The organism is Nonomuraea sp. NEAU-A123 (assembly GCF_018603905.1).
Classification (GTDB): Bacteria; Actinomycetota; Actinomycetes; order Streptosporangiales; family Streptosporangiaceae; genus Nonomuraea.
Genome location: NZ_JAHFZZ010000028.1, coordinates 1 through 55,543, shown reverse-complemented (window position 1 = coordinate 55,543; position 55,543 = coordinate 1). Strand labels below are relative to the sequence as shown.

Here is a 55,543-nt window from a genome sequence, read left to right as displayed (position 1 = left end):
CCGCCAGTGGCGCACCCTCGTCGACCGCGACTGACCCCAGCACAACTGCCCTCAGTCTGGGAGCGTGAGCGCTGCGTCGGCGCGGCGGAGCGCGGCGGCGAGCGTCTTGATCGTGGCGGGCTCGTCCATGACGCCGCCCCCGGCCGCGCGCCGCTCCTCCCAGGCCCGCACCCGGTCCCGGTAGGAGTCGTAGCGCGCCAGATAGAAGGCGTAAACCGTGGCGAACCGGCTCACCAGGTGTGAGGGATGCATGTCCCAGCCCTGGTAGAACCCATGCCCCAGCGAGTGCCTGACGAGCTCGGCATGCCGCCGCCACAGCGCGTGCACGTCCTCGGCCGACCCGGAGGCGGGGGCGGCGGCCAGCGACCCGTCGGAGAGCTCGACCCCGGTGCCCGCGAACGCCGTCTGCATCACGTGCCGCGCGTGGTCGCAGGCCGGATGGTCGAGCCGCTGCTCGTGCGGCGGCAGCCCGAGCGCCGCCGTGTAGTCGAACACCCCGAAGTGCGCGCCCGCCAGCCGCCCCCCGAACGACTCGGCCAGCTCTCCGCGCAGGAACAGCACGGTCTGCGGCGCCTCGACCTGGATCTCGAACCGCAGCTCGACGTCCAGCTCCCTCTCGAGCCGCTCCAGGAAGCCGCAGAACTGCCCCAGGTACGCCTCCATGAGGACCTTCGGGAAGGTGACCACGAACCCGGTGGGCAACTCGCCCACCCGTTCGACGACCCCGGTGACGAACCCGTCGAGCGTCCGCACCGACCGCCCGGGATCCCCGTCGGCGAACGACTTGACCCGCAGCCCCCACCGCCGCGGCAGCCCTCCGGCGGCCCGCATCACGGCCACGGCCTCGACGGCCTGATCGACGTGGCCGTCCTCATCGCCGGGCCGCCCGCCGTACCCGTCCTCGAAGTCGATCCGCAGGTCCTCGACCGGCTCGTGGGCGAGCTTTCGCAGCACTCTTTCGTGTACGTCCCGCGCGAGCGCGTCGGGCAGCCCGAACACGGCGGCCAGCTCATCGGGGCCGCTCAGGTGCTCCTTGACCAGGTCCAGCGCCTGCGCGCGCCATCCCACGACCGTGCTCGGCGACAGCCGGTCGGCGGGGACGTAGACGGTGTGCACCGGCTGCCAGCCCGGCTCGGCGGCCGGATAGCGGGCCCGCTGGACCCGGTGGGCTTCCTCGAATCCGGGAAGGGAGTGGTCTCTCACTGTGACGCGTCCGCTCTCAGGGCCGGCAGGCCCGCAGCATGGCCTCCAGGCCGGCGAGCTTGACGCGTTCGCCCCGGCCCAGCGACTTGGCCAGCGCGCCCTCCGCCGCCTCGATGGCCAGCCATTCGTCGTATGTCACCGGCCGTACACCCCGTTCGGTCAGCAGCGCGTCGATGGGCGCCGACTGTATCCGATCCTGGCCCGTCAGGTCGGACAGCAGCGTGCGGACCGTCTCCGCCGCGTCCGACTTGTTGGTGCCGATCACGCCGGTGGGGCCGCGCTTGAGCCAGCCCGCCACGTACTCGCGGTCGTGGACCCGTCCGGCCTCGTTGGGCACGGTCATCGACCGTTCGTCGAACGGCACCCCCGGCAGCGGGACGCTCTGGTAGCCGACCGAGCGCAGCACCATGCCCACCGGAAGCGTCTCGAACTCGCCCGTGCCCACCACCCGGCCCTCCTCGGACAGCCGGGTGCGTTCGAGCCGCAGCCCCTCCACCCGGTCCGTGCCGAGGATCTCCACCGGGCGCAGCCAGAAGCGCACGTCGAGGCGGCGCGGGCGGCCGACGGGGGCGCGGGTCGCCCAGGACTGCAGAACGTCGATGTTGCCGCGGATCTGCCGAGGGAAGTCGCCGCCCAGGACGACGGCCTCGTCGTCGCGGACGCAGACGTCGGCGTTCGCCAGCTCGCCGAGCTCCCGCAGCTCCTTCAGCGTGAACTTGGCGTGCTCCGGGCCACGGCGGCCGATCATGTGGATCGCCTTGACCTGGCTGGCGCCCAGACGTTCGAGCACGTCGTGCGGCACGTCCGTGGAGCTGAGCTCGTCGGCGGTCTTGGCCAGCACGCGTACGACGTCGACGGCCACGTTCCCGACGCCGATGACCGCGACCTCGGGGCTGTCGAGGGTGAACATGGAGGCGGAGACGTCGGGATGGCCGCAGTACCAGTTGACGAAGTCGGTGGCGGCCACGCTGCCCGGCAGGTCCTCGCCCGGGATGCCGAGCTTCCTGTCGACCATCGCGCCCGTGGCGTAGACGACCGCGTCGTAGCAGCTCAGCAGGTCCTCGACCGACAGGTGCGCGCCGAGCGTGACGCCGCCGAGGAAGCGGACCTCGGGGAGCTCGAGCACCCGGCGGAGGTAGTTGGCGATCGACTTGATCGACGTGTGATCGGGCGCGACGCCGTATCTGACGAGCCCGTACGGCGTGGGCAGCCGCTCGATGACGTCGACCCGCACGTCCTCCTGCGCCTGTTTGACCAGGGCCTCGGCCGTGTAGATACCGGCAGGGCCCGACCCGATGACCGCCACGCGCAACGTCACGCTGCCTCCTCTATGTGGGCGATTCTGTTACACGGGCTTGCGTCCCACCAGATTCAACCAGGCACTGTGATCGATGTATCCCCGATCGCCGGTACGAATGAACCCATCTTTCGCGAATGGGGTGGCCCTCGGCGTTTCACGACCCGGACGCGCGGGCGCGGAGGACCATCTTGTCGATCTTGCCGTTGGCGTTGGCGGGCAGCGCCTCGACCACGATGATCCGCTTCGGCACCTTGTAGTTGGACATGTTGTCCTTCGCCCAGCCGAGCAGCGTGCCCGGATCGACCGTCATACCCGCTCTGGGCACCACGTACGCCCAGCCCGCCTCGCCCGTGGTCGGGTCGGGCACGCCGATCACGGCCGCCTGCGCCAGCGAGCCCTCACGCAGCAGCAGCGACTCCACCTCGGCGGGCGAGACGTTGAAGCCGTTGACGATGTAGAGCTCCTTCTTGCGGTCCACGATGGCGAGATTGCCCGCCGGATCGAGCACGCCGATGTCGCCCGTGTGCAGCCAGCCGTCCGGATCGACGACCTCGGCGGTCTTGCCGGGCTCCTCCCAATAGCCGCGCATGACCCCGTACCCGCGCTGCAGGATCTCGCCCCGCTCCCCGGCGGCGACCTCCTTGCCCTCGTCGTCGACGATCCGCACCTCGATCCCCGGCACCGCCCGGCCGGTGGTCGCGGCGATCACCTCGATCGGGTCGCCGGCCCTGGTCATGGAGACGACGGTGCCCTCCATCAGGCCGTACGCGTTGATCATCCGTTCCAGCCCGACCCGTTCGACCAGCCGGGTGATCAGCGCGGCGGGCACGGCGGCGGCGCCGCAGATGGCCACGCGCAGCGACGAGACGTCCCAGTCGGCGCGGTCCAGCTCGTCGAGCAGCCGGTGGAACAGCGTCGGCGGGCCCGCCAGGATGCTCACCCGGCCATCCGAGATCAGCGACATCAGGGCGTCGGGGGTGAAGATCCTGATCGGCATCATGGTCGCCCGCCGGAGCACGCAGGCGATCAGCCCGGCGTTGAGCCCGAAACCGTGGCTGAACGGGGCGATCACCGGATAGCGGTCGTTCTCGTCCAGGGTGACGATCTCGGACCAGTCCCAGTAGCCGCGCAGGACCTGGGCGTGGTCCAGCATCACGCCCTTGGGGGTGCCGGTGGTGCCGGAGGTGGACATGATCTCGCACAGATCGTCTGGACGTACGGCCAGCGCCCGCTCCTCGACGGCCTGATCGATGCCCGCGGGCTCCGTGAGGAGGCGCGCGCCCAGCACGTGACGCGGGCCGGTGCCCGGCGGCAGGAGGTCGGCGAGTACGACGCCGGGTGGGCCCTCGCCCGTGACCAGGACCTCGGCGCCGGTCTTCGCGATCATCGCCGCCGCCTCCAGGCCCTTGGCGCGCGAGGAGAGCGGCACGATCACCGCACCGGCGTCCCAGATGCCGAAGGCGTGCGTCACCCAGTACGGGTCGTTGACGCCCCACATGGCCACCCGGTCACCCGGCCGGACACCGAGCTCGATGAGCCCGTGTGCCACGCGGGCGGCTCCGGCGCGGAGCTCCGCCATGGTCACGCGCGTGCCGCCGTCGACGATCACGACCGCGTCCGGGTGGCGGTCCGCCTGGTCGCGAAGCATGCGGGGGAGCGTCCCCCAGTCCGGCATCGGTCCCATCGGTGCGCCCCCGGCTACACGATCAGCGCCCGGTCGCGGCCCAGGTGGTGGCCGCGCAGGTCGGTCAGCACGCCGGGGCCCGGCGCCTCGGCGATGTCCGGTGCGATCTCCACGCCGATCGAGATCGGGGTCAGCCCCTGGATCGCCTGCTGGATCCGCCCCCGCCACATCGGGTTGCGTACCAGGCTCTCCCTGCTGAACGTGACCGTGAGCACCGCGGCGTCGAGCGTGCCCGGCCGGCTGATCGACAGCTCCCATCGGGACACGCCGTCGATCTTGGCCAGGGCCTTGTCGATCCGCGGCAGCGACAGCCACACGCCCCGGACCAGCACGTACTCGCCGACCGTGTGCGCGGGAGCGGGCAATCCGGGCTCACCGGCTCGCGCGTCGCCGGACGCGGGCGAGTCGGCGCGCACCACCTGGCCGGTACGCAGGACGGCGTCGCCGAGCGCCGAGTGACCGTGAGGGGTGATCACCAACTCGGCCACCCCGGACGGCTCCGAGTGCCGCAGCACGTCCTTGGTCAGCGAGGCCAGGTGCAGCACGCCGTCCGCCAGCGGAGTGAGCGGGTCGTTCTCCGCAGCCCGCCAGGCCAGGGCGCCGCCGCTGAAGGGGTTGGCGTACACCTCGGTCACGTGGGCGTCGAACTCGCCCGCCAGGTGGCGGAGCGTCCGCTTGGAGGCGATCTCCCCGGTCAGGACGATGTGCCGCAGCCCCAGCTCAAGCGGGTCGAGGAGGAACTCCAGGTGCAGCCTGGCCAGCAGGTCCATCGCGCCCGTCGGGGTGGCGACCAGCGTGGTGGCTCCCAGGGCGGACAGCGCGTGGATCAGCCGCATGCGGCCGCGCGGCCCCACGGAGGCCGCCGCCGACGCCACGTCCGCCGCCGCGGCGGCCCAGAGGGCGCCCATCGGTTCGGCCAGCGCCACCACGACCCGGTCGCGCCCGTCCACGCCCACCGCCCGCAGCGCGGCCCCGGTCAGCCCCTCCGCCTCCGCACGGTCGCCGGACCCCAGCGGGAAGGCGCTGGAGGCGTCGGGAGCGACCAGCAGCAGCCCCGTCGCGGACCGCGCGCCCGCCCGGAGATCGTCCCGCGTCAGCCACCGCGCGGCGGTCACTTGGCCACCTCGGTCATGAACAGCGTCATCGCCTCGCACACCCGGTCGTGCGCCAGCCCGCCCACCTGCGCCTGGATGATCAGGTCCGTCGCCCCGGCCTCCGCGATCCTGGCCAGGGCCTTGCGCGAGCCCGCCACGTCGTCCACCACGACCATCAGGTGCTCCCGCAGCGTCGCCATCGCCTCCTCGGGCGGCATCCCGGCCGCGAGCTGGCCGAGAACCCGATGGGTGGCGTGCCGCGCGTCGTAGTAGTCCGGTGGGGTGACGAGGTTGACCTGGCGGCGGATGTACCACAGGACGGCGTCGGCGGCCGTCTCGTTGGCCTCGTCGCGGGTGGGCGCGACGAACCAGGGGATCATCAGCGCGACCCGGCGCGAGGCGGGGTCGAACCCGGCCGCGGCCAGGCGTTCGCGGTACTGGGCGATGTCGGCGGCCACGTCGTCGATGCCCTTGACCATCGTCATGCCGAGCAGGTTGTAGCCGTGGTCGGCCGCCGCCAGGTAGCCCTCCAGCGATGTCGAGGCCACCCAGACCGGCGGGTGCGGCTGCTGCACCGGGCGCGGGTAGACCGCCACGTCCGGGATCTCGAAGAACTCGTTCGACCGGCTGACCGGCTCCCCGTCGGCCCGCCAGATGGCCAGTGTCGCCTCCAGCGAGTCCTCCCAGATCTGCCGCGACTTCTCGAACGGCCGCTGGAACGCCTGGTACTCCAGGGGCGAGGCCCCTCGCCCGGTGCCGAACTCCACCCGCCCGCCGCTCAGCACGTCAAGGGTGGCGACCCGCTCCGCCGTACGGATAGGCGACTGGAACGGCAGCAGCACCACGCCCAGCCCGAGATGGATCCGCTCGGTCCGCTGGGAGATCGCGGCCAGCACCAGATCGGGTGCGGAGGAGTGGGAGAACCCTCGGGTGAAGTGGTGTTCGACGAACCAGGCGGTGTCGAAGCCGAGCCGGTCGCCGAGCACGACCTGGTCGATCACGTTCTGGAACGCCTGTTGTTCGACCTCGCGGGAGCGCCCGCGGACCTCCAGCTCGTACCCCAGGCTGATCCGTAGGGACGTCATCGCGCCTCCGGCGAAAGTAGTAAACCAAGCGCTCGCTTGGTAGAGACTACCAGCACCAAAGACTTGCGGGAAGGGCGCGTTCGCGATCAGAGTGATGCACGTGAGGCGAAAGCACGCGCTAAGGCGGCCGAAAGATGGCACGCTCCCCGATATGCGGGCCGATGACTTCTCGCTCACGAGCGGGCGCGGTTTCGAGGCGTTCGGCCGGGTGATGGCCGCCCTCGCGACCGAGGCCGAGTTCATCGAGTCGTGCCGGGACCTGACCTGGTGGCGCGGCTCCGACCACAGCTGGCACATCGAATGGCGCGACGGCCCGTACGCCTCCGAGGTGGCGGCGCTGCTGGCCGAGCAGGTGCGCAATCCCGCCTACGAGGACGAGCTCGGCAGGCCCGCCGGGCCGGGCGACAGCCGGTCGGCGGTGCTCGACGTGATGGGCGTCCGCTTCGAGCTGCGGGCCATCGATCCGCTGGGCCGCGAGCGCGTACGCGACAAGCCGGGCTTCTGGCGGCTGGCCGAGGCGCTCGACACCACCCGCAGCACGAACGCCCCGCGCCCCTGGGAAACGCTACTGGGCGGTTGACCCGCCGGCGGGGCCCTGGAAGACGTAGGCGGCCAGCCGTTCGCGGTGCGCCTGTGGCGGGCAGAAGAGCTGCGCGTCGGAGGTGGCCCGCTTGAGGTAGCGGTGCGCCGGATGTTCCCAGGTCACGCCGATCCCGCCGTGGACCTGGATGTTCTCGCCCGCCGCCGTGAGATACGCCTCGGTGCAGTACGACCCGGCGATCGCCGCGAAGGACTCGGACTCGGCCGCCGCCCACGCCGCCGACCTGGCCGACTCGACGAGCAGCAGCAGGTCGGCCAGCTTGTGCTTGATGGCCTGGAAAGAGCCGATCGGCCGGCCGAACTGGTGGCGCAGCTTCGCGTGCTCGACGGCCATCTCCAGGCAGCGTTCGGCCCCGCCCACCTGCTCGGCCGCCAGCGCCGCGATGCCGAGGTCGCGCACCCGGCTCCACGCCGCGCCGTCGCCCGCCGGCCGTACCTGGACGTGGTCGAAGGACAGCTCGGCCAGCGGCCGGCTCTCGTCCATGGTCGGGTGCGCCACACGCCGCGTGGGCACGGCCTCGACCAGGAGGCCGTCCGCGTAGGCGAGCACCACGTCGCCCTCCAGCGCGTACGGGACGACGCCCGTGAGCAGGCCGTCCCGGAGGGTCAGGTCGCCGTCGCCCGGCAGGACGACGGTCGCCGTCGCCGAGCCGTCGGCCAGCGCGGGCAGCAGCCGGGCCATCGCCGCCTCGTCGCCGCCCGCCTTGAGGGCCTCGACGGCCAGGACGGCGCTCTGCAGGAAGGGATAGGGGGACAGGGTCCTGCCCAGCTCTCCGGCCACGACCGCGGTTTCGGCCGGGCCGCAGCCCGCTCCGCCGTACTCCTCGGGAATGGCGAGCCCGGCGGTGCCGAGGTCGCGCGCGAACGCCGGCCAGGGCGCGGCGGGGCGGTCGGCGAGATAGGCGCGGACGACGGCGCGCAGCTCGTCTGTGACGGTCACCCGGCAAGTGTAACCAAGCGATTGCTTGATTGTATAAGGTTGTCCGAAATTTGCCTTTTCTAGCTGTCCACATAATGTGGAGGTAAGTCATTCCTAAAGGTTTCCGGGGAAGGAGTGACCGGGGAATGGGGATGAAAGAGACAGCACTCGACTATGCCGAGTTCGCCGCATACGACCGGCGGCAACGCGGCATCGAGCGACACGTAGTGGCGGCCTTCGTGGGTGGGGTGGCCGTCGGCCTCATCGGCATACTCGCCGCCGGCCGGGTGCCCCAGTGGCTCGGCCAGCTCTACGACCCCTACATGTACTTGGCCCTCGCGCTGGTCGTCGGGGCGAGCGCGGCGGGCTTCGGGTGGGCGCTGCTCGCCACGTTCCTGGCCGCTCTGTCCATGATCGTCGCGGCGACGGGCGGCAGCCTGTTGCGCGGCCAGACCGACCTGGGCGCCGTCGCCGATGGGCCGGCGGCCGGGTTGAACTGGGCGCTCGTCCTGCTGGTCGGGGTGGGCCTGCTCGCCTACGTGACGAGCAGGACGGACATCTGGGGCGATGTCGCCGCCGGTGTCGTCGGCGCCCTGCTGCTCGCCGACACGGTCGACCGCGCGACGCCCGGCTTCATCAACAGCGAGCCCGCGTTCTGGCCAGGCCCCGCGATCGCGATCGGCGTCCTGTCCGTCGTGCTGGTGCTGGCGCTGCGCAGGAGCATGGCGGGCCGGGTGCGCGCGCTGGCGCTGGCGGCGGTCCTGACCGCCCTGTTCGCGGTCGGGGTGACCGGCGCGCTGGCCGGCTGGATCTCCATCGCCGGATAAGGCCGCGCGGTAGGTTGCTCCGAGTCGATAGCCTGTAGTCCTCCATATCCGGGCCCCACCAAGGAGTAGCCGTGTTGCTGCGCATGTCGTCGTTGTTTCTTCGCACCCTGCGGGACGACCCGGCAGACGCGGAAGTGCCGAGCCACAAGCTCCTGGTCCGCGCCGGTTACGTCCGGCGGGTGGCGCCCGGCATCTACTCATGGCTGCCCCTCGGCAAGATGGTGATGGAGAACGTCGCCAGGGTCGTCCGCGAGGAGATGAACCGGATGGGCGGCCAGGAGGTGCTGTTCCCCGCCCTGCTGCCGCGCGAATACTACGAGTCCACCGGCCGCTGGACCGAATACGGTGACACGCTCTTCCGGCTCAAGGACCGCAAGGGCGCCGACTACCTGCTCGGCCCCACGCACGAGGAGCTCTTCGCCGACATGGTCAAGGGCGAATACTCCTCGTACAAGGACTATCCGGTCACGCTCTACCAGATCCAGACGAAGTACCGCGACGAGGCCAGGCCCCGCGCGGGCATCCTGCGCGGCCGCGAGTTCCTGATGAAGGACTCCTACTCCTTCGACCTCGACGACGACGGGCTCAAGCACTCCTACGAGCAGCACCGCGAGACCTACATCCGGACCTTCGACCGGCTCGGCATCAGCTACAAGATCGTGTTCGCCACGTCGGGCGCGATGGGCGGCTCGGCCTCCGAGGAGTTCCTGGCGCCCACGCCCACCGGCGAGGACACCTTCGTCGCCTGCCACTCCTGCGGCTACGCGGCCAACGCCGAGGCCGTCACCACGACCGCGCCCCCGGTCCGTGCCCTCGACGGGCTGGAGCCGCAGCGCGTCCTCGACACCCCCGACACCCCGACCATCGAGTCACTGGTGTCGTTCGTCAACGAGCACCACGGCCTGTCGATCACCGCCGCCGAAACGCTGAAGAACGTCGTCGTCAAGGTCACCACGCCCGGCTCCGACAAGGTCGAGACGCTGATCGTGGGCGTGCCCGGCGACCGCGAGGTCGACTTCAAGCGCCTGGAGGCCGCGCTGGCCCCCGGCGAGCCCGCCATCTTCGAGGCCGAGGACTTCGCCAAGCACCCCGGCCTGGTGCGTGGTTACATCGGGTCGCAGGTCCTGCGCGAGCTCGGCATCCGCTATCTCGTCGACCCCCGCGTGGTCACCGGCAGCTCCTGGGTGACCGGCGCCAACGAGCGCGGCAAGCACGCCGCCGGGGTGGTCGCGGGCCGTGACTTCATCCCCGACGGCACGATCGAGGCCGCCGAGGTGCGCGCCGGAGATCCCTGCCCCCGCTGCGGCTCGCCGCTGTCCATCGACCGCGGCATCGAGATCGGGCACATCTTCCAGCTCGGCCGTAAATACGCCGACGCGGCCGGGCTCGACGCCCTGGGCCCGGACGGCAAGCCGATCCGCATCACGATGGGCTCCTACGGCATCGGCGTCTCACGGGCCGTGGCGGTCATCGCCGAGCAGGCCCACGACGAGCTCGGGCTGGTCTGGCCGCGCGAGGTCGCGCCCGCCGACGTGCACATCGTGGGCACGGGCAAGGACAACCAGATCGAGGCGGCCCTCGAGCTGGCCGCCGACCTGGAGGCACGCGGGCTCCGCGTCCTCGTCGACGACCGGACCGGGGTCTCGCCGGGGGTCAAGTTCAAGGACGCCGAGCTGCTCGGGCTGCCCACGATCGTGGTCGTCGGCCGCGGGCTGGCCCAGGGTGTGGTCGAGCTCCGTGACCGCGTCACGGGCACCAAGGAGGAGATCCCCCTCGACACGGCCGCCGACCGCGTGCTGGCCGCCTGCTCATAGCGCGAAAGACGGCTCCCTCCGCCACTGGCGGGGGGAGCCGTCCTTTTCGCGTCAGTCCATCGCCGCGGGCATCCTGATCTTGCCGCGGTGGCGGAGCACCACGGGCCCGATCAGGCAGGCGGCGGCGATCACCAGGATGGCCAGCGACACGGGCCGGGTGAAGAACACCGCCGGATCCCCTTCACTGAAGGCCAGCGCCCGCCGGAACTGCACCTCCATCAGCGGCCCGAGCACCGCCCCGAGGATCAGCGGCGCCACCGGATAGCCGGTCCGCCGCAGCACGAACCCCACCAGCCCGAACCCGTACGCCACCAGGATCTCGAACACGCTCTGCGAGGTGGCGTAGACGCCCAGCGTCGCGAACGTCAGGATCGCCGCCGTCAGCAGCGCGGCGGGCACGCTCAGCAGCTTCACCCACAGCCGGATCAGCGGCAGGTTCAGCACCAGCAGCATCACGTTGCCGATGTAGAGGCTGGCGATCAGCGTCCACACGAGCACCGGCTGCTGGTCGAAGAGCTGCGGTCCGGGCTGCACGTTGTAGATCTGGAAGGCGATCAGCAGCATGCTGGCCGTGGCCGACGTCGGGATGCCGAGCGTGAGCAGCGGCACCAGCACGCCGGAGAACGCCGCGTTGTTGGCCGCCTCGGGCCCCGCCACACCCTCGATGGCGCCGTGGCCGAACTCCTCCGGGTTCTTCGCCAGCCGCTTCTCGACGTTGTAGCTGAGGAACGTCGGCAGCTCGGCGCCGCCCGCGGGCAGCGAGCCGATCGGCAGGCCGAACGCGGTGCCGCGCAGCCATGGCCGCCAGGAGCGGCGCCAGTCGTCGCGGGTCATGCCGATGCGCCCGGTCACCTTCACCGGCGCCTGCTCCTGCCGGTTCCGCCGGGCCGCGGTGGCGACCGCCTCGGCCACGGCGAACAGGCCCACGGCCAGCGCCACGACCGGCAGCCCCTCGTACAGCTCGGGGACGCCGAAGGCCAGGCGCGGCTGGCCGGTCATCTGGTCGATGCCCACCATGCCGATCGCCAGCCCGAGGAAGAGGCTGGACATGCCGCGCACGATCGAGTCGCCCATGAGCGAGGTGACGGTGACGAACGCGAGCACCATGATCGAGAAGTACTCGGCGGGCTGGATGGACTTGGCGATGGCCGACATACCGGGCGCCAGGAACGTGATCACCACGGTGGAGATCGTGCCCGCGACGAACGAGCCGATGGCCGCCGTGGCCAGCGCGGCCCCGGCCCGGCCCTTCCGCGCCATCGGGTAGCCCTCGATCGTGGTGGGGATCGACGCCGTCTCGCCGGGGATGTTGAGCAGGATCGCGGTGGTGCTGCCGCCGTACATGCCGCCGTAGTAGATGCCGGCGAACATCACGAACGCGCCCACCGGGTCGAACACCATGGTCAGCGGCAGCAGCAGCGCGATCGTCGTGGCCGGGCCGAGGCCCGGCAGCACGCCGACGAGCGTGCCGACGGTGACGCCCAGCAGGCCGAGCAGCAGGTTCTGCAGGGTGAGCGCGTGCGCGAAGCCGTCGAGCAGGTGGCCCAGTACGCTCATCTCAGATCGCCAATCTGATCAGGCCGGGCGGCAGCGTGATGCCCAGCACCCGGTCGAACAGCAGGTACGTGGCCAGCGCCAGCAGCAGGCCCACGACCAGGTCGCGGACCAGCTTGCGACTGCCGAGCACCCGGGCGACCGCGACGAAGAACAGCGTGGTGGCCTGCCAGTAGCCCACGGGCACGAGCAGGACCGCGTACAGAGCGAGCGTGCCGATGAGGAGCAGCACGGGACGCCAGTGCACGCCCTCGTCCTCGCCCTCGCTGGTCACCGGATCGCGGAACGCCTGCACCACCCCGATCACGGCCACCACCGCCATGCCGATGCCGACCAGGAGCGGAAAGGCCCGGGGCCCGACGGCCTGGTAACCGCCGCCGTCGGGGATCATGAACGCCTGCGCCACAACGACCAGCGCGACCGCCAGGAACCCGGCCGACACGAGCCGGGTGCTCACTTGCCCAGTCCCAGTTCGCCGAGGATGGTGGTGATCTGACCGCGCTGCTCGGTGAGCACCTGCTTGAACGAGTCGCCCGGGGTCCAGGCGTCGACCCAGTTGTTCTGCTTGAGCACCTGCTGCCAGCACGACGTCTGCCGCATCTTGTCGACCATCTTGACGATGTCCTGCTGCTGCTCGGCCGACAGCCCCGCCGGGGCGAGCACGCCGGCCATCGTGGAGATGGCCTGGTCCGACAGCCCGAGCTCCTTCAGCGTCGGCGCGTCGATGCCCTCGATCCGCTTGTCGCCGTCCACCGCGAGCGCCCTGAGCTCTCCGGCCTGGAGCTGCGCGCGGAGCTCGGCGACGGTGTCGATGCCCGCCGTGGCGGCACCGCTGAGCAGCAGGTTCATCGACTCGCCGCCGCCCGCCGTGGGCACGTAGTTGACCTGCTTGGCGTCGATGCCCTGGCCCTTGGCCAGTCCCGCCACCGTCATCTGCCCGGGGCCGCCGAGCGAGCCGCCGGTCCACTTGACGCCGTGCGGGTCCTTCTTCATCGCGGCGAGCAGGGACTTCAGGTCTTCGTACGGCGCCGACTTCGGCACCACGATCGCGCTCGGCCCCCTGCTCAGCCCCGCGATCGGGGTGAGCGTGGTCAGGTCGACGGGCGAGTGGTTGTTGACGATGCCGCCGAGCATGGTCGCGCTGTCCATGACCATGAGCTGGTAGGGGTCGCCCTTGCTCTTGGCGAACTGGGCCAGCCCGATCGTGCCGCCCGCGCCGGGGACGTTGACGACCGTGGCCTTCGCCGTGGTGATCTTGCACTGGCTGAGCGCGCCGGCGATGCCGCGGGCACGGGTGTCCCAGCCGCCGCCGGGGCTGCCCGGCGCCATGATCGTCAGTGGCTTGCTCGGGTATTCGGCGCCCGCCTCGGCGCTCTCGCCGACCGCGCAACCGGTGGCCAGGACCGTCAGGGCGGCGGCGGCGACAATGATCTTCATGAGTTCTCCCGGGGGGTGAGGATCGAGGTGAAGAAGTCCTTGACCGGCTCCAGCACGCTCATCGGCTGGTGCGCGACGCCTGGCACGACGTCGAACCTGACGCTGATGCCGTGCGCGGCGAAGTTGTCACGCAGCGCCGCCAGCCGTTCGACACGGGTGGTCCCGTAGGCGTCGGCGCCGTCCATCCAGTTGGCGTCGCCCTGGTTGTTGATCTCCCAGGTCTCGACGTCCTCGGCACCCACGACCATCTGCACCGGCACCGCCCCGAGCTCTTCGATCCTGGGCGGCTGGCCGAACTCCTCCTCGAACCCCTTGAGCCCGATCCACCACGGGCTGTCCCAATCGATGTACGATATCCGCCCTGGTGCACCAATTGACACTCCAGACAACCGGTCCGGATGCAGGTAGGCGAACCGATGGGCGAACTGACCGCCGCCGGAGAAGCCGTGCAGGAGGAACCGCTCGGTGTCGACGTTGAAGCGCTCGCCGACCTCCTCGACCATCGCCAGCAGCACATGGTCGAAGCGGATCCCGCGGTAGTGGATGAACTTGAAGCCGTGCAGGTCCTCCGCGTCCTCGATGCCCGCAGGGAAGAGCGGCGCCAGGACCAGGCAGCCCTGCCGCTCACCCCACTCGGCGAGGTTGTCGCGGTACTGCGGCCCGCGCCGTCCCGTCCCGTGCTGCAGCACGGCGAGCGGCACCGGCGGGCCGTCGGGCGAATGGGCCGTCGGCACGTAGAGGCAGTAGGAGAAGCGCTGGTCATATCGGGAGGCGAAGATCGTGGTGGAGCCGCTGAAGTAGAACTCCGTGGGGTGCTTTACTCCGCCGTCTTCGTGTAGTGCCTTGGCCATGGCGCCACAGCCTGGACATATATCCAGTTTCGGACAAGGAGATTGTCGCCAACGCGGTAATGTACAGGGTGCCCGTCACGCTCCTCCTGTCCTCCGCTGACTCGGCCCCGATCACCGTCCGCGTCTCCCCGCTGGCCGAGCTCTGCGCCTGTCTGCACGTGCTCGACGAGCCGGGGCACCACCCCGCGGCGGCCCGCTGGGTGGCCAGGGTCCACACGGAGGCCGACGAGGTCCTGCTGGCCAGGGCGACGGCGTGGGCGCCGCTGTGGAGCGCATTCCGGGCCCGCTACCTGCTGCCGCTGTCCGCCGGCCGGTCCAGGACGCTCGAAGACGAGCTGGCCGAGATCGAGGCGCTGCCGATCGGCGACTTCACCGCGATGACCTTCCAGGCGCTCATCGGCAAGAACGGCGCCGGCGTCGGCGACAACGTGCTCCAGCGCCTCAGGCTGATCTCCTCCAGCAGGGTGGAGCTGGGCACCCGGGTACACGACGACCCCCACGGCTTCCGGCGCGAGCTGACCGGCTTCCTGGCGGACTTCGCCGCCGCGGCGTTCGAGGCGGACTGGCCGGGGCTGCGGACGGCGCTGACCGCCGAGGCCGCCGTGCGCGAGCGGGCGATCGCCGTGCGCGGCCCCCTGGCGATCGCCGACTTCCCCACCGCCACAGCCGTCGAGGGCGGGCGCAGGATCATCCTGGACAAGCTCTACAACGCCACCGCCCGCATCGGCGCCGACCGGCCCTGCCTGCTCGTACCCAGCCTGTACGGCCGGCCGCACTTCGTGGTCAAGCACTACCCGGGCTACCCCGTCGTCATCCAGTACGGCGTCGGCACCTCCGCCGGGCTGTCGCTGGAGACCGCCCGGCATCGGCTGGCCGTGCTCCAGCACCCGACCCGGCTCAGGCTCTGCTACGCCATCCTGCGCAACCCGGTGGCCACGGCCGAGCTCGCCAACCAACTGGGCATGACCGCGCCACAGGTGTCGCGGCACCTACGCCAGCTCAGGGAGGCCGAGCTGGTGCACGTGTACCGGCGGGGCGCGGTGGTCTACTACCAGCTTGACGCCGAAGCGATCGAACGCCTGGGCGCCGACCTGCTGACGGTCCTCTACCGCTGAGCGGCCATCAAAGGGCCGGTGAGCGGCCGTCACAGCGGGGCGAGCGGCCCAGCGGCGCGCGGGGCGCGCCCGTCACGGCTGGCTGGAAGCGGCCATCACGGCGCCCGGTGAGCGGCGCTCATCCGGTGGGCCGCGACATGCCGGGGAAGGCCGTGGCGACCACCGGGCGGAAGCTGTAGGAGCGGCTCACCGACTCCTGCATGGCCAGAGCGGCGTAGTGGCGCAGCGACGCGTCGTCCGACGCCACCAGCTCCAAATAGGCGGCCGTGATGCCGGTCTCCACATAGACCGCGAGGCGGATCGCCTCGGCCGCCGTGGACGGCACGACCGGCAGGGAGTAGCCCGCCTCCGGCTCGGACGGCGTGCCGCCCCGGGCGGTGATGGCGGTGCGCAACTGGTCGCGCCTGGCCCGATGGGCGTCGAACGCCGTCGTGACCCGCGACCGCAGCGAGCCCGTGGTGCGCGCGCCGATCAGCCCGTACGCGAAGACCGCGGCGTGCTCGGCCGCCAGCGCCTTACGCAGCTTCTCCACATCGGCCGGCGTCCTGGCGGTCATCACGCCGACCTCGGCAGGGCCAGGGCATGGGCGGCCTCGCAGGCGCCGATGCTGGCGATGAGCTGGGCCAACTGTGGCGAGACGCCGGCGAGCTGACGGACGCGGAGCGCCGCCGACCGGCGCTCAGCGTCGCGCAGCCGCGACAGCGACGTCTTGGGCGCCGGAGCGGCCGTCTGAGAGCCCTGGGGCGCCGGAGCGGCCGAGGCCGTCTGGGAGCCGCCGGTCAGGCGTTTGCGCAGCTCGCCGAGGTGCGCCTGGTGGCGGTCACGGAACGGCGTCAACTTGGTCTGACCGGCCGCGATCAGCGTGGAGTAGAGAGCGATCGTGTGTTCCTTGTCGGCGATCAGCTGGCGCAGCAGCACCTGCTCAGGATCCTCCGACGGGGTGGGCGACGGCTGGGGGACGTCGGACGCGCCGCATCCCGACAGGGCCGCGGCCGCCGCTCCGCCCGCCAGCACGGCTCGCCGTGAGAGGGAACGCGGGCGCACGGGCAGGGACCTCCTGTAAACGGAACGCAGATAGCATCGTACGGTCTTGCGCCCGCTCCCGATGTCAGGCGACGCTCGCCATTCGCCCGTGCCGAGTGGCGCTCTCTTCGTGCCCTCGTACAGATAGGGTGTCAACTGTCGTCGCTGGCTGAGCGGCCAGGCGGCGAGAGAGCCAGAGGCGAGGTCCGCCCGGCTGAGACATGACAATAGGGAGGTCGATATGGGCAGCGCATCACCCCGCGACCACCTGATGAAGCTCCTTGAGCCCGTCGTCAGCGCGGAGGGCCTCGATCTGGAGGACGTCACGGTCACCCAGGCCGGCAAGCGCCGGCTGCTGCGTGTGATCGTCGACTGCGACGGCGGCGTGAGCCTCGACGACGTGGCCGACGTCAGCCGGGTCGTCTCGGCGGCGCTCGACGACACCAACGCGATGGGCCAGTCGGCCTACACGCTCGAAGTCTCCTCGCCGGGCGTCGACCGTCCGCTGACCGAGCCGCGTCACTGGCGGCGTGCGGCCAAGCGGCTGGTGAAGGCCGAGATGAGAGATGGTTCCGTGGTGGAGGGCCGAGTGCGCTCCGCTGACGAGAGCGGCGTCGAGCTCGACGTCGACGGCGCAGATCGCCGATTCGACTATCAGGACCTGACCCGTGGACGGGTGCAGGTGGAGTTCCGCCGGTTCGACGACGAAGACGTCGACGGCGACGAAGGCTAAGGGGAAAGCCTCGTGGACATCGACATGAGCGTCCTGCGCAGCCTGGAGCGGGAGAAGGACATCTCCTTCGACCTGGTCGTCAAGGCGATAGAAGACGCGCTACTGATCGCTTACTTCCGCACCGAAGGTGCCGCGCCCAAGGCGCGGGCGGAGCTCGACAGGTCGAGCGGGCACGTGACCATCTTCGCCGCCGAGCTCGACGACGAGGGCGAGATCGTCAGGGAGTTCGACGATACGCCGGGCAACTTCAGCCGGATCGCGGCGACCACCGCCAAGCAGGTCATCCTGCAGCAGCTGCGCGACGCCGAAGACGAGATCAACTTCGGCGAGTTCGCCAGCCGCGAGGGCGAGCTGGTCTCCGGCGTGATCCAGCAGGGCAAGGACCCGCGCGTGGTGCTGGTCGACCTCGGCAAGATCGAGGCCGTGCTGCCGCACAACGAGCAGGTGCCCGGCGAGGACTACGTGCACGGCGAGCGCATCCGCGCCTACGTCGTGCAGGTGAAGAAGGGACACAAGGGCCCCTCGGTCACGCTGTCGCGCACCCATCCCGGCCTGGTCAAGAAGCTGTTCGCGCTGGAGGTGCCGGAGATCGCCGACGGCACGGTGGAGATCGCCGCCGTGGCCCGCGAGGCCGGTCACCGCACCAAGATCGCGGTCAGGTCGCGCAGGCAGGGCGTCAACGCCAAGGGCGCGTGCATCGGCCCGATGGGCTCGCGCGTGCGCAACGTGATGACCGAGCTGCACGGCGAGAAGATCGACATCATCGACTGGTCAGAGGACCCCGGCGAGTTCGTGGGGAATGCCCTGTCGCCCGCCCGCGTTTCCCACGTTGAGGTCCTCGATCTCGAAGGCCGGGTCGCGCGGGTGACCGTGCCCGACTACCAGCTTTCCCTGGCCATCGGCAAAGAGGGGCAGAATGCCCGGCTTGCCGCCCGGCTCACGGGATGGCGGATCGACATCCGGCCTGACACCCAGGCCGAGGATGCTGCCGGTTCCGTAGATGCGTCAACACGGTAAGCTGGAATATGGTGGCCACGCGGCTCCACAGCGCACCTGTGTGGGCTGCAGGGTCCGTACGGCTAAGTCCGACCTGCTCCGCTTGGTGCGGGTCGAGGATCACGTGATCCCTGACCTGCGAGGACGGCTTCCTGGTCGAGGTGCGTCACTGCATCCGACCGAGAGGTGTCTGGAGCTTGCCGAGCGTCGCCGAGCGTTTCTGCGCGCGTTCCGCGTGCCGGGGCCGCTTGACATCTCGCGAGTGCGGGCGCACCTGGAGAAGGAGAACCACGAAATGTCATGTAGGACGCCGAGTTGATGGGCGGAGTCAGATTGCTATGAGCGCCTGATGAGCACGCGGCGATGAAGACGTCAAGGTAGCGACGGTCCGGACGGCACAGCCAGCCTCCCGGGCCGAGTAAGGGAGTGCAGTGGCGAAGGTCCGGGTATACGAGCTCGCTAAGGAGTTCGGCGTAGAGAGCAAGGTCGTCATGGCCAAGCTCCAGGAGATGGGGGAGTTCGTCCGTTCGGCGTCCTCCACCATCGAGGCGCCGGTGGTCCGCAGGCTCACCGAAGCTTTGGGCGCATCTAAGGGTGGGTCCTCTAGGGGCGGCGGTTCGTCGTCCAAGCCGCAGCCGCCAAGGGCTGCTCCCCGGCCGGCGGACAGCCAGGCCGGTAACGGCGTCGCGGAGGCGCCGACCCCAACATCAACTCCGCGTCCGGGTCCGGGTCCCAAGCCCGGTCCGCGTCCGGGTCCCGCGGCTCCTGCCCCGGCACCCGCTCCGGCTCCGGCGCCGGCTCCCGCGGTCAGCGGTCAATCGCGCCCGCCGGTGCCGATGCCGCACCAGCCGCAGCCTGAGGCCGAGCGTGGCGACACGTCCGGCGCCCCGCAGGCGCGTTTCGACAGCGGCACCCGTCCCGCGCCCGCTCCGGGCGCCCCCGCTCCGGGCCCGCGTCCCGGTCCCGCCGCTCGTCCGGGTCCCAAGCCCGGCCCCGCGGCGCGTTCCGGCGCGCCCTCCGGTGGCGGCGGTCCGGCGGCTCCGCGCACTGGTGGCGCCCCGTCCGGCGGCGGTCCCCGTCCCGGTCCCGGCGGTCCCAAGCCGGGTCCGCGCGGCCCGCGTCCGGGCAACAACCCGTTCTCCTCCAACGCCAGCGGCATGGGCCAGTCCCGGCCGCCGCGTCCCGGTGGCAACCGTGACGGTGCCCCCAGTGGCGGTCCCGGGCAGCGCGAGCGTCGTGACGGTCCGCCGCGCGACGGCGCGAGCCCGCGTCCCCCGCAGGGTCGCGGTGGCGGCGAGGGCGGTCCCCGTCCCGGTGGCCCGCGTCCTGGTCCGCCCGGTGCGGCAGGTCCGCGTCCCGGTCCCGGTGCGGGCGGTCCCCGTCCCGGCGGTCCGCGTCCCAACCCGATGATGATGCCGCAGGGCCGTCCCGCCGGTCCCGGTGGTGGCGGTGGCGGCGGTGGCCGTCCCGGTGGCGGTGGCGGCGGCGGTCGTCCCGGTGGCGGTGGCGGCGGTGGCCGTCCTGGCGGCGGTGGCGGCGGCGGTCGTCCCGGTGGCGGTGGCGGCGGTTTCGCCGGTCGTCCCGGTGGCGGCGGTGGCGCCGGTCGTCCGGGCACGAGCACCGGTGGTCCCGGTGGCGGCGGCGGTTTCGCCGGTCGTCCCGGTGGCGGCGGTCGTGGCCGCGGTGGCGGCACGGCGGGCGCGTTCGGTCGCCCCGGTGGCCGTCCCACGCGTGGCCGCAAGTCCAAGCGCCAGAGGCGCCAGGAGTTCGACAACATGTCGGCCCCGGCGATCGGTGGCGTGCAGGTCGCTCGTGGCAACGGCGCGACGATCCGCCTTCCGCGCGGTGCGTCGCTGTCCGACTTCGCCGACCGGATCGGTGCCAACCCCGCCGCGCTGGTGCAGATCATGCTGCACCTGGGCGAGATGGTGACGGCCACCCAGTCGGTCAACGAGGAGACGCTGCAGCTGCTCGGCTCCGAGCTCGACTACAACATCCAGGTCGTCAGCCCGGAGGAGGAGGACCGCGAGCTTCTCGAGGCCTTCGACATCGAGTTCGGCGAGGATGAGGGCGACGAGGCCGACCTGGCCGCGCGTCCGCCGGTCGTGACCGTCATGGGTCACGTCGACCACGGTAAGACCAAGCTGCTCGACGCCATCCGCAAGACCAACGTGGTGGCGCGCGAGGCGGGTGGCATCACCCAGCACATCGGCGCCTACCAGGTCTCCACCGAGCACGAGGGCGAAGAGCGCAAGGTCACCTTCATCGACACCCCGGGTCACGAGGCGTTCACCGCCATGCGTGCCCGTGGTGCCAAGGCGACCGACATCGCCGTGCTGGTGGTCGCGGCCGACGACGGTGTGAAGCCGCAGACGATCGAGGCTCTCAACCACGCCCAGGCGGCCGACGTGCCGATCGTGGTCGCGGTCAACAAGGTCGACAAGGAGGGCGCCGACCCCAACAAGGTCCGTGCCCAGCTCACCGAGTACGGCCTGGTGGCGGAGGAGTTCGGCGGCTCGACGCTGTTCGTCGACATCTCCGCCAAGAACGGGACCGGCATCGAGCAGCTGCTCGAGGCCATCCTGCTCACCGCGGACGCCGAGCTCGACCTGCGCGCCAACCCGGCGATGGACGCTCAGGGCATCGCGATCGAGGCGCACCTCGACAAGGGCCGCGGCCCGACCGCGACCGTCCTGGTCCAGCGCGGCACGCTGCGCGTCGGCGACTCGATCGTCTGTGGCGAGGCCTACGGCCGTGTCCGGGCGATGCTCGACGACAACGGCGACCTGGTCGAAGAGGCCACGCCGTCCCGTCCGGTCCTGGTGATGGGTCTGACGGCCGTGCCGGGCGCGGGTGACAACTTCATCGTCGTCACCGACGACCGGATGGCCCGCCAGATCGCCCAGCAGCGCGCGGCGCGCAAGCGCAGCGCCGACATGGCGAAGTCGAGCCGCCGCCTGACCCTTGAGGAGCTGTTCAGCAACCTCGAGAAGGGTCGCGTCGATGAGCTCAAGCTCATCATCAAGGGCGACGTGTCCGGTTCGGTGGAGGCCCTGGAAGACGCACTGCTCAAGATCGATGTCGGCGACGAGGTCAGGCTCCGTGTCCTGCACCGCGCCGTCGGTGCGATCACCGAGTACGACGTCAACCTGGCCGTCGCCGACGACAACGCGGTCATCATCGGCTTCAACGTCCGGCCTGAGCCCCGGGCGCGCGACCTGGCCGAGCGCGAGGGCGTCGACATCCGCTACTACTCGGTCATCTACCAGGCGATCGAAGAGATCGAAGCGGCGCTCAAGGGCATGCTCAAGCCCGAGTTCGAAGAGGTCCAGATGGGCACCGCCGAAGTCCGCGAGGTCTTCAAGGTGCCGAAGATCGGCAACGTCGCCGGTTCGCTGGTCCGCTCCGGGACGATCGTGCGCAACAGCAAGGCCCGGATCATCCGCGATGGCGTTGTCATCGCCGACAACCTGACCGTTTCGTCGCTGCGTCGCTTCAAGGACGACGCGACCGAGGTCCGTGAGGGCTTCGAGTGCGGCATCGGGGTCGGCTACAACGACATCCGGATCGACGACGTCGTCGAGACGTTCGAGATGCGGGAGAAGCCGCGCGCATAACATGCGGCCGGGCGCCCGGCGGACCATCCGCCGGGCGCCTCTCGCACGCCTGGGCCTGCTTTCCACCGCAGCAGGGCCAGGGTGCGTTTCACACACCAGGACAAGCGGTGGTTACCAACGATGTATGTGGGTGCTCTGACCCTGGACATCCTGCTCGGCGACGTACATTCGCTGAAGCAGAAGCGTTCCGTCGTGCGACCCCTGGTCGCCGAGTTGCACAGACGCTTTCCCGCCGTCGCGGTGGCCGAGACCGGCCATCTCGACCTGCACCGCAGGGCGGAGGTCGGCATCGCCGTAGTCTCGGCCTCGGCGGGCAACTGCAAAGAGGTATTGGATGCTTGCGAGCGTCTGGTGGCCTTCCGCCCCGAGATCGAGTTGCTGTCGGCCAGACATCGGCTTTTCCACGACGAAGACGACTGAAAGACTGCACGACCTCCGGGTCGTGCGTGAGGGGGAGCGAACATGGTGGATGCAGCACGAGCGCGCAAGCTCGCCGACCGCATCCAGCAGATCGTCGCTGAGATGCTGGAGCGCCGGATCAAGGACCCGCGCCTGGGCTTCGTCACCGTGACCGACACGCGCATCACCGCGGACCTGCGTGAGGCGACGGTTTTCTACACGGTGTTCGGCTCCGACGCCGAGCGGGCCGACACTGCGGCCGCCCTCGAGAGCGCTAGAGGCATCATCCGCTCCGAGGTCGGCCGGCAGACCGGTGTCCGCTTCACACCGACGCTGGAGTTCAAGCACGACCCGCTGCCCGACAGCGCGCGCCAGCTCGACGATCTGATCAACGCGGCCAAGGCGAGGGACGCCGAGGTGGCCCGCAGGGCCGAGGGCGCGGCCTACGCCGGCGACCCGGACCCCTACCGCAAGCCGGAGGAGGACGACGAGCCGGACCTCAACGGCAAGGCTGACGAGGATGGGCAGCCGGCGACGTGACGCCCGACGTGCGTGACAGAACCGGTCGCCCGTCCCGCGTGGATCCGGGTTCGGTGGGGCAGGGCCGCCCTCCGGCCCTGCCGCCCATCGGCCCGGAGGGTGCCCTGCCGCCGTCCGGCTCGGTGATCCCCGAGGCCGCCTGGCGGCGCGCGCTGGACCTGATCGGCAAGGCCGACGAGATCGCGCTGGCCTGCCACGTGTCGCCGGACGGCGACGCGCTCGGCTCGATGCTGGCCACCGGCTCCGTGCTGCGCGCCCTGGGCAAGCGGGTCATCGCCTCCTTCGGCGACCGGCAGTTCGCCGTGCCGCGCCTGCTGCACTTCCTGCCCGGCCAGGACCTGCTGGTGCCGCCGGCCGACGTCCCGGCGGAGCCGGAGTTGATGATCACGTTCGACTCCTCGACGCCCGACCGGCTGGGCCTGCTGGGCGCCAACACGGCCAAGGCGCACGAGGTCATCGTGATCGACCATCACCTGTCCAACACCGGCTTCGGCACGCTCAGCCTCATCGACCCGCACGTCGCCGCCACGGCCGTGCTGGCCGAGCAACTGATCTACCGCCTCGGCGGCAGCCTGGACCGTGACATCGCCACCTGCCTGTACGCCGGGCTGGTGACCGACACCGGCTCCTTCCGCTACTCCTCGACCACGCCCGAGGTGCACCAGATGGCCGCCCGGCTGGTCGCCACCGGGCTACGCACCGACGAGATCGCCCGTGAGCTGTGGGACCGTTCTCCGTTCGGCTACCTCAAGGTGCTCGCCGCCGCGCTCGACCGGGTGTCGCTGGAGGATCACCTGGTGTGGACGTACGTCCCCCGGGTAGACCGGGCCGCGTACGGACTGCCGTACGCGGAGCTGGAGGGTCTCATCGACATCGTGCGGCGCACTGACGAGGCCGAGGTGGCGGCAGTGCTCAAGGAAGACGATCACGGAGCCTGGCAGGTGTCGACCCGCTCCAAGGGCGCGGTCGACGTCGGCTCGATCTGCGCCGCGCTGGGCGGCGGCGGCCATCACAACGCGGCCGGATTCACTTCGCACGGCAGTGTCGAGGACATCATGGCGGCGTTCCGCGCGCTGCTGGCGAACGCAGATGGAGAAGCTTGATGGCCGAGAGCGGCTTGATCATCGTCGACAAGCCCGCCGAGTGGACGTCCCACGACGTGGTGGCCAAGCTGCGGCGGCTGGCCGGCACCCGGCGGGTGGGCCACGCGGGCACGCTCGACCCGATGGCGACCGGTGTGCTCGTGGTCGGCGTGGAGAAGGCGACCCGGCTGCTCGGCCACCTGGCGCTGACCGAGAAGGTCTACGTGGCCACGATCCGGCTCGGCGTGACCACCAACACCGATGACGCCGAGGGCGAGGTCATCTCGACGGCCTCGGCGTCGGAGGTCGACCCCGCCGAGGTTCAGAAGGGCGTCGGCGCGCTCACCGGCGAGATAATGCAGGTCCCGCCGCAGGTCAGCGCGATCAAGGTCGATGGGCAGCGGGCGTACAAGCTGGCCCGTGCGGGCAAGGACGTCGAGCTGGCCGCGCGGCCCGTCACCGTGCGGGAGTTCTCGGTGCTGGACATCAGGGCGCACGACGACGTCATGGACATCGACGCGGTGGTGACCTGCTCCAGCGGCACCTACATCCGCGCGCTGGCCCGCGACCTGGGCGCCGGGCTCGGTGTCGGCGGGCACCTGACGGCGCTGCGCCGCACCCGGGTCGGCCCGTACGACCTGTCGCGGGCCAGAACCATCGAGCGGCTGGCCGAGGAGTGCGTGATCCTGCCCATCGGGGAGGCCGTTTCCGCGGCGTTCCCGCGCTGGGACCTCACCGCGGAGGAGACCAGGGTCGTCAGCCACGGCGGGCGGTTGCCCGCGGCGGGGCTCGGCAAGGGCCCGATCGGCGTGTTCGGGCCGGAGGGCGAGCTGCTCGCGCTGGTGGAGGAGCAGGGCCGCATCGCCAAGCCCCTGGCCGTGTTCATTTCCTAAAGTTCATTTCCTAAAGTTCATTTCCTAGTCGCCGGTCGTCTGATGGACGACGTTCGACGGCGGCCCGTAGCGGAAGGCGCGCACCCGGTAGGACGCGCCGCTCTCCTCGGGCAGCGTGACCAGGCCGAAGGCGTTGACGTCCGGATCGAGGGCGGCGACCACCCGGAAGTCCGGCCGGCCCGAGGGCCGGTCCTCCAGCAGGAAGCCCTCCTCGTCGGCGGTCCGGTCGGTCCACCGGAACGCGACGCCGTCGGCCCGCATGACGGTGGCCGTCAGGTCCGACGGCGCCGCTCCCTCGCTCCTGACCGGCCGCGCCCCTTTCGGGCCGCCGGGGATCGTCCGCGGCTCCGACCAGCCGGATTCCGGCTTGGCGTACGGCCCGCCGCCCAGCGCCACCTCGACCGGGGCGGATGCCTGCCCGTAGTAGGGCCGCACCCGGTAGTAGAACGGCGTGCGCGGGATCAGATCGGGATGGGTGTACGTGGTCTGCTCCGGCGGCAGGAACCCCAGGATCGTGTAGGGACCCCCTGGCTCGGTGGCGAACTCGACGACCTGCCCGGAGGCGTCCGGATCGCGGCCCGCCCAGCGCAGCGTGATGTCGGTCGGCGACACGAGCGTGGCCGTCAGCTGGACCGGCGCCTGCCGGGGGGTCGCGCAGGCGGCCGCCAGCAGGAACAACACCACCAGAGCTGCTCTCATCGTCGCTACTTGCGCCAGAACTGGATGCCGCTCCACTCGACCGTGGCGGGACCCTTGCCGCTACCGGTCCGGTAGGCGCCGAACTTGTCGTAGAAGCTGCCGCTCTCACTCGACACGGTGTGCTTCAGCGACCCGTTGATGTAGGTCCGATGGGTGCTGCCGACCACGTGAACGGTGTTGACGCGGACCGTCGTGCCGATCGTGGCGCCGGTGGCGATCGTGTTGCCGCCGTGCACCGAGTAGAGCCGGCCGCCGCGTTCGACGGCGAGCATGAAGAACGGGCCCGTCGTTTTGAACGTCTGCTTCAGGCTGATGCGGGTCCCTTCGAGGCTGGTGATCTTGAAGTAGCCCTCGAACTGGCGGGTGCCGCTGGAGTAGGTGGCGTAGCGCCGCTCGGCGCGCTGGTCGCCGCTGCCGGTGGAGCAGGTCAGCTTGAAGGTCAGGTCGCTGACGTCACCGCAACCCCGCTCCTGGACATTGAACGTCGGCTCGTATGAGGTCCAAGGTCCGGACTCCACGGGGTCGGCCGAGGCGGGCAGGGCTGGGACGAGTAATCCGATGGCTAGCGCGCCCGTGGTGAGTAATCGCATGGATTCCTCCTGATTAGGAAACTTTCCTATCAGGATTCATGGGATCACTTACCACACTCGCTCGTCAAGAGCGGTGATGTGAGCTGTCGGAAGCGAGGAGAGGTCCGATCTCTTATGGCTTGCGGGCCACCATGATGTCGCGGACGATCGCCTGGTCGACCCAGTGCTCGAAGTCGGGCAGATCGACCACGTCGAGCCCCGTCTTCGTGAGGATCTCGGCCAGCTCGTCGCGGGTGCCGCCATAGGTGTTCCACGAGATGCCGATGGCGCCGCCGGGCCGCAGCAGTTCCGCCCAGACGGGCGCGGCCTTCCTGATCAGCTCCAGCGGGCTGCGTGACAGCCCGCCACCGCCCCTGCTGCCGTGCTGCACGCCGTAGGGGGTGTCGGTCACCACGACGTCGAAGGAGTGCGGCTTGAAGAACTCGCGGCTGCGCAGGGTGTCGGCGTTGACCACGGCGACGCGCTGCGTGTCGCCGGACTTGAACGCCTCCTTCGACGGGCTGAAGGAGATGTTCAGGCGCCGGCCGACCAGTGCCCGCTCACGTCGTACGGGGACGGTCTCGGCCGTGTGCTTGAAGCGCTTGTTCTTCAGCCAGGTCTTGAGGAAGCCGGAGTACGCCTCGAAGTCCTTATTGTCGACATCGACCCCGTAGGCGTCATATCCGTACATGAGGGCCTGGTTGAGTGTGGTGCCGCGTCCGCACAGCGGGTCGAACACCGACAGCCGCTCGTCCAGCCGCCGGTCGCCGGCCAGCACCGTGACGTTCAGCAGCAGCTTGGTGAAGTGCTCGTTCGTCTTGCCGGCGTACTTCTGGATCGTGATCAGGTCGCTGCTGAGCCGGTCGAGCGGCGCCATGGTGAGCGGCCGCAGCACCTCGCCCTCGATCCCGTAGAGCGCGTAGGCCGACGAGAGGTTGGACAGCAGCGCGACGTCGTCGTCGCCGAGCGGCGCGGCCGTCTCGAAGGTCACGTACGGCAGGCCGCCGATCACGCTCTCCTCGATGGCCGACACCTCGCTCCGCAGGGCTCGTCGGCCGAAGACGGCCAGCTCGGCGAGGGTCAGGCGGACCGAGCTCTCGCCGTAGACCCGGTTGAAAGCAGGCAGGATCAGAAGTGCGTATCGAGGCATGGTGCGGCCGATCGTACCCCCTCGATTGGAGGTGACGCGGCCCCGCATGGCAGGCTGGTGGGGGATTGATCCGCCACAAGCGAATGGGGCCGGGCGTGCAGGGTTCGGAAAGGTCCGCCGTCACGATCGGCGTGTTCGACGGCGTGCACCGCGGGCACCAGCGGGTGGTCGAGCGTGCCGTGGCCACCGCCCGGGAGCGTGGTCTGCGCTGCGTCGCGGTCGTCTTCGAGCCGCATCCCTCCGAGGTCGTCCGGCCGGGCTCCCACCCGGCCCGGCTGACCACGCCGAGGCGCAGGTCGGAGCTGCTGACCGAGCTGGGCGTCGACGAGGTGTGCGTGGAGGAGTTCACGCTGGAGCTGTCCAGGATGAGCCCCGGCGAGTTCGCCCAGTCGATGCTCGCCGACCGGCTGCGGGCCGCCGTGGTCGTGGTGGGGGCGAACTTCACCTTCGGCCACCGCGCGGCGGGCGACACCGAGACCCTGGCCGCGCTCGGCGAGAAATATGACTTCACCGTCGAAGTGGTCCCGCTGCATGACGGGGTCTCCTCCACCGAGATCCGCGAGCGGCTGGTGGACGGCGACGTCGAGGGCGCCACGGCGGACCTGGGCCGCCCGCACCGGGTGGAGGGCGTGGTCGTACGCGGCTACCAGCGCGGACGCCAGCTCGGCTTCCCCACTGCGAACGTCGAGACGCAGCCCCACACGGCCATCCCCGCCGACGGCGTCTACGCGGGCTGGCTGGAGTGCGTGCCGGTCGCCAACCTGCCCACCGTCTACGAGGGCGAGCGCTGGCCCGCCGCCATCTCCGTCGGCACCAACCCCACCTTCGAGGGCGTCCCGCGCACGGTCGAGGCGTACGCGCTGGACCGCGACGACCTGGAGCTGTACGGCGTGCACGTGGCGGTAGACTTCGGGGCGAGATTGCGGGGAAACACCCGATTCGACTCGATCGAGGAGCTCATCGCGCAGATCCACGCCGACGTCGACCAGGCCCGGCGGCTGACTTCGGGCTGAGGATTGATGACGCGGAGCTTGACCGCGGTGGTAACCTTGCATGTCGGTCCAGTGACGGCGGCGCTGCGCGCTGCTCTGACGGCCTTCGCCGCGGCGACTGTAGGCACGCACGGTCGTTCGCATCAGTTATCCATCCGCGCGTGCCTGTAGCTCAAAGGAGAGCCGTGTCCCTAGACACCGCTGCCAAGAAGACCATCATCGCCGAGTACGCGACGGCCGACGGTGACACCGGGTCGCCCGAGGTGCAGATCGCGCTGCTCAGCAAGCGCATCAGCGAGCTGACCGAGCACCTGAAGACGCACAAGCACGACCACCACAGCCGTCGTGGCCTGCTCCTGCTCGTCGGGCGCCGGCGCCGCCTGCTGAAGTACCTGCAGAAGGTCGACATCGCGCGTTACCGTGCGCTCATCGAGCGGCTCGGCCTGCGCCGATAGAGTGAGAGGGAGCGGCGTTCGCGTCGCTCCCTTCTCCGTTGTGAGACCGGCGCGTCGAGCGCCGGACAACTGAATATCCAAGACACACTTAGAGCCCCCCGCGTCCGCACAAGCACCAAGCGACCCGCGACGCATGCGGGCCGGTCCTCGGTAGTGGCTTCCGGTAACAGTGACATCGCATCTGACCGGGCGCTTCGATCGAAGACCGGCGCTGCACCTAACGAGGGTGCCGGTGAGAAAGAGGGCGCGGGAGACTGACTGACAAAGGAGGTCCCCCGTGGAGGGTGTCCACACCGCTGAAGCCGTCATAGACAACGGTTCATTCGGCACGCGCACGATCCGGTTCGAGACCGGTCGTCTCGCGCGTCAGGCGGCCGGCTCCGCCGTCGCCTACCTCGACAACGAGACGATGGTCCTTTCCGCGACCACCGCCTCGAAGTCGCCCAAGGAAAACCTCGACTTCTTCCCGCTGACGGTGGACGTCGAGGAGCGCATGTACGCCGCGGGACGCATCCCCGGATCGTTCTTCCGCCGTGAGGGCCGTCCCTCCGAGGACGCCATCCTCACCTGCCGCCTGATCGACCGGCCGCTGCGCCCGTCGTTCGTCAAGGGCCTGCGCAACGAGATCCAGGTCGTCGCCACGATCATGGCGCTCAACCCCGACCACCTCTACGACGTGGTCGCCATCAACGCCGCCTCGCTGTCCACCCAGCTCGCCGGGCTGCCGTTCTCCGGCCCGATCGGCGGCGTCCGCGTCGCGCTGATCGACGGCCAGTGGGTCGCCTTCCCGACGCACCACGAGCTCGAGCGCGCGACGTTCGACATGGTCGTGGCCGGGCGAGTGCTCGCCGACGGCGATGTCGCGATCATGATGGTCGAGGCGGAGTCCACCAAGGACACGCTCAAGCTGGTCGCCGAGGGCGCCGTCGCGCCCAACGAGGAGACGGTCGCGCAGGGCCTGGAGTCCGCCAAGCCGTTCATCAAGGTGCTGTGCGAGGCGCAGTCGCAGGTCGCGCGGGTCGCGGCCAAGGAGACGGCCGAATACGCCGTCTTCCTCGACTACCAGGAGGACGTCTACGCGGCCGTGGAGAGCGCGGTCAAGACCGAGCTGGCCGCCGCGCTGACCATCCCCGGCAAGCAGGAGCGCGAGACCCAGCTCGACAAGGTCAAGGCGCTGGCCGCCGAGAAGCTGCTCCCCGAGTTCGAGGGCCGGGAGAAGGAGATCTCCGCCGCCTTCCGTTCGGTGATGAAGAAGCTCATGCGCGAGCGGGTCATCAAGGAGGGCCTGCGCATCGACGGCCGCGGCACCAAGGACATCCGCGCGCTGTCCGCCGAGGTCCACGTGGTCCCGCGGGTGCACGGCTCGGCGCTGTTCGAGCGTGGCGAGACCCAGATCCTGGGCATCACCACCCTCAACATGCTGCGCATGGAGCAGGTCATCGACACGCTCAACCCCGAGCGGACCAAGCGCTACATGCACAACTACAACTTCCCGCCCTACTCCACCGGTGAGACCGGCCGGGTGGGCTCGCCCAAGCGTCGCGAGATCGGTCACGGCGCGCTGGCCGAGCGGGCGCTGATCCCGGTCCTGCCGGCGCGTGAGGACTTCCCCTACGCGATCCGCCAGGTCTCCGAGGCCCTCAGCTCCAACGGCTCCACCTCGATGGGCTCGGTCTGCGCCTCCACGATGGCGCTGCTCGACGCCGGTGTGCCGCTGCGCGAGATGGTCGCGGGCATCGCGATGGGCCTGATCGGCGAGGGTGACCAGTACGTCACTCTGACCGACATCCTCGGCGCCGAGGACGCCATGGGCGACATGGACTTCAAGGTCGCCGGCACCAAGGACGTCATCACCGCGCTCCAGCTCGACACCAAGCTCGACGGCATCCCCGCCTCCGTGCTGGCCGCCGCGCTGAAGCAGGCCAAGGGCGCCCGCCTGGCGATCCTCGACGTGATGCAGGAGGCGATCGACTCCCCGGCGGAGATGAACCCGACCGCGCCGCGCATCATCACCATCAAGGTCCCCGTGGACAAGATCGGCGAAGTCATCGGCCCGAAGGGCAAGATGATCAACCAGATCCAGGACGACACGGGCGCCGAGATCACCATCGAGGACGACGGCACGATCTACATCGGCGCCACCGACGGCCCGTCCGCCGAGGCCGCCCGCACGGTGATCAACGGCATCGCCAACCCGCACATGCCGGAGGTCGGCGAGCGTTACCTGGGCACGGTCGTGAAGATCGCCGCCTTCGGCGCGTTCGTCTCGCTGATGCCCGGCAAGGACGGCCTGCTCCACGTCTCCCAGATCCGCAAGCTGCACGGCGGCAAGCGCATCGAGAACGTGGAAGACGTCATGAGCGTCGGCGAGAAGGTCCAGGTCGAGATCGCCGAGATCGACGGCCGGGGCAAGCTGTCCCTGGTCCCGGTCGAGGTCATCGAGAAGGAGGCCGCCGAGAAGGAGGCCAGGGGCGACGCGGACTCCGCCGCAGACTCCGGTTCCGGCTCAGGCTCCGGCGAGGAGGCTTCGGCCGCTTCGGACGACAAGCCGCGCGACGACCGGCCGCGCCGTACCCGCACCCGTACCCGTGCGCCGCGCGCCGACGGATCCGATGGAGACGACCGCAACTCGTGAGAACCACCACGCTGCACCCCGGCCGTGACGGGGCCGGGGTCGTGACGCGCACCGTCCTTCCCGGTGGGCTGCGCGTGGTGACCGAGACCATGCCGACCGTGCGTAGTGTCGCGGTCGGCATGTGGGTCGGCATCGGCTCGCGTGACGAGGACCCCCAGCACATGGGGGCCACCCACTTCCTTGAACATCTGCTCTTCAAGGGCACCCCCACACGCGACACCATGGAGATCTCGGCGTCCATCGAGGGCATCGGCGGTGAGATCAACGCCTTCACCGCCAAGGAATACACCTGCTACTACGCGCGGGTGCTCGACGAGGACCTGCCGGTCGCGGTGGACGTGCTCGCCGACGTGGTGACCAGCTCGCTGATCACCCCCGACGACGTCGAGTCCGAGCGCGGGGTGATCCTCGAAGAGATCGCCATGCACGACGACGATCCGTCCGACGTCGTGCACGAGCAGTTCGCGGCGGCGCTCTACGGCGACTCGCCGATCGGGCGGCCCATCCTCGGCACGGTCGAGTCGATCAACGAGCTCCCCCGCGACCGGATCGCCGAGTACTACGAGCACCACTACCGGCCGCGCCGCACGGTCGTCTCCGTCGCCGGCAACATCCGGCACGAGGAGGTCGTCGAGCTGGTCGCCCGCGCCTACGAGCGGGCGGGCGCACTCGGTGGCCCGCTGGAGGCCGATCCGCCCCGCACGAGCGGGCCGGGCGCGCGGACGTGGTCGGTGGTCAAGGTGCTCGACCGGCCCACCGAACAGGCCAACCTGGTCCTCGGTACGACCGGCATGTCCCGTACCGACGACCGGCGCTTCGCCCTCGGCGTGCTCAACGCCGCGCTCGGCGGCGGCATGTCGTCGCGGCTCTTCCAGGAGATCAGGGAGAAGCGCGGGCTGGCCTACTCCGCCTACAGCTACACCTCGGCCTACGCGGACACCGGCCAGTTCGGCATCTACGTGGGCTGTCTGCCGTCGAAGATCGATGACGTGCTCAAGATCTGCCGCGACGAGGTCGTCAGGGTCGTGGACGACGGCCTGGACGCCGACGAGATCATGCGCGGCAAGGGGCAGATGCGGGGCGGGCTGGTGCTCGGCCTGGAGGACACCGGTTCGCGCATGTCGCGGATCGGGAAGAACGAGCTGGTCTACGACGAGCTGCTGTCCGTGGACGAGGTGCTCGCCAGGATCGAGGCCGTCACCCCGGACCAGATCGCCGAGGTCGCGACCGACGTCCTCAACCGGCCGCTCACGCTCGCCGTGATCGGCCCCTACGGCGACAAGGACTTCTCCGACGCCATCGCCTGATGACGCTCGCGGGACCTCCCCAGAGGTCCCGCGCACGTCGTCAGGTATAGGGTTGACCTGTGATCAAGGTAGGTGTGCTGGGCGCGCGCGGTCGCGTGGGCCTCGAGGTGTGCAAGGCGGTAGAGGCGGCTCCCGATCTGGAGCTGGTGGCCGCGCTCGACAAGGACGATGCCATCGAGGGGCTCCAGGGTGCCGAGGTGGTCGTCGACTTCACCCATCCCGACGTCGTCATGGGCAACCTTGAGTGGGCGATCGCCCACGGTGTCCACCCGGTCGTCGGCACCACCGGCTTCGACGCCGGGCGGCTCGAGACCGTGCGCGGATGGCTGGCGAAGTTCCCCGGGACCAACTGCCTGATCGCCCCCAACTTCGGCATCGCCGCCGTGCTCATGATGCACTTCGCCCAGCAGGCGGCCAAGCACTTCGAGTCCGTCGAGATCGTCGAGCTGCACCACCCCAACAAGGCCGACGCGCCCTCCGGCACCGCCCGCCGCACCGCTGAGCTGGTCGCGCAGGCGCGCGCCAAGGCCGGGCTGGGCGCGATGCCCGACGCCACCTCCACCGAGCTCGACGGAGCGCGCGGCGCCGACGTCGGCGGCGTCCACGTCCACGCCGTACGACTGAGCGGGCTCATCGCGCACCAGGAGGTGCTGCTGGGCGGCGACGGCGAGATCCTCACGATCAGGCACGACACGATGAGCCGCGCGGCGTTCACCCCGGGCGTGCTGCTCGGTGTGCGCCGGGTCCGCGAGCTGCCCGGCCTGACCGTCGGCCTGGAGCCACTGCTCGACCTCTGAAGACACATCATGCCCACGACCTGACCCGGGTCATGGGCACGACGTGAGGAGAGGATTCCGGCTCCGCACAGCCGGCCTGCTCACCACAGTAATATCCAGAGGCGCGAACCAGGCCAAACATGAGACCGTGTCGGCATGACGCGATGGGCCGAGCCGGGCGAGCTACCCGGGCTGGTCGCTGTGGAGCTGGCGGCGGACGGGCTGTTCGAGCAGGTGGGGATCGGTTTCCCGCCGGGCACGACCATGATCGAAGAGGTCACGGACCCGGGCGTGGTGCTGGTCGAGGGGGATCCGCCGGCCGGGTTCGCGTTGATCGGCTGGGTCGATGGCAACCTGCACCTGGATCAGCTGGCCGTACACCCGTCGCGGATGCGGCAGGGGATCGGCGGGCGGCTTGTCGCGGCGGTGCGCGACCACGCGGTGGCCAGCGGCGCGCCCGCGGTGACGCTGACGACCTACAGGGACGTGCCGTGGAACGCGCCCTGGTATGAGCGGCACGGCTTCTCCGTGCTGCCCGAGGCGGAGTGGGGGCCCGAGCTGCGGGCACTGGTCGAGCACGAGCGTGAGCTGGGCATCGAGGTGGCGCCGCGGGTGGTCATGGCCTGTCCACGCTGAAGTTAAATGCCGAGTTCGTCCGCCAGTCGCTTCAGGTAGGAGGCGAACTGCCGGCGGTCGTAGTCGTCCCACCCCACGGTGAGCTCGTCGAAGGCGTGGCGCTGCCACTGGCGCGAGCCCGCCAGGAGGTTCTCGCCATGTGCGGTGAGCTGCAGCGACGCGCGCCGGCGATCGTACTCGGACGAGGCGCGGACCAGGTAGCCCGCCTTCGTGGCGTCCTTGACGATGCGGCTGGCCCCCGAGTGGTCGAGGCCGAGCTGGTGGGCCACGGTGCCGACGGTGGCCTCCTCGGTGGCGTCCTTGCCCGTGTCGACGGCCTCCACGGCCAGGATGTGCTGCACGTGCCGGGTCTCCCCGGTCTGCTCTTCCGAGGCGCTGTTGATCCACCGGCGTGACCAGAAACGCACCAGTCGGAAGAGCGCGGGACCGCCGTCGCCGTCAGCAGAGGAAAGGCCGTGCGCGTTCATGCGCACACTCTACCCCGAGATGGATGCGATATGCATATATAGTATGTGCATATCGCATGTATCTGGCTGAGCTTTGAGGAGAGCCGACATGTCCATCGTCCTCAACCATCTGATCGTCCCGGCGGCCGACAAGACCGCCGCCGCCACGTTCCTCGCCGACCTGCTCGGGTTGCCGGTTTCCGCGCCGTCCGGCCCGTTCGTGCCCGTCAGGGTCAATGACGACCTCGCACTCGACTTCGACGACCGGCACCAGGTCCAGCCGGGCCACTACGCGTTCCTGGTCGACGACGACACGTTCGACGCGGTGCTGGGCCGTCTCCGGGAGTCCGAGTCGATCTCGTACGGCTCCGGCCCGGGCCATGGCTGGGACCGGCAGATCAACCATCTCGGTGGCGGCCGTGGCGTCTACGTACGCGATCCCAACGGCCACAGCTACGAGCTGTTCACGGCCGTCCCCTAGTGGGTAGGGTGGCGACCGTGACTGCCGGGTCGGCCAAGTGCCATGACGAGACGGGGCGCCCGGCCACGCCTTGATCACCGAGCGGGCCCGCGGCCCGCCACCTCTCGCGTTCCCCCAGGCGGAGATCGCAGAGGAAGGAGGTGATCACATGTTCCATGCTTGGGAAGGCTTCACTGCGCGGCACACCGTCGGTGACGTGCTTGACGGGCGCGTGGCCAGAGTCGTCCCGTTCGGCGCCTTCATCGAAGTCGCCGACGGCGTCCACGGGTTGCTCGTCGGATCGGACCGGCCAGAGGCCGGGTCGAGCATCTCGGTACGGATCGCCGAGATCGACCACGACAACCAGCGGCTGAGACTCACCGCGAGCTGAGGCTGATCCGCGTGCGGGGGCCCTCCGGTCCCCGCACGTCCTGGCCGCCTACAGAGTGATCGCCAGGCCGAGCGTGAACAGCAGGCCGTACGCCAGCTGCAGTTTGCCGGTCTGCTGCAGTACGCCGATCAGCGCGGGGCCGACGGCTCCGTGCAGGACCGTCTTGATCGGCGTGATCGCCAGCGGCGCGGCGAGCACCGCGGCGGCGGCCAGCGGCGCGATCGGGAGCATGGCCAGGGCGATGACGAACGGCACGATCAGGCATGCGGCGTAGAGCGTGCGGGTGCGTGCCGCGCCCAGGACGACCGCCAGCGTCCGCTTGCCCGCCTGGCCGTCGGTGCCCACGTCGCGCAGGTTGTTCACGACGAGCATGGAGCACGACAGGAGCCCGACGGGGATCGACGCCACCAGCGCCGCCCAGGACAGGTGCTCGGTCTGGACGTACGCGGTGCCGACCACGGGGACGACGCCGAAGAAGGTGAACACCGACACCTCGCCGAGCGCGCGGTAGCCGTACGGAGCCCGGCCGCCGGTGTAGAACCAGGCGGCGGCGATCGCGGCGGCGCCCACGAGCAGGATCCACCACGCGCGGGTGGCCAGCACCAGGGTCAGCCCGAGCACCGCGGCGAGGGCGAAGCAGCCGAGCGCGGCCGTCAGCACCTGCTTCGGTGTGGCCGCACGCGAGCCGACCAGGCGCATCGGACCGACCCGCTGGTCATCGGTGCCGCGGATGCCGTCGCTGTAGTCGTTGGCGTAGTTGACGCCGATCTGCAGCGACAGGGCCACGAGCAGCGCGACGATCGCGCGCCACCAGATGAAGCCGTTCTCGCCGATCGCCACGCCGGTGCCGACCATGACAGGCACGATGGCGTTGGGCAGGGTGCGCGGACGTGCGCCGGCGATCCACTGGCCGGGGGTTGCCATAAAGACGAATCCTCTAGCTGATGTCGGTGGTGAGCCTGACCATGCGGATGGGACGCCCCATGTCGAGCACGCGCTCGGCCATGTCCTCGCCCCAGCCGGCCGACTCCAGGAAGCCCAGCACCGCGTAGTTGTCGGCGAACACCCACGTGACGATCTGCCGGAAGCCGTCCTCCCGCAGGTGGTCGACGGTGGCGTTGAGCAGGCGGCTGCCGTGGCCACGCCGGACGAAATCGGGGTCGACCAGCAGGGTCAGCATCTCCGCGGCGACGGTCGGGTCGAGGTCGGGGTCTTCGGCGGGCGCGTGCGAGGCCAGGCCGACCACTCGCTCACCGCCGCGCGGCGTGGCCAGGGCCGCACTGCCGCCCACGCCGAGAGCCGGGAAGCCCTCGGTGTCCAGGATGGTTTCCACCGCCACCAGCACCCGATGCATGGGGGTGGGCGGGGCGACGATCGCCTCGTCCCACTGGCGCAGCCACATCTTCTCCGCCGCGGCCCCCGTCATCTGCTCGAGCGGCCCCTCGGGGAGGAACTCCCGATAGCCGTAGCGCCAGGCGCGGATCTGAGTATTCGCCACCTGGAGCACATCCTCGCGCCGGGCCGCCCGGACGCCTACGTCTGCCATCTCGGCCCGCTCCTTCGCCTGCCGTCCATGCCACAAGGCACGAGTTACACCGTATCGGTGTTTGAGCCTTGGGGATGACGCGAACCCTGCTTCCTCGCCCGGTAAGCGCGTGTTTTGGTGCGGTTGCCGCAGACCCGCATAGAACACCACGAGCGTGATCGGTTCTTCGAGGAGTCGATGAACGCCCACTGGCACAGGCCCTCGGCGCAGACCTTCAGCCGGTGCCACGACTGGTCGGTCACGGCAGCCGTGATCCTGGCCAGACCGCCTCTGACGCCCTCTTCGAGGGGGACCAGTTCCGGCGTGGCGCCGACGCGTACGAGCAGCAGCAAAGTCGGTAGTTCGGGCATCTCCGGAGTTTCGCGCCGTAGCCCGGCCCGCGGTTCGGGCGTCTTGGGAGTTTCGCGGCTTAGTGCGGCCCGCAGCTCGGGAGTTTCGCGTCTTGGCGCGGCCCGCAGCTCGGGAGTTTCGCGTCTTAGCGCGGCCCGAAGGGCTTCGCGCAGGGTGAGCGCGGTGGTGAGGTCGTCGTCGGTCGCGCGGTCGCGCGGGCCGATCAGGCCCCGCTCCCGGAGCCAGACGGCCAGTTCGGCGGGTGAGGCCAGCTCGTCGGCGTCGGAATCGAGGTCGTAGGTGTTCACGAAGTCGCGTACGAGCTCCGCGGGCGCCAGCATGTCACCACTGTATGGCAGTGGCCGGTTGCGCCATGATGAGTCGCGTGATCGTTCGTACCTGGCGAGGCTGGACACGTAGCTCCGATGCCGCGGCCTATGAGGAATACCTCCTGCGCACCGGATTCCCCGGATACACCCAGACGCCGGGGAACCGTGGCGCCTACTTCACCAGGCGTGACTCGGGCGACAGGACCGAGTTCTTCCTGATCTCGCTGTGGGAGTCGTGGGAGGCGATCAGGGCGTTCGCCGGGGACGATCCGGGCGTGGCGGTCTTCTACCCCGAGGACGACGCGTTCCTGGTCGACAGGGAGCGGACCGTGGAGCACTACGAGGTGTTCGCCAGCGCCTGAGCCAGCCGCCGCACCCCCTCAGCCAGCTCCGCCAGGTTCGCGGCCGCGATGTGGGTGACACGGAGGCGGGGTCCCGGTGGTTCCGACGGGTAGTGGATCCTGCCGGGGCTCACCAGTACGCCGTTGCGTTTCGCCGCCTCGACCAGGGCGTTCTCGTCGGTTTCCGGCGGCAGGCGGACCCACAGATGCATGCCGCCCTTCGGCAGCAGGTGCAGCTCGGCGGCGGGCAGCCGCGTGGCCAGTTCGGTGGCGAGCGCGTCGCGGCGGATCAGGATCTCGGTCCGCACGTTCGCCAGGTGCCGGCGCCAGCCGGGGGAGCCGACGAACTCCAACACGGTCTCCTGGAGCGGGCGCGCCACGAAGAACGACTCCACCAACTGGCTGGCCCGCAGCCGATGCGCGGCCGGACCACGCGCGACCACGGCCGCGACCCGCGTGCTCGGTGACAGGATCTTGGTGAGCGAGCAGATGTAGACGACCGTGCCGTGCGCGTCCATCGACACCATCGGCGGCGGCGTCCGGTCGCTGAGGTAACGGGCGTAGTCGTCCTCGATCACGAACGCGCCTGCCGCCCTGGCAACCTGGAGCACCTGTTCCCTGCGTTCGTGAGTGAGCGTCGCGCCGGTCGGGTTCTGCAGGGTGGGCTGGCAGAGGAACACCCGCGCGCCGGTGACGGCGAACGCCTCGGCCAGCAGGTCGGGCCGTACGCCGTCCCGGTCCATCGGCACGGCCGTCGCCCGCAGGCCCGCCGCCTTGGCCGCGGCCAGCGCGCCGGGATATGTCGGCGTCTCGACCAGAACCGGCGTCCCCGGGGCGGCCAGCGCCCTGAAGGCGTGCGTGAGCGCGGCCTGGCCGCCACTGACGATCAGCACGTCGGCCGCGGTCACGTCGCCACCGGCCTGCGTCGCGAACCACCTGCGCAGCTCGGTCAGCCCGGTCAGCGGCGGCATCGCCCACGCTCCCGGCCGGCGCACCGCCCGCGACGCCGCGGCGGCCAGCTGCTTGTCCGGCCGGAGACCCGGGTTCAGGTAGCCGCCGGTGAGCGGGATGACGCCCTCGGGCGGCGGGGTCAGCAGCGCGGTCACCGGGCTCTCGTCCACCACCCGATCGCCCAGCGCGACGGTCTGCCAGGAGAAGTCGGGCAGGTCGCTGGGCCCCGCGGGCGGCCGGGCGAGGAATGCTCCGATGCCGGGCCTGGTGATCACCCGGCCCTCGGCCGCCAGTTGCCCGATGGCGCGCGAGACCGTCACGGGGCTGACGTTGTGGCGGCGCATGAGCTCTCTGGAGGAGGGGAGGCGGTCACCTGGCCGCAGGCGGGTGAGCTCTTGGCGCAGGATCGCGGTGATATGGGCGATACTGCTATCCTGTTCCATGACGAATAAGAATAGCGCTATCGTCCGCGACAGAGTAGCGGTCGCCTCTCAGGGAGACTCGGCGCGACTCCGCCAGGGAAGCTTCCTCGCGTTTCTCGGTGTTCTCGCCTTTTCCGGCTCCTTCCCCGCCACCGTCTACGCGATGCGCGGGTTCGATCCGTGGCTGGTCGCCATCGGCCGGGCCGTGATCGCCGGTGTCATAGCCCTCATTTGCCTCAAAGCAGCCCGCCTCCCGCTGATCCCGCCTCGCCACCAGTGGCGCTCCTACGCCGCGATCTCCCTCGGCGTGGTCTTCGGGTTCCCCGTCTTCAGCGGCCTGGCTCTGGACCTCGGCGCCACCACCGCCCACTCCGCGGTGGTCATCGGCCTGCTCCCGGCCGCCACCGCCGTATGCGCGGTCCTGCGCGCCGGCGAACGCCCGCGCCCCCTGTTCTGGCTGGCCTGTACGGCAGGCGCGATCGCCATCACCGCCTTCACCCTCACCCGTGGCCAGAGCACGGCCGCCTGGCCCGACGTCCTCCTGGTCGCCGCCCTCGTCTCGGCGGCCATCGGCTATACCGAAGGCGCCCGGCTCTCCCGCGAAACGCCGGGGTGGCAGGTCATCTCCTACACTCTTGTCCTCTCCCTCCCGTTCACCGCCCCCGTGACGGCCGTACTCGCCCTCACCACCCCCGTCCACCCGTCGCCCCAAGCCCTCGCCGGCTTCGCGTACGTCGGCCTGATCTCGATGTTCCTCGGCTTCGTCCCCTGGTACGCCGGTCTCGCCAGGGGCGGCATCGCCAGAGCGGGCCAGACCCAGCTCACCCAGCCGCTGCTCACGCTCATCTGGGCGTGGTTCCTGATGGGGGAGAGGTACGGCCTGGCCACTGTGGCCGCCGCGCTGGCCGTACTCGTCTGCGTGGCCCTCACCCAGCGCGCCCGCACTTGAATGCGGTGACGCCCGCACTTGAATGCCGTAACGCCGCCCCGCAGGATGGGAAGCGGAGGTGTCACAGATGGCAGACCTCACGATTCCGGAGGGCGGCTTCTGGCCGGCCCCTGCGATCCCGCAGCCGAACATCTACCCGATGGAGTGGCGGGTCGAGACGGCCAAGCTGGCGGCGATCTACGAGAAGTCCAAGCGGTCGCTCTGGAACCCGGCCGACCTGCCCTGGGACGGGCTGAACCCGGACGACTTCACGCGTGAACAGCGTCTCGGGATCATGTACTGGTTCGCCGTGCTGGCCAACTTCGACGCCTCGGGGCCGGCCGTGTTCGCGCGGGCCACCATTCAGGCGTTCGAGAAGCACGAGGAGGATCCGGTCAGGAAGTGCTTCTTCTCGATCACCCGCGACGAGATGAACCACGAAGAGTGCTGCCAGCGGACCATCGCCAAGCTCTGGCCCGGCGGCCCCCTCGACTGGACTCCGACCGACGACCTGGAGAAGGCCGCGCACAACAACATCGGCTGGCTCTATCACAACGGCGGCCGCTACTGGACCGGCTACAGCGCGGCCGTGGGCAAGTACTCGCTGCCCGTGCTCTTCACCAGCTTCATGATGGGCGAGATGGCCGCCTCGACCCTGTTCAGGGGCATGGCCTCGGGCACCGAACATCCCGTCTTCGGGGAGATGTTCCAGCGCATCGGCCGCGACGAGTCCCGACATCTCCAGATTTGCATGACCATTCTGGAGAACGAGTGGCCCGGCCTCACGGACGAGACCCGCTCTCTCATCACCCGCCAACTCCGCGCCGGCTTCGTCTTCCTGTCCATGATCCTCTGGGAGCCGCCGGAGGGCTTCTGGGAACTCCCGCCGTACTTCCTGGCCAACCACCGCGTCCTGATGGACCACGCCAGGCAATCCGGGCTGGGCGTGCTGTCCTACGAGGAGCAGGCGGAGAACTGGCGGCTCGCCATGGCCCGCATCCGCGTCATCGTCGAACGGTGGGGCATCGCCTTCCCCGCCATCCCCGAACTCGACCTGGAGGGCGTCCAGGTGGACTTCATCGACCCCGAGGAGATCATCCCGGTCTTCTGATCCCGGCGTTACGATCCCTTTCATGTGGGGACGCATCGACGGGCTCCGCGTGCTCGAACTCGGCATGCCCGGCGAGCAGCGCACCTGGCTGACCGACCTGGTCCTGTCCGGCGCCAAGACGGCCACGGCGGGGCTGCTGGAGCTCGACTACGTCGCCGAGGGGGAGCCGCTGGAACACGTCGGCGAGCGACTCGTGCTCCTGGACGATGAGGGCTCGCGGGCGGCTCTGCTGGAGGTGGCCGGGGTGGAGCAGGTGGCGTTCGGGGCGGTGAGCTGGGAGTTCGCGCAGGCGGAGGGGGAGGGGTTCCGCTCGATCGAACACTGGCGTGAGGTCCATGGCCGGTATTGGGCTGGTCTGGGGCAAGAGGTGACTGACTCGTCGACGATCGTCTGCCTGACCTTCCGCCTTCTTACTCCTTAGGCCAGGACTCTTCCGGCGAGACGTAGCTCCCGCGCTGAGGGACCGTGTAGACCCAGCCTTGCTCGCGCAGCAGTGCCATGGCTCGCCGTACGGTCTCGCGTGCTACGTCATGCTGCTGCAGCAGGGCCGTCTCCCCGGGGATCGGCCGTCTCGGGAGTAGCTCTCCGGCCTTGATACGCTGCGCTATATCAGCAGCTATGTGCTGATATAGCGGGATTTTTCGGGATATGCGGGGCGCCTCATTGGGCACGCCGACGAATGTTCCCTCGCCTTGAACGGTGTGAATAAGTCCCTCGTCGCGAAGTACGCGGATTGCCCTGCGCGCGGTGGTGCGGGCCACGCCGAACTCGCGCTGAATTTCCGCCTCGCTTGCCACGGGGTCGCCGGGCGAGAGTGCGTCGACGATGCGCGAGCGGATGATCTCGCTGATCTGGCGATAGGGGTGGGTATCACCCTCGCGGTCGAGCATGTCGTCAATGTTATACGGGACATAGACAAGGGGTGGCGAGTTATGAACCTCTGCTTGGCCACTCCTTCGGATCGGACACAAAAGTGCCTCGATAGGGGACGGTGAACACCCAGCCCTGCTCTCTGAGGTGCCCCACGGCCTGGCGCGCCGTGACCTTGGCGACGCCGTACTGCTGCATCATGGCCTTCTCGCCGGGAATCGCCCTGTTGGGCGGTATCTCGCCCCGCCGGATGCGTTCGGCGATATCTTCGGCGATTTTTTGATAAATCGGCATGGCTTTGGGCGTGCGTGGAGCGCCAGGTGGCCCAACAAACGTGCCCTCGCCTTGAATCGTGTACGCCATGCCCTGCTCGCGGAGCTCGCGCGCCACGCGCCTGGCCGTCGTCCTCGCTATCGCGTAGTCCTTCTCGAGCTTGGCCTCGCTCGGTACAGGGTCGCCCGCCATGAGCTCGCCACGCTCGATCTGATCACGGATCAGGTCGGCGACTTGCTTGTAGATGGGGACGGGGCCGTCGCGATCTAGCACCTTGGGATTATAGACGAAACCATACATGCTCGCCCAAAGTGGACACGCTCACTGAGTATATTGATACGGGTAGTAGACCAGTAGATACGCCTGGGCTATAGTGAGCGCATGCGGTGGGAAGAGGGCGACCTCCATGGCCGTCATGTGGCGAAGGCGAGTGGCGCGTCGGCGTCGATCGAGTGGGATCTGGTGGGGCCCTGCAATGAGCGGGTGCGTGTGCGGGATTACACCTGCGACTGTCAGTCGGTGTTTTACGAGCTGTGCCAGGCAGGCGGCCAGCGTTACATCCGCAGGACGACGAGAAAGGGCGGGCGAGTGGTGGTGGAGGAGAGCGTCCGAATAGCCGCCTCTAAAACGGACGTTCTGTGGGCACTGCTGCTGCAAGGAGACGCTCGATGATCGTCGTACGTCGTCGTCGAAGCATCCTTGGGCGTCTTCTCGCCACATTGCGCAGCCGCCGCGCGGTCTGTTTGATCGGACAGGTGCGGGTTCGTGCCTGTCGAGACCCCCGGCAGAGGTCGTTGCAAGAACTCCGTGCTCTGCCTGGGCCCAACTCGTTCTCGCAGGTCCCATGCCCCCGCCTAGGACCTGCGACCACCTTCTGGTGGGGCATTTCGCTGGAAACGGTGTCGCCGGGGCGGGCGTGTCCGTGTGGAGCATCAGGTCGCGTTGCCGAATGAAGTGCCGCAGATTCGGCGATCACGGCCGAAGACCGGGTCGCGCTGGCCCCGCATCCCGCGTCTGATGCGGGGCCAGCGACGAGGCAACCACCCTCTACAGTCGAGTGGCTGCGATTTCAGAGAGTCTTCTAGTCCTACGGGTTCGCTGATCGCCGACGAGCGCAGTTCGCCGACGCTTCCGAGAACCCGCATTGGTGGTGCTGAGCCGTCCTCTTCGCCTGCTACCGGGTGGACCTTGCCAGGAGTCCGACCGTCCACGGTGTTGCTGCGCCGTCGCGCGTAGTGGACGGACCCAGTTGCGGGCCGACGTGGTCCCATGCCCTCCGGGAGGCACGGGACCACGCGTTTGCCAGCAATTGGCCGACTCACGTCTAGTCGACCTGCTCGCAGAGGTAGCGTCTCACGCTCCGCTGAGGGAAGCCTTGCCTTCAGAGCTATCAACGGAAACATGCCTTTCGGTGGTCTTGCGGTGGATCAGCACTCTTGGTGGTGATCAAAAGGCCCCATACCGGTTCGGCGAAGCGCTGGAATGCCCTGAGGAACACCCTGGAGCGAGTAGGCCGAGAGCCGTGATGCCGGTGAGAGACCTGCCGGAGCGGCCGGCCCGACGGGTCGTGATGGCGGTGAGAAACGTGCCGGGGGTTCAGCGGTGTCGGGCGCCCGGCTCGAGCGGGGCATGTGGCGGCCCGTTTTGCGCTGGGAGTTGACGGCTGGTTGTGCATGGGGTGCGGTGGCTGGTTTGTGCTTGAGATTCGGTCGTCCGGGTCGCGCCTGAAGTCCGGCGGGCAGATAAGTGTCTGGGGGTTCGGTCGCTCAGGTTGCGCCTGAAGTCCGGCGGGCTGGCGTAGCGCCGGGAGCCTGGTGGTCGGTTCGGACTCTGCCTGCGCCCGTCAGGGTGGGCGGAGACCGACCCGGTTCCCGCACCACCCCCTTGGCGTTCAGAAGGGCACCCGACGCCATGCCGCGTCCGTGACGATCAAATGGTCGAGGAATCGAAGCCCGACCGTCTCGGCGGCCTCGGCGAGACGTGCCGTGGCGACCACGTCCGCGTCGCTCGGATCGAGGGAGCCGCTCGGATGGTTGTGCGCGACCCCGAACGCCGCTCCGCTGGCCGTCAGCACCGCCGTGATGATGTCCCGAACCGGCACTGTCGTGTGGTCAGAGCCCCCCTCGGTCAGGACAACCCGCCGCAACACCGCCCCCCGGACATCGCACGCCATTACGACCAGCCGCTCCCGGGAGTGGCCACGGAGCAGAGGAGCGACGACCGTCGCCAAATCGGACGTGCTGGTGATCCTGGTCGGCTCGGGCTCTGCCTGCGCCCGCCGTACGAGATGGAAAGCCGCAATCACCCGCGCCGCCTTGGCGGGCCCAACGCCGTGTACGGCGAGTAGCCGGTGTGGCTCAGACCGGGCCAGCCCATCGAGATCGCCACAGTGCTCGATCACCTGGGCCGCCAGATCCATCGCGCTCGCCCCCCGAAAGCCTGAACCGAGGAGCACGGCCAGCAACTCCCGGTCAGCCAGCGCCGTCGCGCCGCTCGCCATCAGCCGCTCGCGTGGCCGCTCACGTCTTGGCAGGTCTTTGACTCGCATCCGCAACCTCCAGAACGGTTGTATCAACGAGCACCGACAACCTCGGCTTGACCAGCGAGAATCGCCCGGAATGTCGGCGGGAGGCGCCTTTGAGAGCTGCGGTCTAGTTGACGAAGCTTGATGTTGCTTCCGTCACATCGAGGCCTGGATGGCGGCGCTCGGTTTCGACCCGCCCGCCGGTGGTCTGGACGGTTGTGGTGGCCGGGACACCGGTGGTCCGCACGATCGCAGCCTGTGCGTACGTAGGCTGGACAGTCCCTGTCTGTACGGCCGAGGTCCGGACGGTCACAGTCTGGAGGGCAGATCCGGCCGCAGTTCCGGACGGCTGCAGCCTGGACACCCGCAGGCCGGGCCGGAAACCTCAAAGCGCGGGCCTGAGGCCGCAGGCTGGGCGGAAGTCCCGTAATGTGCGGATTCTTGGGGCGCAGGTTGGCTCGGGGGCGCGTGACGTACGGACGCTGAAGCAGCAGGGGGCGCTGAGGCCCCACAACGCGAGGGCTACGACGCCCCGGGCCAGTATGGAACCTCGCACCTCAAGGCCGTGAAGCCGCAGGAATCGGCTCAGCGACAAGTCGTGATGATGCGGTGCGGGGACCGGCCGGCCGTCGTCGTGGCGGAATGTCAGCCCGATGGCCGTCTGGCCGAGCTCCAGGCCGAAGAGGCGGGTATCGGCCCGGAGCTCTCATATTCGCTCAAACAGGCATGCTGTACATGATCCGGAAGCGGTCGCCCGGGATCACGATGTCGCTGGTCTCCACTGGGCGGTCGCCTGCCCAATGGGTGCGTTCCACGTGCAGGACGTGGATGCCCGCAGGCAGATCGAGGGCGTCGCTCTCCGCGGGGCGGGGCACGCGGGTGTGCACGCTTTCGACGATCTCCGTGATCTTTATCCCGTGTGCGTACATTCTGGCGACCAAGCTGCGCCGTTCCTCCTCCGTGTGGGCGGCGAACTCCAGAGGCTCGTACGAGGTGGCGAGCTGGAGCGGCCTGCCATCACCGCGGAAGACATAGTGCGTCCTCGTCAGGGTGGTCGATTCGTCGAGCCGTAGCCGTCTGGCGATGTCGGGTCCGGCCTCGGCGGGTTCGCTGTGCCAGTCCCAAGTCACGCGCCGGCCCTGGGACTGCAGGTCGGCGGCGAATGGGGCGGGATGATCGAGGAAGCGCCATCGGTGCAATGGGGAAAGGTCGGGGCGTTCTCTGACGTAATGACCCGATCCCACACGGCCGATGATGAGGCCTTCGCCTGCCAGCACGCGCAGGGCGTGGCGGGCTGCGGTCTCGCCGACCTGATACTTGCGGGTCAGCTGCGCCCGTGAGGGAATGGGCGCGCCGGGGGGAAGGGTGCCGTCGGTGATCTGTCGCCGAATGTCTTCGACGACACGCAGGTAGACCGGATCTGAGGTGGCCACTAGTCCATCCCTGAGGGTTCGTGTGAGGCGTTGCCCCATGTTGCCGTATTCGGCAGGTAACCGACCGTCATCGAGGACACTTGGAGCCCCAACTTTGCGGCAGTGGAAAATTATCGGAGAAACCCTGTAACGCCGATGTAAGGGCAGCCGATTCTTCGGTAGAGGTCGTCGATGTGTGTACCCCCGAGCACATATCGGCGGCCTCTTCCCATGGGTGCCGTAGAGGTCGCTCGCGCGGGCGTTGCCCGGCTCCGCACCCGGTTCGGCGGATATGGGATAGGTATGAGGCGTCTGTGGACGTCATGACGTCTGTGCGCGGCATGTCGGGCTGCGGCCGTACGGCATGCGCCTGACGCGGCATGAAGCCTGCTTTGCGGTCCCGGTGATCACTGCGGCCGAATACCTGATGATCGAGTTCCGGTCCCGCGGTCCGCTCCACACGGACGCTCGGGCACTTGGAACAGCACGCAACAACGCGTTGAGGGTAGTTGGACATGCCCTGAGAGGCCGGGGAACGGCATGACAATAGGCGGCTCCAGGCAGGCAAAGCGGGGTGGCGGCGTCCACCGCTTTTGCGAATCCAGGTAGCGTTCGCACTATGGCTTCGCCAACTGGAACCACCGACGCGCCCTTCGGCCGTATGTTGACCGCCATGGTCACGCCGTTCACTCCTGACGGTGCGGTCGATTACGACGCCGTGCGGCGCCTGGCCACCTATCTGGTGGACGAGCAGCGCAACGACGGCTTGATCGTCAGCGGGACGACCGGGGAGTCGCCCACCACCTCCGATGACGAGAAGGAGCGCATTCTGCGCACCGTGCTCGAAACGGTGGGTGATCGAGCGACGGTGGTGGCCGGGGCGGGCACCAACGACACGCATCACAGCATCTCGCTCGCCAAGGCCGCGGCCCGCGCGGGTGCTCACGGGTTGCTCGTGGTGACGCCGTATTACAACAAGCCTCCGCAAGAGGGCCTTTATCAGCACTTCACTGCCGTGGCCGATGCAACCGGCCTTCCGGTGATGCTCTATGACATCCCTGGACGCAGCGGTGTGCCGATCAAGATCGAAACCTTGATCCGGCTCGCACAGCACGAGCGCATCGTGGCCGTCAAGGATGCCAAGGGCGATCTGTTCCTTGGCAGCCAGGTGATGGCGATGACCGATCTCGCCTTCTACTCGGGCGACGATCTGCTCAACCTGCCCTGGCTCTCGGTTGGAGCGGCCGGGTTCGTCAGCGTTGTCGGCCATGTGGTCGGCGCTGACCTGGCCCGCATGATCGACCTGTACAGGAACGGCGACGTCGTTCAGGCGCTCGCAGTGCACCGCCAAGTGGCGCCCGTGGTCGAAGGGATCATGTTGAGCGCGGGCGGCGCGATCATGGCCAAGGCGGCACTGGGCATGGTAGGAGTGCCGGTCGGACCAGTGCGGCTGCCATTGGTGGCCGCGACAGAGAAGCAGATCGCCGAGCTGCGTGCTTGCCTGGTAGCCGGCGGGGTGAAGTTGACAGACGCATAGGAACGGGGAGGAACCGGGAGTTTTGAGAACACGATTTGACCATGGGGGCCGGCTATGAGCCATCCACATCCTGAGCTGGGCCCCCCGCCGACGCTGCCGGAGGGCGGCCTGCGCATTGTCGCGCTGGGCGGGCTGGGTGAGATCGGCAGGAACATGGCCGTCTTCGAATACGAGGGCCGGTTGCTGATCGTCGACTGCGGGGTGCTTTTCCCCGAGCCGGACCAGCCAGGCGTCGACCTGATCCTGCCCGACTTCGAATACATCAGGGATCGGCTCGACGATGTCGAGGCGGTCGTCCTGACGCACGCGCACGAAGACCACATCGGCGCCGTGCCATACCTGCTTCGCGAGCGGCGTAACATCCCGCTCATCGGATCCAAGCTGACGCTGGCCTTCATCGAAGCCAAGCTCACCGAACACCGGATCCAGCCGACCAAGATCGAGGTGATCGAGGGCGAACGGCATAGGTTCGGGCCGTTCGACTGCGAGTTCCTGGCGGTCAACCACTCGATCCCGGACGCGCTGGCGGTGGCCATCAGGACGCCTGCCGGCATCGTGCTGCACACTGGCGACTTCCGCATGGACCAGTTGCCCAGCGACGGCCGCCTCACCGACCTGGGCGGGTTCGCCCGTCTTGGTACCGAGGGCGTCGACCTGCTGATGTCCGACTCGACCAACGCAGAAGTGCCTGGGTTCGTCACCAGCGAACGGGAGATCGCGCCGGTCATCGACGAGGTGATCCGTACCTCGGAGCAGCGGGTCATCGTGGCCAGCTTTGCGTCGCACGTACACCGCATCCAGCAGGTCCTGGATGCGGCGTCCAAGCATGGCCGCAAGGTCGCCCTGGTCGGGCGGTCGATGCTGCGCAACATGGGCGTGGCCCGCGATCTCGGCTATCTCAAGGTGCCGCCGGACCTGATCGTCGACTCGCGCGACATCGAGGAATGGCCGCCGGAAGACGTGGTGCTCGTCTGCACGGGTTCGCAGGGCGAGCCGATGGCGGCGCTGTCGAGGATGGCCAACCGGGATCACCCGATCCGCATCGCCGAGGGTGACACCGTCCTGCTGGCTTCGTCGCTGGTGCCGGGCAACGAGACCGCCGTCAACAAGGTGATCAACGGGCTCACCCGTTGGGGGGCCCGAGTCGTACACAAGGGCAACGCCAAGGTGCATGTCTCCGGACATGCGGCCGCCGGCGAACTCCTCTACGTGTTGAACCTGACCCGTCCGTCGAACTTCATGCCCGTGCACGGCGAATGGCGGCACCTGCGCGCGCACGCCAAGCTCGCCGCGCTCACCGGCGTGCCCGACGATCACATCGTGATCGCGGAGGACGGCGTGGTGGTCGACCTGGTCGACGGCAGAGCGAAGATCGTCGGCGCGGTTCACGCCGGGTACGTCTACGTCGACGGCTCGTCCGTCGGTGAGATCACCGACACCTCGCTGAAGGACCGCAGGATCCTTGGCGACGAGGGCTTCATCTCCGTCGTCGTGGTGGTCGACTCCAGCACCGGCAAGCTCACCGGGGGGCCGGAGATCCACGCCCGTGGCTCCGGCATCGACCCGGCGCAGTTTGAGCAGTTCATTCCGCAGATCGAGAAGGCGCTCGAGGAGAAGGCCGCCGACGGAGTCGTCGACATGCAGGAGATCCGCCGGGTGGTTCGCCGCACGGTCGGACGCTGGGTGAGCGACACCTACCGCCGCCGTCCGATGATCATCCCCGTGGTGCTCGAGGTCTGACCTCCGTACGGGTACGGCAGGCACGCGCGCCTGCCGTACCTCTGGAAGCCGTCCGGATGCAGTTCCGACGTCGTCTGGTGGTCTGCTGGACAGCAGCGGCGTCCTGTCCGGCTGGTCGACCAGCCAGCGGTCAATGCCCTGGACAGGCCAACTGCTCGACGAACGTTCCGACTCGCCCTGGACGGTTGGTTGAACACTGCCTGGACGGTCGGTTGAGCATGGTTGGTTGGGCACCGTCTGGACGGTCTGCTGGGCATGGTTGGTTGAACGCCGCCTCGATGGTCTGCTGAGCGAGAGTCTCAACTGGCCTGAGCGCGTGACTGTTGTGGCGGCTCGTTTCCGCTTACTCCACGTCCCCACCAACACTGTTTGTCAGCAGCTCAGGCGTCCCTCCGGCGCATTAGCCATGCGCCGGCGAGCAACGGCAGTACGGCGTAGGCGATCAGCACGATGGCCGCCGCCACAGGCGGTAGCAGCGAGCCGTATACCGAATGAGTGAGATCGTCGCCGGTTATCTCGCGTGGGAGGGCTCCGATCTGCACCGAGCCGAGCCGTTCGCTCCATGGCTCAGGCAGGTTGCCCACGATGATCGGGATCACGTACACGAGGCCCACGAGGATCGTGATGGCTCCCGCCGTGGAGCGTAAGGTCGCGCCCAATCCCAGCCCGAGTAGCGCGAACACCACCACGGACAGGCTCGATGTGACAAGCGTCGGCAGTTTGTCGAGGAGGGGCGTCGTGTAGGAGCCGCGAAAGCGGTCGCCAATCATCAAGCGGGCGGCGAAGTAGGTCCCGAAGACCACGAGCGGACCGGTGACCAGGCCGAGCAGACCCACGATCGCGGACTTTCCTGCCAGGACCGGCCAGCGTCTTGGCACGATGGCGAGGCTCGTCCTGATCAGGCCTGTTGTGTATTCAGACGTAATGGTGAGCACGCCGAGGACGCCCATGCAGAGCTGTGGCACGATCAGCACCACTTCCTCCAGGTCAGCGATGCTGGCATGGGCCTGCCGTTCGGGGGTGGTGCTGTCGTACATCCCGACCGCTGCCCAGGCGACCGCGATGCCCAGCAGGATGCCGCCCAGACTGAGCCCCAGAGCCAGGTAACTGGAGCGAACTGTGCGAACCTTCAGCCATTCCGACGCCAGCACGCTCACGCGTCTCTCCTTCTGAACAGATAGAACCCCGCCGCGAGCGCGACGATCGCATATGTGGCGAGGACCAGGAGCGCGGCCCAGGGCGGCAGGAAACCGTCGCCCAGGCGTCTGGAGAGCCGCTGGTCGGCGATTTGCGGCACAAGGTTGGGCAGCATGAGCGCGGCCACGCGAGTGTTCCACGGCGCTGGCAGGTAGTTGGCGATGCCGGGCAGGACGAACAGGAGCGACACCACCGAAACGAGCGCCGCCGCCGTGGATCGGGTGGCTACCCCCAGACCGAGGCCCACCAGTGCTAGCACGGTCACCGACAGTCCGGAGGCGAGCAGCATCGGTAGGTCGTTGGCCACGGAGGACTCGTTGAACTGCAGGTGGCGGTCACCCGCCATGAGGCGGCTTGTCACGTACGTGAGGATGATGATCGAGTTGGCGGCGACGAATGTAACGGCGGCGACTACGCCGGCCTTGGCCAGTAATAAGGTGCCTCGCTTGGGAACCGCGGTGAGGGTCGTGCGGATCATGCCGCTGGCCTGCTCCGCGGTGATGGCCAGCACGCCGAGGACCGCCAGGCTGATCTGGACGAGTGGCAGGAAACCCTGCTCAGGCGCCGCCGCTCGCAGTGATCCGCGTTCGTCCGCCAGGCCGCTGACGTAGAAAGTCCAGACCATGCCGAGAACCACCGTGAGCGCAGCCACTCCGATCGCCTGATAAGTCGATGTGACCGAGCGCAGCTTCAGCCATTCGGAAGACATGATTGCTCTCATCGGGCCGCTCCGTACTCCACGCTGCTCGCCGTCAGCGCAAGGTAGGCGTCTTCGAGCGACGGGTAGCGCTCGGTGAGCTCCGCCACGGTGGCTTCCGTGATCAGCTTGCCTCGGCCGACGATGATGATGCGCTCGGCGGTCAGTGCCATTTCGCTCATCAGGTGGCTGGAGAGCAGGACGGTCCTGCCTTGCTTGGCCAATGAGCGCATTAAGTCGCGAATCCAGCGCACTCCGTCGGGATCGAGTCCGTTGACCGGTTCGTCGAACATCAGCGTGCCCGGGTCGCCGAGCAGGGCGGCCGCGATGCCGAGGCGCTGTTTCATGCCGAGTGAGAAGCCGCCCACCCGTTTGCGCGCCACACCGGCCAGGCCGACCTGTTGAAGGACCTCGGACACCCGCGTCGCACTGATGTCGTTGGTGCGGGCCAAGCACAACAGGTGGTTGTAGGCGCTGCGGCCGCCGTGCACAGCGCTCGCGTCGAGCAGCGCGCCCACCTCGCGCATGGGCCTGCTCAGCGAGGTGTATCGTCGCCCGTTGACGAGTGCCTCGCCCGAGGTCGGGGAGTCGAGGCCGAGGATCAGCCGCATCGTGGTGGACTTGCCGGCACCGTTGGGACCCAGGAACCCGGTCACGTGGCCGGGCTCTACATTGAAGGACAGATCGTCGACGGCGAGCGTGTCGCCGTAGCGTTTGGTGAGGCGCTTGAGTTCGATCACGCGGTAAAGAATGAGGTACGGCGGGCGGTCGTCACATCGGACCACGGTCCGAACCTCAAGGTCAGACCCTGGTCTGACGTGCGGGCCCACCGTCAACCACTACGGTCAACGCGTGAACGAATCCCACTCCCTCTTCACCGCTCGCTTGAGTCATCGTCAGCTGATCGCGCTGGACCTACTGGCAGGGTTGGGCTCCTCTCTCTTGTTCCTCACGGCGTCGACGAGTGGGTCGCATCTGCCGCCGTGGGCGAGACTGGCTCTTATCCTGGGGCTGGGTTTGCCGCTGGTGCTGCGCAGGGTGTGGCCGTTGCCCGTTTTCTGCCTCATGCTGACGCTCTCCATCGTGGTCGCTGCGGTGTTAGGGGTGTCGTTCGCCTATATCTCGCCTGCCTACGCGCTCTATATCGTCGCGCTGGCCGATGCTCGGGGCGTGTGGGTGCCGACCTCGGCGATCGGCGTGCTCACTCTGGTCACGCTGGTCGGAATGGTGGTCGCCGGCGCTGCGCCGCAGCAGGCGGGTCCCGCGTGGTTGACGAATATCGACGGGCCGCTCATCGGCGTCGCAGCGCTGGGCGGCGCGTGGACGGTCGGGCGAGCCGTACGAGAACGAAGACACTATGCGGCGCGCGACGCCGAACGCCTGGCCGGACAGGCCGTGACAGAGGAGCGGCTGCGCATCGCCCGCGAACTGCACGATGTCGTCGCGCACAGCGTGGGGTTGATCGCGGTCAAGGCGGGCGTGGCCAATCATGTGATGGGCACCAGACCTGAAGAGGCACACGATGCGTTGCGAGTGATCGAGACCGCCAGTCGGAGTGCGCTCGTCGAGATGCGCCACCTGCTCGGCGTCCTCCGCTCAGACGAGACGCCCGATCGTGGTCCCGCTCCCGACCTCGGTGGCCTCCCGGGGCTGGCCGAGCAGGCAAGGCTGGCGGGAGTAGAGGTGGAGCTGGATCTCCGGTTAGCGACGGGGGGAGGCCGTGGCAGCGGAGACGATGCCGCACCTCATTCGCGGATTGATCGTGCGGACGGCACGGGCGTTCATGCTGCTGCGGCGGACGGCAAGGACGCTCACGCTGCAGCGGCGACCAGTAGTGAGCGCGCGGACCGGGACAGCGCAGCTCTGGAGGGTGCTGACGCCCCTTTCAGAGGCGGTGCGCCGGCCGTGGGATGGGCTGACGGTCGGATTGATGCCCAGGTGGGGGCTGGTCGACGAGCCCAGGACAGAGTGGAGGGCGGAGCAGGCAGCCGCGGGGGAGAAGATATCTCGCGGCTCGGGGTGGGGCTGCCTGAGGGCGTGGAGTTGTCGGTCTATCGGATCGTCCAGGAAGCGCTTACCAATGTGGTGAAACATGCGGCACCGGCGCGGTGCCGGGTGTCTGTGGTCGCCGATGTGCGGGAGGTGCGGATCGAGGTGATCGATGACGGTCTTGGCCGCCGCGCACTGCCGGTGGAAGGGACCGGGCACGGGCTGATCGGCATGCGAGAGCGGGTCATGATGTACGACGGAGTGTTCGAGGCCGGACGTCTGCCTGGGCGAGGGTTTCGGGTGTCGGCCCAGTTGCCTTATGGAGGCATTTCATGATTCGGGTCCTTGTCGCCGATGATCAGGCATTGCTCCGGGGGAGCTTCAGGGTGTTAGTCGACTCGGAGCCCGATCTGATGGTCGTCGGTGAGGCCGCGACGGGAGCCGAAGCGGTGGCCGTTGCTCTCGAGGAGAGACCCGATGTGGTCCTTATGGATGTACGGATGCCGGAGATGGATGGCATCGAGGCCACGAGGCGCATCGGTGATGTGGCTCGGGTCCTGATCGTGACCATGTTCGACCTCGACGCCTACGTTTACGACGCGCTCCGTGCCGGGGCCAGCGGGTTCCTGCTCAAGGACACCCCGCCGGCCGATCTGGTCGCCGCCATTCGGGTGGTCGCGAGCGGTGAGGCGCTGCTGGCTCCGACGGTGACGCGCAGGTTGATCGAGGAGTTCACCCGCACACCGGCATCACTAGAGGTCAAGGGGCTTCATGGGGTGACGGAGCGGGAGCGGGAGGTTCTCACGTTGATCGCTCGGGGTCTTTCCAATAGCGAGATCACCGCCCATCTTCACCTCAGCCTGGCGACGGTCAAGACTCACATCGGTCGCTTGCTGGCCAAGCTCGACGCTCGGGACCGGGCACAGCTTGTCATCGTGGCGTACGAGAGCGGGCTCGTTTCTGCGGTTCGTACAGGAGAGGGGCGGGAGCGCAAGTGAGGTCGGGGCTTGTTGATCGAAGGCTTGGAGAGCGCAGAGGCCTGAATGCTTGGGGGAGCGCAGGGTCTGAGTGATGGTCCGGTAGCGTCCCGAGAGTGAGCGATGTGAGGGTTGTCTTCCGGAAGTACGGCGGGGCGTTGCACTGGAACCATCCCGCGAAGGTCCTCGGCGAGGATGAGCATGGGGTGTGGGCCGCAGCGCCGAGAGGGACGGTTGCCCGTAAAGGGGAGGGGCCGCCGGTGGTGTGGAAGACCACGGCCATCATGCTATTCCCGCGTGACGGGTGGTGGACGGCGTCTTTCAACTCGCCGCCGAATCGGGCTGAGGTTTATGTGGACGTCACTACGGTTCCCGAGTGGCGTGACGATGAGGTGACCATGCTGGATCTCGACCTTGACGTGATCAGGATGCGGGATGGGCGGCTGATTTTGGACGATGAGGACGAGTTCGCTGAGCACCAGGTGTTACTGGGATATCCGGAATCAATGATTGCGCGGGCGGAGGAGACGGCCAGGTGGTTGATGGGCGCGGTGGGAGAGCGGCAGGGGCCGTTCGGGGGTGCCCATTCGAGGTGGCTCGATCGGATGGGTGGAGCAACGCGAGTTGAGTAAGGGCTGGGCTGTCTCCGTGGGTTACCAGCGTGGGTGGCCTCTGCGGGCACGGGAAGAATGCGGCGGGCATTGAGAAACCCTGGACCCGCTGGAGGAGGCTGGATAGGTAGAGACTGTGCAGTCGGTGGGAGAGGCCCGGGGATGGGCGGAAACCGTGGCTCTGCTGGAAGAGACCAGGGGGTAGCTGGGGACTGTGGGTCTGTTGGAAGAGGCCAGAGGGTAGCTGGAGACCGTGGAGTCGGTGGAAGTAATCCGCGAACACGCTGGAAGCAGCCGTGCGCACGCAGTAGCCGTGGATAGGCCGGAAGAAATCGTTAACGCTGTCTCTTTCAGCGGATTCTGGCGTGGAACCCCGGGCGTTTACGCCCGGGAGGAAACGACAGCGCGGGAGGGCCTCCCGGCCCGAGTGGTGTAGTAGCGGGCAGGTCTGGATAGGCAGATCAGCCGGGTCGTTT

Annotated in this window: 57 protein-coding genes and 1 pseudogene (1 of these 58 cut by a window edge); 31 read left to right on the top strand and 27 right to left on the bottom strand. The window is 69.1% G+C overall.

The features are described 5' to 3' along the window. Positions 1–34, top strand: the final stretch of a protein-coding gene (locus KLK06_RS50470) for a copper homeostasis protein CutC (protein ID WP_214642996.1). It extends 647 nt beyond the left edge of the window; only the last 34 of its 681 coding nucleotides appear in the window; the start codon falls outside the window, past its left edge; its stop codon occupies positions 32–34. Positions 35–51: 17 nt separating this feature from the next. On the opposite strand, the gene KLK06_RS50465 is transcribed toward KLK06_RS50470, so the two are convergent. The 5 genes from KLK06_RS50465 to KLK06_RS50445 all read right to left on the bottom strand — a co-directional run bounded on the left by KLK06_RS50465 (position 52) and on the right by KLK06_RS50445 (position 6,366). Then, complete coding sequence (locus KLK06_RS50465) at positions 52–1,203, bottom strand: aldolase (protein ID WP_214642995.1); 1,152 nt, start codon at positions 1,201–1,203, stop codon at positions 52–54. 16 nt (positions 1,204–1,219) lie between these two features. After that, positions 1,220–2,521 (bottom strand): FAD-dependent oxidoreductase, encoded by a 1,302-nt coding sequence (locus KLK06_RS50460; RefSeq protein WP_308168811.1) that lies wholly within the window; start codon positions 2,519–2,521, stop codon positions 1,220–1,222. A 136-nt stretch (positions 2,522–2,657) separates the two neighbouring features. Beyond that, positions 2,658–4,151, bottom strand: coding sequence for an AMP-binding protein (locus KLK06_RS50455; protein WP_214642994.1), 1,494 nt, complete (start codon positions 4,149–4,151; stop codon positions 2,658–2,660). Between the two features lie 50 nt (positions 4,152–4,201). Further along, the gene (locus KLK06_RS50450; RefSeq protein ID WP_214642993.1) at positions 4,202–5,302 is read right to left on the bottom strand and encodes a hypothetical protein; all 1,101 of its coding nucleotides are present in this window, start codon (positions 5,300–5,302) and stop codon (positions 4,202–4,204) included. Beyond that, positions 5,299–6,366: an LLM class flavin-dependent oxidoreductase gene (locus KLK06_RS50445; RefSeq protein WP_214642992.1), complete on the bottom strand. Its 1,068-nt coding sequence runs from the start codon at positions 6,364–6,366 to the stop codon at positions 5,299–5,301. Before KLK06_RS50445 ends, KLK06_RS50450 begins: the two co-directional genes overlap by 4 nt. Positions 6,367–6,517: 151 nt before the next feature. On the opposite strand from KLK06_RS50445, the gene KLK06_RS50440 reads away from it, so the two are divergent. Then, on the top strand, positions 6,518–6,946 hold the full coding sequence (locus tag KLK06_RS50440) for a hypothetical protein (RefSeq protein ID WP_250907308.1): 429 nt from the start codon (positions 6,518–6,520) through the stop codon (positions 6,944–6,946). Here KLK06_RS50440 and KLK06_RS62755 read toward each other — a convergent pair. Beyond that, positions 6,932–7,906: an acyl-CoA dehydrogenase family protein gene (locus tag KLK06_RS62755; RefSeq protein ID WP_214642990.1), complete on the bottom strand. Its 975-nt coding sequence runs from the start codon at positions 7,904–7,906 to the stop codon at positions 6,932–6,934. The two genes, KLK06_RS50440 and KLK06_RS62755, sit on opposite strands and share 15 nt — an antisense overlap. Positions 7,907–8,037: 131 nt before the next feature. Between KLK06_RS62755 and KLK06_RS50430 the strand changes: the two genes are divergently transcribed. Both KLK06_RS50430 and KLK06_RS50425 read left to right on the top strand, forming a co-directional pair. Further along, the gene (locus KLK06_RS50430; protein WP_214642989.1) at positions 8,038–8,712 is read left to right on the top strand and encodes a hypothetical protein; all 675 of its coding nucleotides are present in this window, start codon (positions 8,038–8,040) and stop codon (positions 8,710–8,712) included. 71 nt (positions 8,713–8,783) lie between these two features. Beyond that, complete coding sequence (locus KLK06_RS50425; protein WP_214642988.1) at positions 8,784–10,526, top strand: proline--tRNA ligase; 1,743 nt, start codon at positions 8,784–8,786, stop codon at positions 10,524–10,526. A 51-nt stretch (positions 10,527–10,577) separates the two neighbouring features. On the opposite strand, the gene KLK06_RS50420 is transcribed toward KLK06_RS50425, so the two are convergent. From KLK06_RS50420 to KLK06_RS50405, 4 genes are read right to left on the bottom strand one after another with little or no spacing between them, the layout of a single operon-like run. Further along, positions 10,578–12,083: a tripartite tricarboxylate transporter permease gene (locus tag KLK06_RS50420; RefSeq protein ID WP_214642987.1), complete on the bottom strand. Its 1,506-nt coding sequence runs from the start codon at positions 12,081–12,083 to the stop codon at positions 10,578–10,580. A 1-nt stretch (position 12,084) separates the two neighbouring features. Beyond that, positions 12,085–12,537, bottom strand: coding sequence for a tripartite tricarboxylate transporter TctB family protein (locus KLK06_RS50415; protein WP_214642986.1), 453 nt, complete (start codon positions 12,535–12,537; stop codon positions 12,085–12,087). Beyond that, positions 12,534–13,517, bottom strand: coding sequence for a tripartite tricarboxylate transporter substrate binding protein (locus tag KLK06_RS50410; protein ID WP_214642985.1), 984 nt, complete (start codon positions 13,515–13,517; stop codon positions 12,534–12,536). Before KLK06_RS50410 ends, KLK06_RS50415 begins: the two co-directional genes overlap by 4 nt. Continuing rightward, positions 13,514–14,368: a PHB depolymerase family esterase gene (locus KLK06_RS50405; protein WP_214642984.1), complete on the bottom strand. Its 855-nt coding sequence runs from the start codon at positions 14,366–14,368 to the stop codon at positions 13,514–13,516. Before KLK06_RS50405 ends, KLK06_RS50410 begins: the two co-directional genes overlap by 4 nt. 68 nt (positions 14,369–14,436) lie before the next feature. On the opposite strand from KLK06_RS50405, the gene KLK06_RS50400 reads away from it, so the two are divergent. Beyond that, positions 14,437–15,483 (top strand): DUF5937 family protein, encoded by a 1,047-nt coding sequence (locus tag KLK06_RS50400; protein WP_214642983.1) that lies wholly within the window; start codon positions 14,437–14,439, stop codon positions 15,481–15,483. Between the two features lie 118 nt (positions 15,484–15,601). Here the strand turns inward: KLK06_RS50400 and KLK06_RS50395 are convergent, their stop codons facing one another. Together KLK06_RS50395 and KLK06_RS50390 are read right to left on the bottom strand one after the other, a co-directional pair. Then, positions 15,602–16,039 (bottom strand): ferritin-like domain-containing protein, encoded by a 438-nt coding sequence (locus KLK06_RS50395; protein ID WP_214642982.1) that lies wholly within the window; start codon positions 16,037–16,039, stop codon positions 15,602–15,604. Next, a complete protein-coding gene (locus KLK06_RS50390; protein WP_214642981.1) occupies positions 16,039–16,527 on the bottom strand; it encodes a hypothetical protein in 489 nt (162 codons plus the stop codon). The genes KLK06_RS50395 and KLK06_RS50390 overlap by 1 nt, the downstream gene beginning before the upstream one ends. A 220-nt stretch (positions 16,528–16,747) precedes the next feature. Here KLK06_RS50390 and rimP point away from each other — a divergent pair, with 220 nt between their 5' ends. The 8 genes from rimP to truB all read left to right on the top strand — a co-directional run bounded on the left by rimP (position 16,748) and on the right by truB (position 24,766). Beyond that, positions 16,748–17,239 (top strand): ribosome maturation factor RimP, encoded by a 492-nt coding sequence (gene rimP, locus KLK06_RS50385; protein WP_214642980.1) that lies wholly within the window; start codon positions 16,748–16,750, stop codon positions 17,237–17,239. A 12-nt stretch (positions 17,240–17,251) separates the two neighbouring features. After that, on the top strand, positions 17,252–18,256 hold the full coding sequence (nusA, locus tag KLK06_RS50380) for a transcription termination factor NusA (RefSeq protein ID WP_308168810.1): 1,005 nt from the start codon (positions 17,252–17,254) through the stop codon (positions 18,254–18,256). After that, positions 18,240–18,554, top strand: coding sequence for a YlxR family protein (locus KLK06_RS50375; protein ID WP_214642979.1), 315 nt, complete (start codon positions 18,240–18,242; stop codon positions 18,552–18,554). Before nusA ends, KLK06_RS50375 begins: the two co-directional genes overlap by 17 nt. A 112-nt stretch (positions 18,555–18,666) precedes the next feature. Further along, positions 18,667–21,852, top strand: a complete 3,186-nt coding sequence (gene infB / locus KLK06_RS50370) for a translation initiation factor IF-2 (protein WP_214642978.1) — start codon at positions 18,667–18,669, stop codon at positions 21,850–21,852. 120 nt (positions 21,853–21,972) lie between these two features. Further along, entirely contained in the window at positions 21,973–22,272 is a 300-nt protein-coding gene (locus KLK06_RS50365) for a DUF503 domain-containing protein (RefSeq protein WP_214642977.1), read from the top strand. A gap of 42 nt (positions 22,273–22,314) precedes the next feature. Next, positions 22,315–22,791, top strand: coding sequence for a 30S ribosome-binding factor RbfA (rbfA, locus tag KLK06_RS50360; RefSeq protein WP_214642976.1), 477 nt, complete (start codon positions 22,315–22,317; stop codon positions 22,789–22,791). 8 nt (positions 22,792–22,799) lie between these two features. After that, a complete protein-coding gene (locus KLK06_RS50355) occupies positions 22,800–23,894 on the top strand; it encodes a bifunctional oligoribonuclease/PAP phosphatase NrnA (RefSeq protein ID WP_308168809.1) in 1,095 nt (364 codons plus the stop codon). Further along, the gene (gene truB, locus KLK06_RS50350; protein ID WP_214642975.1) at positions 23,894–24,766 is read left to right on the top strand and encodes a tRNA pseudouridine(55) synthase TruB; all 873 of its coding nucleotides are present in this window, start codon (positions 23,894–23,896) and stop codon (positions 24,764–24,766) included. Before KLK06_RS50355 ends, truB begins: the two co-directional genes overlap by 1 nt. A gap of 24 nt (positions 24,767–24,790) precedes the next feature. Here the strand turns inward: truB and KLK06_RS50345 are convergent, their stop codons facing one another. From KLK06_RS50345 to KLK06_RS50335, 3 genes are all read right to left on the bottom strand, one after another. Beyond that, a complete protein-coding gene (locus KLK06_RS50345) occupies positions 24,791–25,465 on the bottom strand; it encodes a fibronectin type III domain-containing protein (protein ID WP_214642974.1) in 675 nt (224 codons plus the stop codon). Positions 25,466–25,470: 5 nt separating this feature from the next. Next, the gene (locus KLK06_RS50340; protein WP_214642973.1) at positions 25,471–26,055 is read right to left on the bottom strand and encodes a hypothetical protein; all 585 of its coding nucleotides are present in this window, start codon (positions 26,053–26,055) and stop codon (positions 25,471–25,473) included. A gap of 112 nt (positions 26,056–26,167) precedes the next feature. Continuing rightward, positions 26,168–27,184, bottom strand: coding sequence for a TRM11 family methyltransferase (locus tag KLK06_RS50335; protein WP_214642972.1), 1,017 nt, complete (start codon positions 27,182–27,184; stop codon positions 26,168–26,170). 83 nt (positions 27,185–27,267) lie between these two features. On the opposite strand from KLK06_RS50335, the gene KLK06_RS50330 reads away from it, so the two are divergent. From KLK06_RS50330 to KLK06_RS50305, 6 genes are all read left to right on the top strand, one after another. Next, positions 27,268–28,197: a bifunctional riboflavin kinase/FAD synthetase gene (locus KLK06_RS50330; RefSeq protein WP_214643063.1), complete on the top strand. Its 930-nt coding sequence runs from the start codon at positions 27,268–27,270 to the stop codon at positions 28,195–28,197. 164 nt (positions 28,198–28,361) lie between these two features. After that, positions 28,362–28,631 (top strand): 30S ribosomal protein S15, encoded by a 270-nt coding sequence (gene rpsO / locus KLK06_RS50325; RefSeq protein WP_214642971.1) that lies wholly within the window; start codon positions 28,362–28,364, stop codon positions 28,629–28,631. 277 nt (positions 28,632–28,908) lie between these two features. Continuing rightward, a complete protein-coding gene (locus KLK06_RS50320; protein WP_214642970.1) occupies positions 28,909–31,266 on the top strand; it encodes a polyribonucleotide nucleotidyltransferase in 2,358 nt (785 codons plus the stop codon). Beyond that, entirely contained in the window at positions 31,263–32,573 is a 1,311-nt protein-coding gene (locus KLK06_RS50315) for a pitrilysin family protein (protein WP_214642969.1), read from the top strand. Before KLK06_RS50320 ends, KLK06_RS50315 begins: the two co-directional genes overlap by 4 nt. A 59-nt stretch (positions 32,574–32,632) precedes the next feature. After that, on the top strand, positions 32,633–33,370 hold the full coding sequence (gene dapB, locus KLK06_RS50310) for a 4-hydroxy-tetrahydrodipicolinate reductase (protein ID WP_214642968.1): 738 nt from the start codon (positions 32,633–32,635) through the stop codon (positions 33,368–33,370). Between the two features lie 135 nt (positions 33,371–33,505). Further along, on the top strand, positions 33,506–33,985 hold the full coding sequence (locus KLK06_RS50305) for a GNAT family N-acetyltransferase (RefSeq protein ID WP_214642967.1): 480 nt from the start codon (positions 33,506–33,508) through the stop codon (positions 33,983–33,985). 2 nt (positions 33,986–33,987) lie between these two features. Here KLK06_RS50305 and KLK06_RS50300 read toward each other — a convergent pair whose 3' ends face one another. After that, positions 33,988–34,452, bottom strand: coding sequence for a MarR family winged helix-turn-helix transcriptional regulator (locus KLK06_RS50300; protein ID WP_214642966.1), 465 nt, complete (start codon positions 34,450–34,452; stop codon positions 33,988–33,990). A gap of 88 nt (positions 34,453–34,540) precedes the next feature. On the opposite strand from KLK06_RS50300, the gene KLK06_RS50295 reads away from it, so the two are divergent. Both KLK06_RS50295 and KLK06_RS50290 read left to right on the top strand, forming a co-directional pair. Further along, positions 34,541–34,912 carry a VOC family protein gene (locus tag KLK06_RS50295; protein WP_214642965.1) on the top strand — a complete coding sequence of 124 codons (372 nt, stop codon included), beginning with the start codon at positions 34,541–34,543 and terminating at the stop codon, positions 34,910–34,912. A 148-nt stretch (positions 34,913–35,060) separates the two neighbouring features. After that, positions 35,061–35,282: a S1 RNA-binding domain-containing protein gene (locus KLK06_RS50290; RefSeq protein WP_214642964.1), complete on the top strand. Its 222-nt coding sequence runs from the start codon at positions 35,061–35,063 to the stop codon at positions 35,280–35,282. A gap of 48 nt (positions 35,283–35,330) precedes the next feature. Here KLK06_RS50290 and KLK06_RS50285 read toward each other — a convergent pair whose 3' ends face one another. The 3 genes from KLK06_RS50285 to KLK06_RS50275 are packed head-to-tail and all read right to left on the bottom strand — an operon-like array spanning position 35,331 to position 37,499. After that, a complete protein-coding gene (locus KLK06_RS50285; protein ID WP_214642963.1) occupies positions 35,331–36,206 on the bottom strand; it encodes a 1,4-dihydroxy-2-naphthoate polyprenyltransferase in 876 nt (291 codons plus the stop codon). Between the two features lie 13 nt (positions 36,207–36,219). Next, positions 36,220–36,828: a GNAT family N-acetyltransferase gene (locus KLK06_RS50280; protein ID WP_214642962.1), complete on the bottom strand. Its 609-nt coding sequence runs from the start codon at positions 36,826–36,828 to the stop codon at positions 36,220–36,222. A gap of 44 nt (positions 36,829–36,872) precedes the next feature. Beyond that, on the bottom strand, positions 36,873–37,499 hold the full coding sequence (locus KLK06_RS50275) for a CGNR zinc finger domain-containing protein (RefSeq protein WP_214642961.1): 627 nt from the start codon (positions 37,497–37,499) through the stop codon (positions 36,873–36,875). 44 nt (positions 37,500–37,543) lie between these two features. On the opposite strand from KLK06_RS50275, the gene KLK06_RS50270 reads away from it, so the two are divergent. Continuing rightward, positions 37,544–37,849: an antibiotic biosynthesis monooxygenase gene (locus KLK06_RS50270; RefSeq protein ID WP_214642960.1), complete on the top strand. Its 306-nt coding sequence runs from the start codon at positions 37,544–37,546 to the stop codon at positions 37,847–37,849. Here KLK06_RS50270 and KLK06_RS50265 read toward each other — a convergent pair. Continuing rightward, on the bottom strand, positions 37,825–39,222 hold the full coding sequence (locus KLK06_RS50265; protein ID WP_214642959.1) for a PLP-dependent aminotransferase family protein: 1,398 nt from the start codon (positions 39,220–39,222) through the stop codon (positions 37,825–37,827). The genes KLK06_RS50270 and KLK06_RS50265 overlap by 25 nt on opposite strands. Between KLK06_RS50265 and KLK06_RS50260 the strand changes: the two genes are divergently transcribed. The 3 genes from KLK06_RS50260 to KLK06_RS50250 all read left to right on the top strand — a co-directional run bounded on the left by KLK06_RS50260 (position 39,221) and on the right by KLK06_RS50250 (position 41,661). Next, positions 39,221–40,150, top strand: a complete 930-nt coding sequence (locus tag KLK06_RS50260; protein WP_214642958.1) for a DMT family transporter — start codon at positions 39,221–39,223, stop codon at positions 40,148–40,150. The genes KLK06_RS50265 and KLK06_RS50260 overlap by 2 nt on opposite strands. 67 nt (positions 40,151–40,217) lie before the next feature. Continuing rightward, on the top strand, positions 40,218–41,240 hold the full coding sequence (locus tag KLK06_RS50255; protein ID WP_214642957.1) for a hypothetical protein: 1,023 nt from the start codon (positions 40,218–40,220) through the stop codon (positions 41,238–41,240). Between the two features lie 22 nt (positions 41,241–41,262). Then, positions 41,263–41,661 (top strand): ASCH domain-containing protein, encoded by a 399-nt coding sequence (locus KLK06_RS50250; protein WP_214642956.1) that lies wholly within the window; start codon positions 41,263–41,265, stop codon positions 41,659–41,661. On the opposite strand, the gene KLK06_RS50245 is transcribed toward KLK06_RS50250, so the two are convergent. Together KLK06_RS50245 and KLK06_RS50240 are read right to left on the bottom strand one after the other, a co-directional pair. Then, complete coding sequence (locus KLK06_RS50245; RefSeq protein WP_214642955.1) at positions 41,651–42,130, bottom strand: winged helix-turn-helix domain-containing protein; 480 nt, start codon at positions 42,128–42,130, stop codon at positions 41,651–41,653. The two genes, KLK06_RS50250 and KLK06_RS50245, sit on opposite strands and share 11 nt — an antisense overlap. Before the next feature lie 40 nt (positions 42,131–42,170). Continuing rightward, on the bottom strand, positions 42,171–42,683 hold the full coding sequence (locus KLK06_RS50240) for a GntR family transcriptional regulator (protein WP_214642954.1): 513 nt from the start codon (positions 42,681–42,683) through the stop codon (positions 42,171–42,173). Between the two features lie 81 nt (positions 42,684–42,764). Between KLK06_RS50240 and KLK06_RS50235 the strand changes: the two genes are divergently transcribed. Continuing rightward, positions 42,765–43,055 (top strand): hypothetical protein, encoded by a 291-nt coding sequence (locus KLK06_RS50235; RefSeq protein WP_214642953.1) that lies wholly within the window; start codon positions 42,765–42,767, stop codon positions 43,053–43,055. Positions 43,056–44,274: 1,219 nt separating this feature from the next. Here the strand turns inward: KLK06_RS50235 and KLK06_RS50230 are convergent. Both KLK06_RS50230 and KLK06_RS50225 read right to left on the bottom strand, forming a co-directional pair. Beyond that, positions 44,275–44,931 (bottom strand): RadC family protein, encoded by a 657-nt coding sequence (locus KLK06_RS50230; RefSeq protein ID WP_214642952.1) that lies wholly within the window; start codon positions 44,929–44,931, stop codon positions 44,275–44,277. Between the two features lie 692 nt (positions 44,932–45,623). Then, positions 45,624–46,340: a GntR family transcriptional regulator gene (locus tag KLK06_RS50225; RefSeq protein ID WP_214642951.1), complete on the bottom strand. Its 717-nt coding sequence runs from the start codon at positions 46,338–46,340 to the stop codon at positions 45,624–45,626. A 598-nt stretch (positions 46,341–46,938) separates the two neighbouring features. On the opposite strand from KLK06_RS50225, the gene dapA reads away from it, so the two are divergent. Further along, positions 46,939–47,856: a 4-hydroxy-tetrahydrodipicolinate synthase gene (gene dapA / locus KLK06_RS50220; RefSeq protein ID WP_214642950.1), complete on the top strand. Its 918-nt coding sequence runs from the start codon at positions 46,939–46,941 to the stop codon at positions 47,854–47,856. 54 nt (positions 47,857–47,910) lie between these two features. Continuing rightward, the gene (locus tag KLK06_RS50215; protein WP_214642949.1) at positions 47,911–49,596 is read left to right on the top strand and encodes a ribonuclease J; all 1,686 of its coding nucleotides are present in this window, start codon (positions 47,911–47,913) and stop codon (positions 49,594–49,596) included. Between the two features lie 380 nt (positions 49,597–49,976). Here the strand turns inward: KLK06_RS50215 and KLK06_RS50210 are convergent, their stop codons facing one another. The 3 genes and pseudogenes from KLK06_RS50210 to KLK06_RS50200 all read right to left on the bottom strand — a co-directional run. After that, positions 49,977–50,753: an ABC transporter permease subunit gene (locus tag KLK06_RS50210; protein ID WP_214642948.1), complete on the bottom strand. Its 777-nt coding sequence runs from the start codon at positions 50,751–50,753 to the stop codon at positions 49,977–49,979. Next, positions 50,750–51,502, bottom strand: a complete 753-nt coding sequence (locus KLK06_RS50205; protein ID WP_214642947.1) for an ABC transporter permease subunit — start codon at positions 51,500–51,502, stop codon at positions 50,750–50,752. The genes KLK06_RS50210 and KLK06_RS50205 overlap by 4 nt, the downstream gene beginning before the upstream one ends. A gap of 74 nt (positions 51,503–51,576) precedes the next feature. Next, a pseudogene (locus KLK06_RS50200) lies at positions 51,577–52,230 on the bottom strand (ABC transporter ATP-binding protein); the annotation flags it as partial. Positions 52,231–52,342: 112 nt separating this feature from the next. Between KLK06_RS50200 and KLK06_RS50195 the strand changes: the two are divergent. The 3 genes from KLK06_RS50195 to KLK06_RS50185 all read left to right on the top strand — a co-directional run bounded on the left by KLK06_RS50195 (position 52,343) and on the right by KLK06_RS50185 (position 55,088). Further along, positions 52,343–53,815 carry a histidine kinase gene (locus KLK06_RS50195; protein WP_214642945.1) on the top strand — a complete coding sequence of 491 codons (1,473 nt, stop codon included), beginning with the start codon at positions 52,343–52,345 and terminating at the stop codon, positions 53,813–53,815. After that, a complete protein-coding gene (locus KLK06_RS50190) occupies positions 53,812–54,477 on the top strand; it encodes a response regulator transcription factor (RefSeq protein ID WP_214642944.1) in 666 nt (221 codons plus the stop codon). The genes KLK06_RS50195 and KLK06_RS50190 overlap by 4 nt, the downstream gene beginning before the upstream one ends. A 95-nt stretch (positions 54,478–54,572) precedes the next feature. Then, entirely contained in the window at positions 54,573–55,088 is a 516-nt protein-coding gene (locus KLK06_RS50185) for a DUF402 domain-containing protein (protein ID WP_214642943.1), read from the top strand. Positions 55,089–55,543: the final 455 nt, after the last annotated feature.

What these genes read in the sequence shown, in the direction of transcription:
- KLK06_RS50455 (WP_214642994.1), bottom strand. Translation starts at nt 4,151, where the DNA reads ATGCTTCGCGACCAGGCGGACCGCCACCCGGACGCGGTCGTGATCGTC.
- KLK06_RS50445 (WP_214642992.1), bottom strand. Translation starts at nt 6,366, where the DNA reads ATGACGTCCCTACGGATCAGCCTGGGGTACGAGCTGGAGGTCCGCGGG.
- KLK06_RS50440 (WP_250907308.1), top strand. Translation starts at nt 6,518, where the DNA reads ATGCGGGCCGATGACTTCTCGCTCACGAGCGGGCGCGGTTTCGAGGCG.
- KLK06_RS50430 (WP_214642989.1), top strand. Translation starts at nt 8,038, where the DNA reads ATGAAAGAGACAGCACTCGACTATGCCGAGTTCGCCGCATACGACCGG.
- KLK06_RS50420 (WP_214642987.1), bottom strand. Translation starts at nt 12,083, where the DNA reads ATGAGCGTACTGGGCCACCTGCTCGACGGCTTCGCGCACGCGCTCACC.
- KLK06_RS50410 (WP_214642985.1), bottom strand. Translation starts at nt 13,517, where the DNA reads ATGAAGATCATTGTCGCCGCCGCCGCCCTGACGGTCCTGGCCACCGGT.
- KLK06_RS50405 (WP_214642984.1), bottom strand. Translation starts at nt 14,368, where the DNA reads ATGGCCAAGGCACTACACGAAGACGGCGGAGTAAAGCACCCCACGGAG.
- KLK06_RS50395 (WP_214642982.1), bottom strand. Translation starts at nt 16,039, where the DNA reads ATGACCGCCAGGACGCCGGCCGATGTGGAGAAGCTGCGTAAGGCGCTG.
- rimP (WP_214642980.1), top strand. Translation starts at nt 16,748, where the DNA reads ATGGGCAGCGCATCACCCCGCGACCACCTGATGAAGCTCCTTGAGCCC.
- KLK06_RS50375 (WP_214642979.1), top strand. Translation starts at nt 18,240, where the DNA reads ATGCGTCAACACGGTAAGCTGGAATATGGTGGCCACGCGGCTCCACAG.
- KLK06_RS50365 (WP_214642977.1), top strand. Translation starts at nt 21,973, where the DNA reads ATGTATGTGGGTGCTCTGACCCTGGACATCCTGCTCGGCGACGTACAT.
- rbfA (WP_214642976.1), top strand. Translation starts at nt 22,315, where the DNA reads ATGGTGGATGCAGCACGAGCGCGCAAGCTCGCCGACCGCATCCAGCAG.
- truB (WP_214642975.1), top strand. Translation starts at nt 23,894, where the DNA reads ATGGCCGAGAGCGGCTTGATCATCGTCGACAAGCCCGCCGAGTGGACG.
- KLK06_RS50345 (WP_214642974.1), bottom strand. Translation starts at nt 25,465, where the DNA reads ATGAGAGCAGCTCTGGTGGTGTTGTTCCTGCTGGCGGCCGCCTGCGCG.
- KLK06_RS50340 (WP_214642973.1), bottom strand. Translation starts at nt 26,055, where the DNA reads ATGCGATTACTCACCACGGGCGCGCTAGCCATCGGATTACTCGTCCCA.
- KLK06_RS50335 (WP_214642972.1), bottom strand. Translation starts at nt 27,184, where the DNA reads ATGCCTCGATACGCACTTCTGATCCTGCCTGCTTTCAACCGGGTCTAC.
- KLK06_RS50330 (WP_214643063.1), top strand. Translation starts at nt 27,268, where the DNA reads ATGGGGCCGGGCGTGCAGGGTTCGGAAAGGTCCGCCGTCACGATCGGC.
- KLK06_RS50305 (WP_214642967.1), top strand. Translation starts at nt 33,506, where the DNA reads ATGACGCGATGGGCCGAGCCGGGCGAGCTACCCGGGCTGGTCGCTGTG.
- KLK06_RS50300 (WP_214642966.1), bottom strand. Translation starts at nt 34,452, where the DNA reads ATGAACGCGCACGGCCTTTCCTCTGCTGACGGCGACGGCGGTCCCGCG.
- KLK06_RS50295 (WP_214642965.1), top strand. Translation starts at nt 34,541, where the DNA reads ATGTCCATCGTCCTCAACCATCTGATCGTCCCGGCGGCCGACAAGACC.
- KLK06_RS50290 (WP_214642964.1), top strand. Translation starts at nt 35,061, where the DNA reads ATGTTCCATGCTTGGGAAGGCTTCACTGCGCGGCACACCGTCGGTGAC.
- KLK06_RS50285 (WP_214642963.1), bottom strand. Translation starts at nt 36,206, where the DNA reads ATGGCAACCCCCGGCCAGTGGATCGCCGGCGCACGTCCGCGCACCCTG.
- KLK06_RS50280 (WP_214642962.1), bottom strand. Translation starts at nt 36,828, where the DNA reads ATGGCAGACGTAGGCGTCCGGGCGGCCCGGCGCGAGGATGTGCTCCAG.
- KLK06_RS50275 (WP_214642961.1), bottom strand. Translation starts at nt 37,499, where the DNA reads ATGCTGGCGCCCGCGGAGCTCGTACGCGACTTCGTGAACACCTACGAC.
- KLK06_RS50260 (WP_214642958.1), top strand. Translation starts at nt 39,221, where the DNA reads ATGACGAATAAGAATAGCGCTATCGTCCGCGACAGAGTAGCGGTCGCC.
- KLK06_RS50265 (WP_214642959.1), bottom strand. Translation starts at nt 39,222, where the DNA reads ATGGAACAGGATAGCAGTATCGCCCATATCACCGCGATCCTGCGCCAA.
- KLK06_RS50255 (WP_214642957.1), top strand. Translation starts at nt 40,218, where the DNA reads ATGGCAGACCTCACGATTCCGGAGGGCGGCTTCTGGCCGGCCCCTGCG.
- KLK06_RS50250 (WP_214642956.1), top strand. Translation starts at nt 41,263, where the DNA reads ATGTGGGGACGCATCGACGGGCTCCGCGTGCTCGAACTCGGCATGCCC.
- KLK06_RS50245 (WP_214642955.1), bottom strand. Translation starts at nt 42,130, where the DNA reads ATGCTCGACCGCGAGGGTGATACCCACCCCTATCGCCAGATCAGCGAG.
- KLK06_RS50240 (WP_214642954.1), bottom strand. Translation starts at nt 42,683, where the DNA reads ATGTATGGTTTCGTCTATAATCCCAAGGTGCTAGATCGCGACGGCCCC.
- KLK06_RS50235 (WP_214642953.1), top strand. Translation starts at nt 42,765, where the DNA reads ATGCGGTGGGAAGAGGGCGACCTCCATGGCCGTCATGTGGCGAAGGCG.
- KLK06_RS50230 (WP_214642952.1), bottom strand. Translation starts at nt 44,931, where the DNA reads ATGCGAGTCAAAGACCTGCCAAGACGTGAGCGGCCACGCGAGCGGCTG.
- dapA (WP_214642950.1), top strand. Translation starts at nt 46,939, where the DNA reads ATGGCTTCGCCAACTGGAACCACCGACGCGCCCTTCGGCCGTATGTTG.
- KLK06_RS50215 (WP_214642949.1), top strand. Translation starts at nt 47,911, where the DNA reads ATGAGCCATCCACATCCTGAGCTGGGCCCCCCGCCGACGCTGCCGGAG.
- KLK06_RS50205 (WP_214642947.1), bottom strand. Translation starts at nt 51,502, where the DNA reads ATGTCTTCCGAATGGCTGAAGCTGCGCTCGGTCACATCGACTTATCAG.
- KLK06_RS50190 (WP_214642944.1), top strand. Translation starts at nt 53,812, where the DNA reads ATGATTCGGGTCCTTGTCGCCGATGATCAGGCATTGCTCCGGGGGAGC.